The organism is Terriglobus saanensis SP1PR4 (assembly GCF_000179915.2).
Classification (GTDB): Bacteria; Acidobacteriota; Terriglobia; order Terriglobales; family Acidobacteriaceae; genus Terriglobus; species Terriglobus saanensis.
In genome coordinates, this window is sequence record NC_014963.1 from 2,471,098 (window position 1) to 2,528,768 (window position 57,671).

Consider the following 57,671-nt stretch of genomic DNA (forward strand, 5'->3'; position numbering starts at 1 on the left):
CCGCCCGATCATGATGCGGCGCTGCTGCCCGGCAGACATCTCACCGACGAACTTGTCCTTAAGTGATTCTGCGTCGAGGAGATGCAGCACTTCTATCGCGCGGGAACGCATCTCATCGGTCACGGTAAGGTTGGGCCACAGCGTTGAGGACGAGAAGAATCCTGAGAGCACGGCGTCCATGCCGGTGGTCGTGCGTGTGGGCTTGCCGGGGAGCTCGGGTGCGACCACGCCGAGACGCTTGCGCAGTTCGGTGAGGTCCCATCGCTCGCGGCCAAAGAGACGAACATACAGCTCCGGTTGCACGAGCGGATAGATCTCGCAGGTCATCGCTTTGATCAAAGTCGATTTACCGCAGCCGTTGGGCCCGAGAATAGCGATGTGCTCGCCACGTGCGATCTGCAGATGGATGTCGTGGAGAACCGTGGTGGTTCCACGGGCGATATTGACATTACGAAAATCGAGAAAAGGTTCGACGTTGAGGCTCACGTTCTCAGGATAAAGCAAGGCGCAGTACGATAAGAGGATGAGTGAGTTACTTGCGGCTGGAAGCTTTGATGGCCTGATCTTCGATTGCGATGGAACGCTTGTCGACACAGCACCGGCCCACCTGGCGGCACTGAAAATCGCACTGGCGCGGGTGAAGCTGCATGTGGACGACGCGTGGTACTTCGAGCGTGTTGGACTTACGCCGGACGCCCTGCTGGACCAGTATGAAGATCACTACAGCAAACTTCCGGTCACTCGGCCTGATCTTCTGGCTCCTTACAACGTGGCGTTTCATGGAAGCTTGGAGGAGATGCGCGAAGTGCAGATCGTCGCGGACATGGCACGCGCCTGGCACGGGAAAGTGCCCATGTGCGTCGCCTCCAACGGGCAGAGATCAAACGTGCGGGCGAGTCTGACAGCCGTGGAGTTGCTTCCCCTGTTCGACTTCGTTGTAACGGTAGAGGACGTAGAACACGGCAAACCCGCACCGGATATTTTTCTGGAGGGGGCGCGCCGGATGAAGGTGGAACCCGCGCGATGCGTGGTTCTGGAAGACTCCGATGAAGGCCTGGAGGCTGCACGACGCGCAGGCATGCGCTCAATCGATGCGCGAACGATTTGGACGCCTTCGTGGAAGGCGTCCAGGCAAAGCTAAGCTCTCGGTCGGGGAATGGCTGTCTTCAGTTCGGTAAAGACAGCGTCATGCGCGACGGAACAGGCGATGGCGGATCGGTATCCCACATAAGCGTCCGCGAGCGGCTTTTGCTGCCCGCGAACACACTCGACGAACGAGCGACAGGCGGAGAGCGTGGGGTCTTCGTACTCCGTGATCGAAACTTTTTCGCCTTCACCGCGATACGGCATTTCGCCACCGGTGGAATACGAGGCGCCGGTTTCTACTCCTCGTTCCACGACGGTTTTGTTGGCCGGTGAGGGCGCGTTCGACTTTTTCTTTTCGTAAAAGAACGTGGCGTCCTCAATCGTGATCTGCACGCTGCCGCCGGTACCGTAGATCCAGAGTTCATTCGCGTTCTTCGCGTTGTCCGTAATGGAAGAGAAGACGAGTCTCCGGCCACGTGAGTATTTAAAGGTGGCCTGTACGTTGTCTCCCACCGTGCGCCCATCGTTGTAACGGCAGATGCTTGTGGTGCCGAGCACGCTTTCCGGTTGCTCCCCGAAGACCCAGTTTGCCATGTCGATGTGGTGCGAACCAAGTTCCGTGACCAGACCACCCGATGTCTCCCGGTAAAGACGCCAGTTGATGAGGTGTTCGAGCTTCTTGTCCGGATCAGGCGAAGGAACAGGACGACGCCAGTCGTTATTGCGATGCCAGTAGGCGTAGACGTGGGTCACGTCACCAATCTCACCTTTGGCGATACGACGCATGCTCTCCTGAATCCACGAGGCATAACGATACTGATGACCGACCTGGTAGATGGCTTTGCTGGCGAGGACCTCTGAGAGGATTTGCTGGCAGTCGTCGGGCGTAAAGCCCAGCGCCTTCTCTCCATAGACGGCCTTACCCGCTTTCACAGAGGCAATGACGTGTTCCGCGTGATACTTCAGTGGAGATGCGATGAGGACGGCATCGATGTCCTTGTGGCTGAGGAGTTCGCGGTAGTCCTTCGTATGCGGAATCTCTCTGCCTGCAAGCGTGTTGACCTGGGCAAAACGTGGTTCGTAGACGTCACAAACGGCTTGCAGGCTAACGCCGGGCACGTGGAGAAAATGGCGAAGGACTTCCTGTCCTCGGCTGCCGGGACCGATGACGCCAAGACGTACGGGTTTGGTGTCGGCCGCGAGAGTGCTTTTGAAGGCTACGCTGGCCAGAGCTGCCGATTGAAGAAAGGTACGACGATCCATTCGCAGAAACTCCCCAAGGGATAGGCACTTCTTGTAGCAATGAAAGGGACGGGCGAAAGCCCGTCCCTTTCACCATACAGGTTGTAAGGTTGCAGCTACGATTAGCAGGCGATTCCGGCTTTTACGAGCGCGGATTTTAAACCGGCCATACTCTCACGTGTGGAGGCTTCAGGACCATTCGGTCCATGCCAGTGGGTTTCGAGCGAAACACCATACTTATAGCCGTCCCGTTTGAACGCTTTGAACTGGCCAACCCAGTCAATGATGCCTACGCCAACAGGACGCCACTCGAACTTGCCACCGTCTTTACGCACGGTGTCCTTTACATGGCAGTGACCGATGCGATGCTTGGGGAGCTTGTCGTACTGGTTTGGATAGGGTGTCGCGTCCGCGAAGGTTGCGGCGTTGCCCGGGTCCCAGTTGAGCATGAAGTTCTTGTTTGGAATCGCCTGCAGGATTGCAAGAGCTTCTTCTCCAGTACCTGTATTGCAAGCCATCTCGTTCTCTATGACCAGGTTGACGTTCTGCTTTGCACACTTCTCTGCCGCTGCCGTAAGTTTGGCGTTGATGGTGGCCCGATAAGGCTTCTGGTCTTCGAGACGCCAGAAGTCGAAGCAGCGAATTTTATCTGTTCCGAAGGACTTTGCCAGGTCGATGCAGTGGTCCACAAGCGCGTCCTGCTTTTCGTAGTCGGCCTTGGCTTTAAACTCATCGCGGTGAGGACTTTCCTTGGAGCGCGGCGCTCCGGGAAGATCTACCTTAAAGAGAGGACTGGCAATGTCCGTGACACGAAGCTTGTATTTGAGGAGGATCTTCTTAGCTTCAGCCATCTGTGCAGCATTGAGGTCAGTAACGTTCGTTCCCCACATGCTGCGAAGCTCAATCCAGGAGAGACCGAAGTCGTTCGCCGCGACAGAGCAGGCGTGATCGAAGTCGGGCGAGATTTCGTCGTTGATCACGGCGAGTCGGAAGGGGCAGGTTGCGGCCATGGCCTTGAGTTGAGTTGCCATGAGTCCTGAGACAGCGGCTCCCGCGAGAAATCCGCGACGTGACGTAGACATTCTTAATTCCTCCAGAGGGACAAGAAAAGAGCTCGGGCCCATTCTGCCACATAAAGACGAGGTTTGGCTCGAGCAAAGAAAATCCTGCTGCGGAGAAGGGTCTCCGCAGCAGGATCGTCGGTTTGAGGTTAGAACTTGATGATCGCTGCGAGCTGCATCGCACGACCGCCGCCAATGCCGTTCACACCGGATCCACTACCGACCGTACTCGTGACCTGCCCGAAAGTCGTGCTGCCCTGCTGTACTCCAGGATTAGCCAGTTGAGGCGTATTGGAGAGCTGGAAGACATCGACGCGTGTTTCAAGGCTCCAGTCTTCGTGAATCTGGAAGGTCTTGAAGGCCGAGAGGTTGTCCTGAATGTAGCCGGGGCCATAGAACGTGTTGCGCCCTAGATTGCCGACTGTGACGCCCGAAACGATTGGGCAGGTAACTGTTGTAGAGGTTGCAGGGAGCAGACCTGCACAACCCGCTGGCGCAGCGAACTGTGTTGGATCGAACCACTGATTGCCAGTTCCCACACTATGAAGGACCTTGAAGGCGCCGACCAGATTCGCAGTCTGCGTCTGCCCAGAGGTATTGATGTTTCCTCCCGTTGTTGTCACAGTAAAGGGATTTCCAGAAACGATGGAGATGATGGACGAGAGTTTGAATCCACCGATCGCACGACCGAGGAAGCCACTGCTAAGAAAGCGCTTGCCAGGACCAATCGGAAGTTCATAAGTGAAGGATTGCTCCAGATTCAAACGGCGATCAAAGTCGTTTGGAGCATAGTTACGGCGAGGCTGAAGAGAGAACGTAAGAGCACCGTCGTCGCTGCTTTGGTATCCAAGACCCTTTCCGAAGGTAAAGGCCGTGGTGGAAGAAAAGCCTTTCGTCAGGCGACGTATGAGCTGCACCTGAAGAGACTGATAGTTGGTCGAATTTCCTTGAAATTGCTCTGTAACTGCTGCCGACTTACCGAACTTGATTTGTCCTGGATAGCAAGAGGTGCCGCAATTGAGCCTGTCGCCAAGGTTAATGTTTTGTGCGGTGGCGATATGAACCCCGTGGTTGCCCACGTAAGAAAGCTGCAGTGAGAAGTTTCCAGGAAGTGCCTGCTGTACGGCCAGGTTCCAGGAGTGGACATAGGGGTTATAGAAATCTTGAGGGACGAGAATTTCAGATTGTGCGAGCAAAGTTCCTGTAGCTGCAATGATTCCGTTGGAAGGAATAACTGGAGTAACCGGGGCTGGAAAGCCAGCCTGAAAGGTCACCGCAGCTCCAGCAACCGCGCCGGCACCCGTGCCAGTGCAAGAGAGCACCGCAGGGCCAAATCCAAGACCGCAGGCATTGTAGGAGTTATTTGACTTTACCGGGTAGTTATAAGCGTAGGTGTTATCGGGGAATGGCGTATAGCTGATGCCATAACCACCGCGCACCACTGTGCCTTCTGTGACGCGATAAGCGAACCCCGTCCGAGGAGCGAAATAGTTATAGCGCGTTTTTAACCCAAGGTTAGAAGGATTCCCACCTACTCCAGCAATCACGAGCTGATTGTTTGTGAAGTCGTAGTTAGAGAACCCTCCTGCTTTCGCTGGGGTTGCAGGAGGATAAAGCTCCCAGCGAACGCCAATATCAAGAGTCAGTTTCGGCGTCGCTTGCCATTTATCTCCGACGAAACCAAAGATCCACCATTGACGATATGCAGGAAAGTAGGTGACGATGTCACGCCCGGCAGTGCTTGGACGATCAAAGAGGAACGATGCCATGTTATTTGCGGCGTTTGTCTTTCCACCTGGGATGGAAGTTTGGTTTGCGTCGAAGGTAATCTGACCACGAGGGCTAAAGGTCTGGCCTTGAAGGAGCTCATCGCGAATGCGGCGAATGTCCGCACCAAACTTGAAGGTATGGTTGCCAATAATCTTGGTCCAATGATTGACGAAGTCGATATTCGCTTCGGCACGTATCCAGGGGATTGAAGCGGAATAGCCGAGGATAGGATTGCTGAATCCGCCGTTAAGAGTTACACCGATCTGACCGCTGGTAAAGGGATCGATATTTACGCCGGGAATTCCGGCGGTAGCTGCATCTTGCGTGCCGTAGTCGCTCGGCTGCGCATCGTTGCGATAGTGCGCGACACCAATGCGGGCCTCGGTGAGTAAGCTCGAAGAGAACGCACGGTCATAGTTCACACCAACGCTATATCCATTCTGCTTTCCGTTCGCTGCAAAGCCGCCATTGTTGCCAGGGCCACCTGCAAAGTTACTGAAGCTGGGAGCCTGGAAGACGTTGTTCCGCTGGCCGCTGTAGCGAGCGCTCAGATGATCCTTGCCGGACACCTGCCAATCGATCTTGCCGTCATAACTATCGACCTGTTTGCGGAATGGCGAGGCCACGGCATAGTTATTCGTTGGATTGGAATAGGCTGTGGTGTTCTGGTTCTCCGCAGGAATGAGTTTGAGCAGGTTGAGGGAAACCGCGTTCACTTTGCTGACAGGGATCTGATTGTTTGCGAAGGGTGTGCGGCCTGCGCCGGAGTTCTGATCGCCAGTGGTGGGATCATAGATCTGTCCGGTACCATCCGCCTTCAACAGATCGCTCAGATCGATATTGCCAGCGGCGTTTGGGGTGTAGTACTTACGGAAGGGGATATTGAGGATGTTTGCCGTTGCTTCGTGGTCCTCTGTACGGAAGTAATCGGCGAAGAAGAAGAGCTTGTCTTTGATGATCGGCCCGCCGAAGGTGCCACCGAAGTAGTTATAGGCGACATGGCCCTTCGTGCTGTTGAAGCGCGATTTCGCATTGAATTCACTGTTCTGCAGGTACTCCGAAGCGCTTCCGTGAAATCTATTGGTTCCGGATTTCAGGGTGACGTTCACGACGGCACCGATCGCACGACCAAGCTCTGCTTCGAAGTTATTAGTAGAGATGTCGACTGTTTGAATGGCATCGGCCGGAGGAATGATGATCTGAAGAAGGCCGGTGCGTTCGTCGTCGTCCACGCCTTCGATCTGGTAGCTGTTGCCCATACGTGGCGTGCCGTTGACCTGCGTTTGCAGCGAACTCTGAGCGTTGAAAAACTGCGAGTGCTGGAAGCTGGCAGGCGTCGTTCCAGGGATGAGATTCAAGAGTCCCTGAAAGTTACGATTCGTTGCAAGGGGAAGATTCTCCAGCTTCTCCGCTTCCAGCTTTGTGCTTACGTCCGCACGATCTGTTTGTAGAAGTGGAATCTGATCCGTGACCGTGATGGTATCGCTCACAGCGCCGGGCTGGAGCTCAAAGTCCACACGCGTAGTCGTGTTGACGACTACATCAAGCGTGGGTCTTGTCTCGCGGCGGAAGCCCGGTGCTTCGACAGTGATCGAGTAAGTGCCGGGCGCGAGGTTCGGAATGGAATAGTTGCCGCTTCCGTTGCTCAGTGCTTCGTGCGGAATGTTAGTTGACAGATCCACGACGACAATTTTGGCATTCGGTGTCGCTGCACCTGCTTTGTCTGAGACAGTTCCAACCAGAGTGGCAGAAACTGTTTGTGCGTGTGCGTTACTTGCAACTCCCAGACTAAGCACTGCAGCGCATAAGAGAAGCAAACCGCAGAGTGCGCGGAGGGCCAATCTGAACGCAGGGATTTCTTTGGTATTTCGAACTTGTTGCATCGTGTGCCCCTTTAAGTTGTGGTCCCTATCTATTCCGTGCCCGGTGTGGACGGGAACGGTTGTGCACCTTCGCGCACCCCACGCCATTCGCTCCGTGAAAATCGGATATCTTTTGGCTGGGAAAAAATAGGCTCACAACATCAAAGGTGTCAACTCTTTCTGAAGAAAATTTTCACTCTTGCGAAACTTTTGAAGAGTTAAGCACGTCGCTTGTGGGCGTCGAAAGGCCTGCCTCTTGTCGAGGCAGGCCTTTGGTTTGAACAGCGATTATCGCAGGATCGACGAGAGAGGCTTTCCTTGTACATTTTCCAGCTTGACGCCAAGCAAGACAGCGATGGTTGGAGCAACGTTCAGATTCGGAAAGGAGGGGATCTCGCCGGAGGGCTTGATTCCTTTTCCTGCCGCGATGAAGATCTCCTGCATCAGCGGGTTGGTGTTGGGATATCCATGCGCGCCAGCCTGAGGCACATCGGAGATGGCAGGCGAAGTATCTCCGCCCGCGAAGGCGTAGTCGTCCATCGCGTAAGCGATCAGATCCGGAGCCTGTGAGGACATTGCGGGGGTCGGAAGGCCTTCCGCAGCGTAGTGGTCCGGAGTCGCGACAGAGCGAACCCCCGGCTTGCCTTCGTAGGCTGCTTTCAGCTTGTCTGTCATTGCCTGCGAGGAATGTTTCGCGTAGATGAGGGCAAGGCCACCCTCGGGCATCGCGATGGCTTCGTCTGAGGTGATGCCCGCTTCGCGAAGGTAAGCGCTGGTCGCAATGTGATGGTGGAGGCTCTGCTGGCCATGATCGCTGACGATCAGGAAGGTCGTGCGATCTGTGTCGCCCGCTTCCCGCACGGCTTCGACAATCTTCTTCACGCAGCTGTCGAGGAACGCGATGGTAACGAAGCCGGCATCCGTACCGAAGCCGTAGTGATGCTCAGCACTATCGAGAGCGAGCAGGTGGAGCAACATGAGATTGGGGTGATGCTGCTTGATGATACGTACGGCGGCTTCGGTGTAAAGCTGATCGCGCCAGGCCTGGCTCTGACCACGATGAAAGTGCAGAAGATCATCATGCGACGCCACGCCAGCCTTAATCATGTCCTGCTCAACGGGGCCATCCACATCGGGATCCTCGTGAAAACGCCAGTTGATGCTGCTGGCGTGATAGATGGCCACCCAATCGACTTCTGCCGAGGTCATGCCAGCATCGTGTGCGGCGTCGTAGACGGTAGGAACGGCGACGAGCTCAGACTTCGGCGCGTCGGCCCAGATCTTGGTTGCTTTCGAGCCTGGGGTGCGCTGGTTCTGGATGAGACCGTTCGCAAGTACGTGATGCAGAGCGGGCGTGTCTCCTGTCACCATGGCGGTGTGGTTAGGCCAGGTAACGGTCGGGTTGACCGGCTGCATGGAACGCGCATACGCGCCTTGCTTCATGAGCATGCGCAGTGTGGGAGCGGGGATGTTGGGATCGCGCAGCGACTCGGCACCGAAAGCATCAAGACTGATGACAACAACCATAGGCTTGGGGCGATCGACCTTTTCCTGTGCGTTGAGAGTGGTGGCAGCAAAAAGAATGCCCAGAAGAGCCAAAGCAGTTCGTGCAGTATTCACGTGTTTAACTTCTCCCCTTGTTCGAAGGCAAGGATACCAAACGCAAATGACGCTCCGATGAACGGAGCGCCATTTGATTGAGGTAGATGGGAGTGAATTTAGAAGTCTTCGCCGAACTCAACCTCGCCCGGAACAGCGGTCTGGTACGCGGAGACACGGCGCTCGAAGAAGTTGGTCAACTCCTGTACGTCCTGAAGTTCCATGAAGCTGAAGGGGTTTTTTGCGTTGAAGTGAGCACCGATGCCGAGGCGTTCGAGACGAGAATCAGCCACGTAACCGAGATACTGACGCATATCGCGCACCGAAAGACCGGCTACACCGCCGCTGAGCAGATCTTCAGCGAACTGAGCTTCCGCATCAATCGCTTCTTCCATCATGACGACGACCTGACGCTCAAGCTCCGTGTCCCAGAGATCGGGCTCCTGTGCACGCACAACCTGCACCACTTCGAAGGCGAACTCAAGATGCGCGCTCTCGTCGCGGAAGACCCAGTTGGTTCCCGAGGCGAGACCGTGGAGCAGCCCCTTGGAGCGGAAGAAGTAGACGTAGGCGAAGGCCGCGAAGAAGAAAAGACCTTCGATGCAAGCAGCAAAACAGATGAGGTTGAGAAGGAACTGGCGGCGATGCTCCTTGGTCTCAAGCTGATCGAGCTGCTGGATGCTGTCCATCCACTTCATGCAGAAGTCGGCCTTCTTGGAGATGGAAGGGATGTTTTCCACCGCAGCGAAGGCGGCGTTGCGCTCTTCTGGTTCCGGGATGTAGTTGTCCAGAAGCGTGAGATAGAACTGCACGTGCACAGCCTCTTCAAACAACTGTCGCGAGAGGTAGAGACGCGCTTCGGGCGAGTTGATGTGCTTGTAGAGGTTGAGCACGAGGTTGTTCGAAACGATCGAGTCGCCAGTTGCGAAGAAGGCGACGAGGCGCTGAATGGTGTGGATCTCTGCGGGCGTGAGGCGCTGCTTGAGATCGACGAGATCGGTCTGGAAGTCAACTTCTTCCACGGTCCATGTGTTCTTGATGCCGTCGCGGAACATGTCATAGAACTGCGGATAGCGCATGGGGCGCAGGGTAAGGCAGAGACCTGGATCGAGGATCGTAACGGGAGAGGTGACGGAAGAGTGCAGAACTTCTGAGGACATAAAAGGAGAACTCCTTACAAGTGAGGCAGAGGTGAGGGTGAAAGAAAGGATGTAGCCGCGACCCTCCTCGCGGCTACATCATCGATTCGCTTACGAGCAGGCTTCGCAGCTCTCGGGGTTCTCAAGTGAGCAAGCGATCGCTTCCGCGTCAGCTACCTTCGGCCTCGAAGCGGTGTCTGCCAATGCGGCGGAAGCCGCAGCAGCCTTGGAGACCGTGGTCTTCGAGATCTTCGTCGCCGGACGCGAACGGAGGTAGTAGGTGGTCTTCAGACCACTCTTCCAGGCATGCATGTACATGGAGGAGAGGCGGCCGATGTTCGGTGATTCTGCAAAGAGGTTGAGCGACTGCGACTGGTCGATGAAGGCGTTGCGATCACGCGCCATATCGATGAGCGAACGCATGGGCACTTCCCAAACCGTGCGATAGACGGCGCGAAGATCTTCCGGCAGGTCTTCCATGGCCTGTACAGAACCCTCGGACATCTTCATGCGCACGCGCATCTCTTCCGTCCACATGCCGCGCTGCTTCAGCTCTTCGATCAGGTAACGGTTGACCTGAAGGAACTCGCCGGAGAGCGTCTCACGCTTGAAGAGGTTGGAGATCTGCGGCTCGATGCACTCATAGCAGCCGACGATGGAAGCAATCGTTGCCGTGGGTGCGATCGCGATGAGTAGCGAGTTGCGAATACCCGACTTCAGAATGCGTTGACGGAGAGCATCCCAACGCTCTGGATCTGCAGGCTTGACGTTCCAGAGGTCGAACTGGAACTCACCCTTGGCCAGACGGGTCTCATCGAAGGAAGGATGCTTCCCTTCCCGCTCTGCAAGCTCCACACTCGCGAGTACTGCGTAGTAGTAAATCTCTTCCTGGATCTTGGTCGAGATCGCCAATGCCTCGGGAGAGTCGAACGGAATCCGCATCTGGAAGAAGACATCCTGCAGGCCCATCACGCCCAGGCCAACGGGACGCCAGCGAGCGTTCGCGCTGGCTGCCTGCGGTACCGGATAGTAGTTGATGTCGATCACACGATCCAGCATGGGAACGGCAATCCGCACGGTGTTGGCCAGCTTCTCGAAGTCGAACTTGCCTTCGGGCGTGACATGACGGGCGAGATTGACCGAGCCGAGATTGCAGACAGCGGTCTCGTCCTTCGACGTCACTTCCGTGATCTCGGTGCAGAGGTTCGAGAGATGCACCACGTTGCCCGGCTTGCCGGTCTGGTTGTTCTTGATGTTGCAGGCGTCCTTGAAGGTCATCCAACCATTGCCGGTCTCGGCGAGCGAACGCATCATGCGCATGTAAAGATCGCGGGCCTTGATCTGGCGGTGGTACTTCTTGTCCGTTTCCGCCTGGATATAGGCTTCTTCGAACTCCTTGCCGTAGAGATCGGGGAACGTCGGGACTTCCTTCGGGTCGAAGAGCGACCAGATGCCGTCCTCGTCCACGCGCTGCATGAAGAGATCCGGGATCCAGTTGGCGAGATTCAAGTTGTAAGTACGGCGAGAGAGATCACCCGTGTTCTCACGGAGTTCAAGGAAGCTCTCGATGTCCGCATGCCACGGCTCGAGGTAAACGCAGCAGGCGCCCTTGCGCTTACCGCCCTGGTTCACTGCGGCAACGGAGGAGTCCAGCGTACGGAGCCAAGGAACGATACCGTTCGAGAGGCCGTTGGTGGCGCGGATGAGCGAACCCTCCGACCGCACACGATGGAAGGCTAGACCAATGCCGCCTGAGAACTTCGAAAGCAGAGCCACGTTCTTGTAGGTGTCGTAGATCGAATCCAAAGAGTCGAGCGGCGAATCATGCAAATAGCAGCTCGACATCTGGGCATGCTTGGTGCCGGAGTTGAAGAGAGTCGGCGAACTGGGCATGTAATCGTGGCTGGCAATCAGGTTGTAAAACTCGATGGCCTCGTGCGGCGTTCCGGCAAGACCGCAGGCGACGCGCAGGAAGAAGTGCTGCGGAGTCTCGATTACCTTGCGGGAAATAGGGTCGCGCAGAAGGTAGCGGTCATACACCGTGCGCAGGCCGAAGTACTCGAAACGATCCGAGAGCTCGTCGTTGATGGCGTGGTTGAGCTTGCGCATGTGCGTCTGCACAAACTCTGCTGTAGCCTTGCTGACGACGCCTTCCTGATAGCCGTAGCTGATGGACTGCGAGAAGCTGTGCAGATTCTGGCCAACCACTTCCTTCATGATGGTGCCGAGGAGAAGGCGAGCGGCGAGCTTGGAGTACTGTGGCTCTTCCGCGATGAGGCTGGCTGCGGTGTCGATCGAGATGGAATCGAGTTCGCGCGTGGTGGCGCCGTCATAGAGGCCCCCGATGGTCTTGGACGCGATGCGAATGGCGTCGACCTGGCCGAGACCGTGGGCATTGCGTTGGACTGCGCGGACGATCTTGTTGACGTCCACTGGCTCCAGCGCTCCATTGCGCTTGCGGACACCCATGGTGGGCATCTCTTCACGCGCGGGGAAACTGGGGGTCAGGTCAGAGAGGCTCGTCTGGATCTGGTTATGATTTGTTGTCGTCGCGGCCATCTGTAATGCTCCTGTCCCCGGCGTTCTGCCGAGGGGGGTGAAATGTCTGTCCAACAGCAAGCGGCAAACAACAAAAGTACCGCTGAAGGACCTATGCAGTCCCGTGGAAAAACGGGGCCGAAATTGGGTCTGTCGTACTTGTTGCTTTACCTCCGCCGTGACGTAAGGAATGGGAACTTTTCCTCTCCGTCGCGCCCCATCCGTTCGGGGTAGCTATTGGAAGTAGACCCACTCTATCTTGTGGCTACCACCAGCGCAAGCGCTTTGCGTTGTGGATTTAATGATAACTGATTAGGCACCTTCCCTGCTTCTCCTAACCCTTTATTTCTCAGAATTGAGGGTCGCTTTCCCACAGAATCTCGCTCGTCTGAAACTTCACCATTTCCAGTGCAAATTGCTCCATCATAAGGGACTTTCGGGACTAGCACGAACGGCTCGACTTGCGTCCAACAAAGCGCCACATCCAGAAAATGGACACATCCTATGCCCCGTGGAATGACGTCTTAACCCTCGTGAAGCGGTGATGTGGATCGCAGTACTTAAGTTTTTTCCAGGAGATGAATCATGGACGCTTCGGATGCTCTGGTAGAACGGCTGATCGCATGGGGAGTGGACACGATTTTTGGCCTGCCGGGGGATGGGATCAACGGCGTCATGGAAGCATTGCGAAAAAAGCAGGACAAGATCCGCTTCATACACGTGCGGCATGAGGAGTCGGCTGCCTTCATGGCCTGCGCGTATGCCAAGTTCACAGGTCGGCTCGGCGTCTGCCTTGCTACTTCGGGGCCTGGTGGAATCCATCTTCTGAATGGTCTCTACGACGCAAAACTGGACGGGCAGCCCGTGCTGGCCATCACCGGGATGCAATACAACGATGTGACCAGCACCTTTTCCCAGCAGGATGTAGAACTGGACAAAATCTTCATGGACGTTGCGGTCTATAACGCTCGCGTGATGAGTGCTCCGCATATGGAGCCGGTGGCGGACCTTGCCATCCGCTCGGCCATCGGCAAGCGAGGTGTGGCCCACATCACCATACCGATTGACGTCCAGCAACAGCCGGTCGGAAAGCAGGACCGTTCAGAGAGAAATATCCCGCATCATTCTTCCGCCAACTATGCGGTCAGTGGAAATATGCCTGCGATGAAGGACGTCTCGGCAGCGGCGCAACTGATCGGCAAGGGAAAGCGGATTGCGATTCTTGCTGGACGTGGAGCGCTGCATGCTTCGGCCGAAGTGATCGAATTAGCCGAAAAGCTAGGCGCGCCAATCATCAAACCACTGCTGGGCAAGGGTGTGGTGCCAGACGATTCGCCCTATACGACCGGCGGCATCGGTCTGCTGGGTACGGCAGCTTCGCAGGAAGCGATTGAGAACTGCGACACGCTGGTAATGATCGGCACCTCATTTCCCTACATCGAGTTCTTTCCCAAGCCGGGCGAGTGCAAGTGCATTCAGATCGATGCCGACGCGCAACGCATTGGGCTGCGCTATCCAGCCGACATCGGCCTGGTAGGAGACGCGCAGAAGACGCTTCAGGTCCTTCTTCCGATGCTGAAACGCAACGAATATCGCAGTTTTTTAAAGGACGCACAGAAGGACATGGAAGCGTGGCGCAAGACGATCGAAGCGGAAGGCACAAGTCGCGCTACACCGATGAAGCCGCAGGTAGTCGGTTGGGAGCTTGGCAAACACGCCAGCGAAACCGCCATTGTGGTCGCGGACAGCGGAACGAATACAACTGTCTGGGCGCGCTATATGCGGGCCAAGGCCGGGCAGATGCACTCCTGTTCCGGTACGCTGGCGAGCATGGCCTGTGGTCTTCCCTATGCGATTGCTGCGCAAATTGCCTTTCCTGAGCGACAAGTGATCGCCGTAATCGGAGATGGCGGCTTCACGATGCTGATGGGCGAGATCCTGACGGCGGTAGCGTACAAGCTGCCGATCAAGATTGTGATCATCAAGAACAACTCGCTGGGGCAGATCAAATGGGAGCAGATGGTCTTTCAGGGAAATCCTGAGTATCAGTGCGACCTGATGCCCATCGACTTCGTTGCGCTGGCGAAGGCTGTGGGCGCGAACGGAGTTCTCGTTGACGATCCAAACACCGCAGGAGAGCAGATTGCGGCAGCCCTTGCAATGCCCGGACCGGTCATTATTGAGGCCGTCGTCGATCCTTTGACGGCGATGCTTCCGGCAAGAATCACAGCGAAACAGGCTTTGAAGTTTACTGAGGCGCTGGTGCGCGGAGAACCTAACCGTGTGAAGATCGCGCTGACTGCGGCTGGGGACACGGTGCGGCAGATCATTTAACCGAAAGCAGATCCCTCGATTCGCTACGGGATGACAAAAAAAGAGAGTCGCACTATGCGCGATAAGATTGGTGCTGATGCATAACGGAGATTCTTTGCGGATGAAGGACCTGGTCCAGGAACAGCTTGCGCGCAGCATTGCAGTGATGCAATCCGTTCTGGCTGACGATACGATTGCGGACGCAGTCGTGCGCGCCGGTGAATTTACGGCGAAGGCGATGAAGAGTGGCCGCAAGCTGATGATTGCTGGCAATGGTGGATCGGCTGCGGACGCGCAACATCTTGCTGGAGAGTTTGTCTGCCGTCTTACGGTAAATCGACCGGCACTGCGTGCGATTGCACTCACCACGGACAGTTCGATCATGACCGCCGCCGGGAACGATTACGGGTATGTGCACGTCTTCGAGCGGCAGATCGAGGCCCTTGGTCAGGAGGGCGACGTCTTCTTAGGCATATCGACCTCGGGTAACTCTCCCAACCTGATGAAGGCCCTGGAAAAGTGCCGCGAGATGGGCATCCTGACGGTCGGCTACACCGGCAACGGCGGAGGCACAATGGCTGCGCTCTGCGATATCAACGTCATCATCCCGTCGGGCGTGACGATGAATATCCAGGAGTCACATCTGGCACTGGAGCATATTTTTTGCATGGTGGTGGAGCGGGCTTACTTTGGGCCTGAGTTCGGCAGGGAGCCTCAGATTCTCAGCGAGTAGTGATGAAGCGCAGGCATCTCGAAACAGATCCCTGCGCTTCGTTAGGGGATGACAAAAGTAGGCAAGCCCGTTGAGAGTTTGCCTAGTAAATGCTGTCTTCCAAGAGCCGAAGCAGGTATTGTCCATAGCTGCTTTTCGCAATAGCGCTGGCGAGGCTCTTGAGCTGTTCTGCGTCAATATAGCCGAGGCGATAGGCGATCTCTTCCGGACAACTCACCTTCAAACCCTGCCGGTTCTCGATTACGTGAATGAAGTTCGAAGCCTCCTGCAGAGACTCGTGCGTTCCGGTGTCAAGCCATGCCATGCCGCGCCCCAGGATCTCTGTACGCAGTGTTCCCTGCTCCAGATACCGGCGGTTGACGTCGGTGATCTCCAGCTCGCCACGCGGAGAGGGTTTAAGCGACTCCGCGATCTCTACGACCTGAGCGTCGTAAAAATAAACTCCCGTAACGGCGTAGCGGCTCTTCGGATGAAGCGGCTTCTCTTCCAGTGAGATCGCTTTCCGGTTGGCATCGAACTCCACGACGCCATAACGCTCTGGGTCCTGAACGGGATACGCAAAGACGGTTGCACCAGAGGTCAGTTTGGCACTCTGGCGAAGCAGTGGAGCGAGATCATGACCGTAGAAGATGTTGTCGCCGAGGACGAGGCAGCAGCCCTCGCCAGCAAGAAACTCCTTGCCGATAAGAAAGGCCTGCGCCAGACCGTCCGGCGACGGCTGAACAGCGTACTCGATCTTGATCCCCCACTGCGTTCCATCTCCCAGAAGTCGTTCGAAAAGAGGAGTGTCGAGCGGCGTGGAGATGAGGAGGATCTCCTGGATACCCGCCAGCATGAGCGTGGAGAGCGGGTAGTAGATCATCGGTTTGTCGTACACAGGCAGAAGCTGCTTGGAGATGGCCCTGGTCACCGGGTGAAGCCGGGTTCCTGACCCGCCGGCGAGAATAATTCCCTTCATCTTGAACTGCCTCCAGCATCCTGCATGGTGCGTGTTTCCACCGCTCTTGCGGCGTAGTTGCGGTCAATCCAGTTCCGGTAGGCCCCGCTGGTAACCTCTTCGATCCACTCGGGATGCTCGAGATACCATTGCACGGTCTTCCGAAGTCCGGTATCGAAGCTCTCCTGGGCACTCCAGCCGAGTTCATCTTCCAGCTTGCGCGCGTCAATGGCATAGCGACGATCATGGCCTGGACGGTCCTGTACAAACTGGATCAGCTCCCGACGGAGAGCGCGGGACGACGATGGTGCAAGCTCGTCCAAAAGGTCGCAGATTCGGTGAACCACATCGAGGTTCGTCTGCTGGTTCCCTCCGCCGACGTTGTAGGTCTCGCCCACCTTTCCCTTTTCCAGAACGGCATCGATAGCGCGACAATGATCGAGCACGTAGAGCCAGTCGCGAACCTGCTGGCCGTCGCCGTAAACGGGGAGAGCCTTTCCGGCAAGAGCGTTCGCAATCGTGAGCGGAATCAGCTTTTCCGGAAACTGCAGCGGCCCGTAGTTGTTCGAGCAGTTCGTGATCAGCGCAGGCAGACCGTAGGTATGAAACCAAGCCCGCACCAGATGATCGCTGCTCGCCTTGGAAGCGGCGTAGGGGCTGTTGGGAGCAAAGGGAGTCAGCTCATGGAAGGGAGCGTCGTTCGGGCCGAGGGTTCCGTAGACTTCATCCGTCGAGACATGCAGAAAGCGGAAGTGATCTTTCTCGAATCCCTCAAGCTGGTCGTAATAGGTTCGTGCCGCTGTGAGCATGACAAAGGTGCCATCGATATTGGTCTTCAGGAAGGCTTCCGGTCCCAGAATGGAACGGTCCACGTGGCTTTCCGCAGCGAAATGAACGATGGCGCGTGGCTTGTATTCGTTGAGAAGCTGCTGGACCAGGGCGAGATCGCCGATGTCTCCATGTACAAAGATATGTCTGGGATCATCCACAACGGACGCCAGATTACCGAGATTGCCTGCATAAGTCAGCTTGTCGAGATTGACAACACTCCCGCCGGACTGAGCGAGCCGATAGAGGACGTAGTTTGAGCCGATAAATCCGGCACCGCCGGTGACGAGGATCGTATCAGGCATGAATACGCTCCTGGCTTGGGGCCTCAGCGGGCGGGAGTTCGGCAGAGTTGAGAAAAGGTGCGACTGTGTCTTTTGCACTCACGATAGGCTCCAGGCCATCCAGTTCCGCCAGGGGCCATTCGATAGCGATCTCCGGATCGTTCCAGCGGACCGCCCGATCGCCCTGGGGAAAGTAGTGATTCGTTGTTTTGTAGAGAAGCTCGGCGGTCTCCGACAATACCAGAAAACCGTGACCGAAGCCTTCAGGAATCCACAGCATCTGCAGCTTTCCTTCGCTGGTCAGGGGGCGAAGGTGAAATCCAGCCCATTTGCCGAAATCCGGCGACGTGCGGCGCAAGTCAACGGCAACGTCCCAGATGTGTCCGGAGACGCAGCGCACCAACTTACCCTGGGGCTGACCGAGTTGATAGTGTAATCCGCGCAGAACACCGCGCTGCGACATCGACTGGTTATCTTGAACGAAGTCGGAAGGAAGTCCCTGTTCGCGGAAGCTTCTTGCGTTGAAGGCTTCCGCGAACCAACCTCTGCCATCCCGGTGAAGCGTAGGCTCAATAAGTTTGACGTCACGAAGGGGTGTATCCAGTAAAAGCATCCCCTTAGTGTAAAGGGATGTGAGGAGAACATGTTTCCGCTTTGCTTCTCATGCTGCACGTGATAGAAATTTTTCTCCCCCTGAACTAGCCGCGGTTTCTTCTTCGCATGGCCAGAGCTATTTCAGGTCTACGTGTTCTATCCTCATCCACCTTCCCAACGTATGCCCCTGAAAGACGGCCCACCGTTGAACCTCCGCACCAGCAACAGAGTCTTCCTCGCCTTCGTTTTTTTGACGTCTTTTGCTTTAGCCACGCACTCGCAGACAATCCCAACCGGTATTCCCGTACTGGCCTATCACCGCTTCGATCCAACGACTCCTGCCGCAACGACGGTTACCACTGCAACCTTCGAATCGCAACTCGCTTTCCTGGCAGAGCACCACTACACGATAGTGCCGCTAGAACGAGTCGTTGAGGCCGTTTTACGCAAGACACCGCCTCCCAGGACCCTTACGCTTGCGATTACCGTAGATGACGGCCATCGCTCTGTCTATACCGTGCTGTTTCCTCTGATCAAGCAGCATCACATCCCGGTGACGCTCTTCATTTATCCCTCGGCCATTTCCCACGCCCCCTATGCGCTTACCTGGGACCAGCTCAAAGAGATGCATGCCTCCGGACTGGTGGACATCCAATCGCACACCTATTGGCATCCGGATTTCCGCCACGACAAGGCCCACCGCACCCCCTCCGACTACACGGCCTTTGTCCATTCGCAGCTGACGAAATCCCGTCTTAAGCTTGACGCGGAGCTTGGGACGCATATTACGCTGCTCGCTTGGCCCTATGGCATTCTCGATGCAGATCTGGAAGCGGCCTCCGCTCAGGACGGATATGTAGCCGCCTTTGGCTATTCCGGAGGGGTTGCTCGTGCCGGAGATGACCCCTACTCCATCCACCGTATCCCTGTCCCAAACTTCGCGCATGGTTTCGCCTTTGAGGCACTCCTGCGTGACGCACAAGCTCGTCCAGAAGGTAATTCTTCCCATGCCGGTCATGAGTAAGTCGCAGCTTCAGATCTTTGCCGCTCTTCCTTTGTTTTTTGTGGCGGCGTTGCTTCACGCCGCTGCCACCGTCCAGACGCGCATTGTCGACGCCACAACGAATCAGCCAGTGGCGGACGCTACCGTTACGGTGAACGGGAAGCTGCTTACGGCGGACGCCGCAGGCATCTATACGATTCCTGCGGAGGCGCAGTTCTTTGGAGCACGCGCGCCCGGATACCTGGCGGCGACCTTTGTCTCAGCAGATGCCGCGAAGAATGGCGGAACCTTTGGCCTCAAGCCCTTCGCCGTTAAGGCGCTCTATCTGTCGGAGTTTGGAGTCTCGTCCAGCATCATTCGCAACTCGGCGCTAGACATCATTCATCACGGCGGGGCCAATGCGCTGGTGGTGAATATTAAAAGCGATCACGGGCTGCTCGTCTATCCCAGCGAAATTCCCCTGGCGAAGTCGATTGGGGCGCGTAAGTTGACTACGATCAAATCCCTTACAGATCTGGTCAAAACCAACCACGCGCAGGGTATCTATATGATTGCCCGCATCGTCACATTCAAAGACGACCCGCTGGCAAACGCGCGACCCGATCTTGCCGTTCATCTGGAAGATGGAGCACTCTTCAGAGATCGCGAACACCTTTCCTGGACCGATCCCTTTCAGCCCGAGGTGCGCGCCTATAACATCGCCATCGCCGTGGAAGCGGCCAAGGCAGGCTTCGATGAGGTCCAGTTTGACTATGTCCGCTTTCCGGATGCAGCCACCAAGCTGAAGTTCAGTGGTCCCACCGACGAAGCGGGACGTGTGAAGGCCATTTCGGATTTCCTCGCTCAGGCGCATACGGCGCTGATTCCGTATAACGTCTTTCAGTCCGCTGACATCTTTGGCTATGTGCTCTGGAACACGAACGATACCGGCATTGGGCAACATCTGGAAGAGGTCGTAAAGATCGTGGACTACGTGTGTCCGATGCTCTATCCCTCCGGCTTCAAGTTCGGCATCCCGGGGCATCCCAAGCCAATGGCCTCGACGGATGACATCTACAACACCATTAAGCTGACGCTCGACAATGCGGAGAAGCGCACGCATGCCAACCCCAGGAAGTTTCGTCCATGGCTTCAAGCCTTCCGCGATTACGCCTTCGACAAGTTAGTCTTCGGCCCCACAGAGGTCTCCGCCCAGATCAGGGCTGCGACAGATGCCCACATGGATGGATGGCTGCTCTGGAATCCGCATAATCGGTACACTGGTATCGGTCTCGGCGAGACCAAAGCAGCTCCTTTAGCCACCCTGCCAGGACACTAAATCGTTCCCTTCAATCCTGGATTGATATAGCAACGAAGGTTCCGGGCACAAGACACGAGCTGCGGGAAGCCGCGGACAAGGCGCTCTACCCGGCGAACGCCGCAATATTGTTTGCTATACCGTTTAAGAGGGGTTGCTTCCTTCACCGACGCTCTTTGCGTACTGAAGCATGCCACTAGAATAGAGAGCAATCGCGATGAATGCTCTTTCCCAACTGACCTACACGAGTGTGTTTCTTGCGGTCTTCGCCCGGCAGCTCTGCCTGCCGGTTCCGGCACTGCTGTTCCTCATGACCGCAGGCGCGCTCTCCGCTCACGGCCATCTACATGTAAGCTTCGTGATTCTGGCCGGAGTTCTAGGCTGCCTTGCGGGTGACGGAGTCTGGTTCTGGCTGGGACGCCGCTGGGGAAGCCGAGTCATGCGTCTGGTCTGCCGTTTAAGCTCCGATCCGAAGCGCTGCTCGAAGAAAGCCCGAAACGTCTTCGACCGTTGGGGCCTGCGTGTCCTGATCGTGGCGAAGTTTGTTCCTGGCCTGGATGGAGTCACGCCTCCTCTTGCGGGTGCGGAAGGTTCTTCCGTAGCGAGTTTTTTGTTGTTTGACGGCATGGGTTCACTTCTCTGGTCCGCTGGCTACACTGCTCTAGGCTTTTTGTTTGCAGACCAGCTCGATCTCGCGATCCACGGCGCCGAACGGTTCGGAACCATCTTCGGCGCTGTGATTGGGATTCCCCTGCTCCTCTATATCAGCTGGCGCATCTTTATTATGGTGCGCATGATGCGACAGTTACGCCTCCATCGAATGAGTCCCGCTCTGCTGGACCAGAAGCTCCGAGCAGGCGAAAAGATTGCGGTCATAGATCTCCTCGACTTCGAAGATCGAGAACAGAACGAGGGAGGTATTCCAGGCGCTGTGCGTGCTAATCCCGCCAGACTCCGCACCGGACCAATCATTGTTGTTCCAGACGATGTGGAGATGGTTCTCTATTGTTCCTCGCAACGCGAGATCATCAGCGCCCGCGTCGCGATTGCCCTGCAGCATCGAGGTGTCCATAAAGTCTGGGTTCTGGATGGCGGATTGAAGGCGTGGCGAAGCCAAGGCTTCCCCGTGACCACAATGTTGAGCAGCGCTGAAGAGGTTGCGGAAAGACTGGGTATTCTCCTTCCTCCACCGCAAAGCTCCGTTCTGAGAAAGGAGATCGCCTGATGAAAGCCGGCAGCCCCTTTCCGTTGGGAGCCACCGTGACGGCTAACGGCGTCAACTTCAGCATCTTCTCTTCGCGCGCCCGTGCGATGCACCTTCTGCTCTTCGAAAATGAAGACGCAAAGACCGCAAGCCGTGTGATCGAACTCGCCCCCGAAACCAATCTCACCGGGCACTATTGGCACGTGGAGGTGCCGGACATCGGTGCCGGGCAGATTTATGCCTATCGTGCCGATGGCCCTTATGCACCGGGAGCAGGATCTCGATTTGATGGCGATAAAGTCCTGCTTGATCCTTATGGAAAAGCTGTCTGCGCCAAACACTACGACCGAGCGATGTCCTCCCAGCGCGGCGACAACGAGGCTTTTTCGATGAGGTCCGTCGTGGTGAACTTGCGGAGCTACGACTGGGAGAACGATCAGCCGCTTTCGCTTCCGTTTCAACAGATGGTGATCTACGAGCTACATGTTGCGGGATTTACGCGGCATCCAAACTCCAGCCTGCCGGAAAATAAACGCGGAACGTACGCCGGTTTGATCGAAAAGATTCCTTACCTGATAGAACTCGGCATCACGGCGGTGGAATTGATGCCGATTTTTCAGTTTGACCCGCAGGATGCCCCCGTTGGGCTACAAAACTACTGGGGATATAGCCCAATCAGCTTTTTTGCCCCACACCCCGGCTACAGCTCCGATCCGTCTCCTGTCGCGTGTATCAACGAGTTCCGCGACATGGTGAAGGCGCTTCACCGTGCCGGCATTGAAGTAATTCTTGACGTGGTTTATAACCACACCGCCGAGGGCGGGGCCGACGGGCCGACTCTATGCCTCAAGGGACTGGACAATCCCATGTACTACATCCTGTCTGAAGACCGAAGTAGCTACGCGGACTTCACGGGGACTGGAAACACGCTGAACGTCAACCAATCCGTTGTGCGACGCATGATCACCGACAGCCTTCGCTACTGGGTTTCGGAGATGCATGTGGACGGATTCCGCTTCGATCTGGCCTCTGTCCTTAGTCGTGACGAGAGTGGCCGACCGATCGTCAATGCTCCCATCACATGGGACATAGACTCAGATCCGGTGCTTGCAGGAACCAAGCTGATGGCCGAAGCGTGGGATGCGGGTGGACTCTACCAGGTCGGTTCCTTTTCCAAGGACCGCTGGAAAGAGTGGAATGGCAAGTTCCGTGACGATGTGCGCTCTTTCCTCAAATCGGATCGCGGCTCTGTCATGAATTTGAAGCAACGCCTTCTGGGAAGCCCGGACATCTATATGGAGAAGTTCCATCCACCGGAGCAGAGTATCAACTTCGTAACCTGTCACGACGGCTTCACGCTGAACGATCTTGTGTCCTTCAATGAGAAACATAATGAAGCCAACGGTGAAGAGAACCGGGATGGAACGTCCGACAACCGCTCATGGAACTGTGGCGAAGAAGGTCCAACGGAAAACGCAGAGATTGAGGCACTACGAGAACGGCAGATTCGCAATGCTTTTGCGCTCAATCTCATCTCCATCGGAACACCGCTTCTCCTGATGGGAGACGAAGTCAGGCGTACTCAGGGAGGAAATAATAATCCCTACTGCCAGAACAACGAGACAAGCTGGTTCGACTGGGATCTGTGCTCGAAGAACGCTGGTCTTCGGCGATTTGTTTCGATCCTAATCCGTATGCGAAGACACTTTGGGTCCTTAATTCATCAGCGCGACCTTTCGCTACGTGCGCTGTTGGAGCACGCCGAGATTGAATGGCATGGCGTGAAGCTCTTCAGCCCCGACCTTTCAGACGATTCGCATACGTTGGCCGCAACCGCGTATGTCGGTGGTGGCCCGGCGTTTCACCTGATGATGAACGCCTATTGGGAGCCGCTGCACTTTGCGATTCCGACGGCGAGGGAAAATGCGCGCTCATGGTTTCGGGTGGTCGACACATTTCAACCTTCTCCGCTGGACGTTCTGGAATCGCCGAGCGAGACGATTCTTGGTTGCACCTACTTGCTGCAACCAAGGTCGATCGTAGTTCTCGGTTCCCTGCCGAAATAGCGATGCAACCGCTTTCGACCAACATCAGCGCAATACTCTCCGGGAATAAAACCGCCCACCAAGGGTCGTTATTAGCAGAGCCGACTTCGATTCAGGCGTGGATGCTGAAATTCGAGATCGAGCCGACTCCCAGGCGCAGACTCGCGTGGGCAAGGAGAGATCAGGAACATGAAAATTGGCTTTGTAAGTATGCCCTTATCGGGGCATTTGAATCCGATGACAGCGCTCGCACGCAAGCTGAAATCCCGTGGGCACGAAATAGTGTTTATTGGAGTTCCGGATGCAGAAGCCACCGTTCAAGCGGCGGGACTAACTTTCGTACCCTTTTGCGAGAAAGAATTCCCCTTAGGATCCGTTCCCGAAGCTTATGCTCCTGTAGCGAAGATGAGCGGTTTCGAAATCGTGGAATACCACTTCGATGCGCCGGGGCCTCGCCTCGTTGAGGCCGCGTTCGATCATCTGCCAGACAAACTCCGTGAGACGGGCGTAGAAGCACTGGTTCTTGACGCAATCCACCACTACCTCGAACTCGTCCCCATGAGTATGGGCATCCCGTACGTACACATCTGGAATGTTCTCCATCTGGATTTCACTGGATCGACCCCGATCTGTCTTTTCGGCTTGCCCTACGGTAAGACTCCAGAAGCCTTAGCTAAAAACTTCGAGGTCTTGCAACAAGCTGGTGCGTTACTCGCTCCGATCGCGGCCATAGCGATGCGCTATGCGGAAAAGGCAGGACTGGAGATTGACTGGGCCAACCCTACCGGCACTTTCTCTAAGCTGGCTATCATCACACAGACTCCGAAGGAGTTTGACTTCCCGGATCTGGACGTACCTCCCCAGTTTCACTACGCTGGTCCGTTTCACAGCGATGGAGGTCGAGAGCCTGCACCTTTCCCCTGGGAGAAGCTCACTGGAAAGCCTCTGATTTATGCATCGCTTGGGACGCTTGTGAACGGTCTCATTCCGGTATACAAAACCATCCTTGCTGCAGTGGCGAAAGTTCCAGAGGCGCAGGTCGTGCTTTCGGTGGGCAAGAACGTCAACACTAATGAATTAGGACCAATTCCGTCTAACGTCATCGTTGTTGCCAGGGCTCCTCAAATTGAACTGTTGAAGCAAGCAGCATTGTGCATCACGCATGCAGGAGCTAACACTGCGCTCGAAGCGCTGGCGCAAGGTGTGCCGATGGTGGCGATTCCGATAGGGTTCGATCAACCTGGCGTGGCAGCCAGAATTGCGTATCACGGAGTAGGTGAGTTCGTGGAGGTAGAAGATCTGACCGTAGATCGCCTACTCGGGCTTATAGAAAAAGTACTTACGAATCAGAGCTATCGCGAACGTGCACTCCAATTCAAGAAGATCGTCGAGAAGACAAACGGATTGGAGATCGCAGCAGACATCATTGAACGCGCATTTCAAACGAACCAGAAGATCGATTTTGCAAGCAAAGACGCTGTACTCCAGGTCTGATCTGATTTCCTTAAACCGGTATAGGATCGTGGAAGACGCGATTTTGTACCGGTTTTTCTTTATGCAGCCCGATTCTCTTCCGCTGAGATTTGGCTTTCGCACTGCCGGATCTTCCCTATCAAACATGCGTACAGTTTTCCTCGTTCTCAGTCGGTAGGATAGAGACGGATATGGCTGACGTAAAACCGATCGACCCGCAGATTCTTCTTCACATTGCACAAGCGCTAAACCTTCCTTTGCCCAGCGTGCGCTCCGTCGTTGCACTCCTTGACGAAGGTTCCACTGTTCCCTTCATCGCTCGCTATCGCAAGGAAGCCACAGGCAATCTCGACGAAGTGCAGATCCGTGATACTGGGGAAAGGCTCTCCTATTTCCGAGAGCTTCTCGCGCGGCGCGATACGATCCTCACCTCGATTGCAGAGCAGGGCAAACTCACGGACGAGTTGAAGGCGCGCATTCTAGCGACGCTGGACCGCAGCGAACTCGAAGATCTTTACCTTCCGTACCGTCCGAAGCGCCGCACGAAGGCTACGATCGCTCGCGAGAAGGGGCTGGAACCTTTGGCCGTGTATCTCTGGGCGCAGGAACCGGCCGCGCTCGGCCTTGTAGAACTGGCGCAGTCCCTGGTCGATCCGGAGAAAGAAGTTGCAACCATTGAGGATGCGTTGGAAGGCGCACGTCACATCGTGGCCGAAATGATCAGCGAAGACGCTGAAATTCGCAAGGCCGCGCGCCATCTGATGTTTGAAGAAGGCATGATCGTCAGTCACAAGAGCTTCGACGCGAAGGACGAGCAGGAAAAATTCAAGATGTACTACGAGTATCGCGAGCCTGTGAAGACGATTCCTTCGCATCGCATGCTTGCGGTGCGCCGTGGCGAAGGAGAAAATGTCCTCTACTGGCTGATTGAATTGGAAGAGCCACGCATCCTTGGGCTACTCCGTTCCCACGTCCTCCGGACTACGGGAGACTGGACGCCGCATCTGAATCTAGCCATTGACGACTGCTGGAAGAGACTACTTAACTCATCCATCCAGGGAGAACTTCGGCTGGAGTTGAAGCGCCGCTCGGACACCGACGCGATCCAGGTCTTCCGCGAAAACCTGCAGCACCTTCTTCTAGCAGCACCTGCTGGACCGATCAGCGTACTGGGGATTGATCCCGGCCTACGTACCGGCTGCAAAATCGCCATCGTGGACGAGACGGGCAAGTTTCTGGCCCACGATGTGATCTATCCGCATACCGGTCGAACCAACGAGGCCACGCAGAAGCTCGACGCCGTGATGAAAAGCCATAACGTCCGTGCCATTGCCATCGGCAACGGCACTGCCTCGCGTGAGACCGACGCGTTCGTGCGTGATTTTCTGCTGGAGAAGAAGCTCGAGAATGTCTTCCGCGTTACCGTATCGGAGTCGGGCGCCAGCATCTACTCCGCCTCAGATATAGCACGCCAGGAGTTTCCTGACCTGGACCTCACCGTGCGCGGCGCAATCTCCATCGCGCGGCGCCTGCAGGACCCACTCTCGGAGCTCGTAAAGGTAGATCCCAAGTCCATCGGTGTCGGCCAATATCAACATGACGTCGACCAGCGCCAACTTCAGCAATCTCTAGAAACTGTGATTGAGAGTTGCGTTAATCGCGTCGGTGTTGATCTGAACACGGCCTCGTGGACGCTATTGCGTTATGTCGCCGGCATTAGTGAACGCATCGCACTCAATATCGTCAGCTTCCGGGATACGAACGGACGCTTCCGGTCTCGCAATCAGTTGCATGAGGTATCGGGCATCGGGCCAAAGACCTTTGAGCAGGCTGCCGGGTTCCTGCGTATCCGTGACGGCGAGCAACCGCTCGACAGCACGGCGGTGCATCCGGAGTCTTACGCGCTGGTGGAAGAGATTGCCCAGTCCATCGGAACCCCTGTCTCTGAGCTCATCCTCAATCCTCACCTGCTTGGTAAGGTGAATAAGAACGAGTTCAAGGCTGGCTCGTTCACGCTGAACGATATTCTGGAAGAACTACGCAAACCGGGCCGCGATCCTCGCGATCAGTTTGTCGCTCCTTCGTTCAGTGAGACCGTTCGAGATATTGCAGACGTGCAACCGGGAATGGTGCTCGAAGGCGTTGTGACCAATGTGACGAAGTTCGGCGCCTTTATCGATGTTGGCGTTCACCAGGACGGACTCGTACATATTTCGGAGATCTCAAATCGCTTTATCAAAGACCCCAGCGAAGTCCTCAAGGCTGGACAGATTGTCAAAGCCAAGGTGCTCTCAGCGGACTCCAAAACGAAGCGCATTTCTCTTTCGATTAAGGCGCTTCGGGAGCCTGCCGGGCGGAAGTCCCAACCTTCTGCTCAGCCAAAAGCGCCAGCGTCGATCGAAGACAAGCTGCTTGCGCTCTCCACAAAATGGCGGGTCGGCTAACAGGATCAGATCCCGGTATTGAACGAACCAGAGTCGATCCCTCTGAGGAAGAAGGCGCGAAGCTCTGGAGGCTATCCGATCGCGTGCATTACCACGTTGCCAATACGTACAGTGTAAGCGCTCCAAGCTTATAGGCCACCGCCCGCAGCAGCAGGCTCAGAGGCTTTTGATAAGCTGGGCGCCCTTTGGTGGGAAGACCGTCTGGCACAACACGTGCAGAAGTAGTAGCCAAAACGGGTGGGCTGTACGGGATATCTGTTGGCGGTGGCGACTGGGCCTTGCGCTGCACCAGCGCACTGACCATTTCATAACCCATATAAAAATATGGCATATTTTTTCCTGTATTCCAGTGGGCTCTGCAGCTCATACAGGCTGCGCGGGTTTCTGCCTGTCAAAACACGAAAAGAATGACTTTATTCCCGAGAATATGACGCATCCGCGACAGAGGCCGAAGTCTGCCCGGATCGCCCATCCAGTGCAATCTCAACTTCGGAATTCTTGCGCTAAAAATTATTTAAATAATTTTGGAATAAACACCTCGCCTTTGTGTCTTGTACAGGTAGAAGAAGTTACGGGGCGAGCTGTGTAGCTGCAGTCTGCCTTGGACGCTTTCTTTACCGAGGGAGAACAATGGCCAATGAGAGTACACAGCGCAAACCGAGCCGCTTACAGGCGTGTGTGCAGATGACCTATGGTGTCCTGTATGGAATCAGGAACGGACAAGAATCCCAAGGGGATCTCACCGATAGGAAAGTCTGTGAATCATGGGAAAGTTTCTCTTCGGCTACGGCATTCTGCCGGATCTGATTTGACGAAGCTTTCCACTTTCAATCTCCGCTCAGCCAAGAAGTTTTCGTGTGCCACCCCTTGTGCCACGAAGATCACACGGTACAGATCAAAATGGGTGAGAACCACTTCACTCAAGGACAGAACCAACTAGACGCTTCTCGGATGAAGACGTCATTTTATTGAATACAGCGTGGCTTTTTAGCGCGCGAGTTCAGAAGTACACCACCGCTTACGGCACTGGTTTTACCAGTGAAACAATCTCAGGATGTTAGCTTCCTTCTGCAATCAAGTTCCATAGGAAATGGGAAAATGGCTCCACGGCAATGCGCGGCGGCACAAACAGAGTGTGTAGGGATTGAATATATCGACGGGCTATTCAGCTATGCGATGATGCTGACCCGTAATCGTGCTGAGGCCGAAGATCTGGTGCAGGAAACCTATCTTCGTGCGATGCAGGCGATTGACCGACTGCGCGACAATAGCAACCTGAAAAGCTGGCTCTTCACTATCTTGAGGAATGTCTGGCTCAATCAGCTTCGAAAGCGGAGGGTTGCTCCTCCACTCGTTGAGATGGACGGAGATCGTGATCTCATCGAGGAGGTGCCCGGTAAATCGAAAGATTCCTATGCAATTCTTGCGGAAAATGAGGAGGCCGAGCGGGTTCGTTCGGCCATCCATCTCCTGCCTACGGACTTCAAGGAAATCATCCTACTTCGCGAGTTTGAGGAGCTGTCATATCAAGAGATTGCTAAAGTCTTAGGATGTCCTGCAGGTACAGTAATGTCGCGCCTGGGAAGAGCGCGCGGTAAACTCCGAATTTTACTGTCCAATCCACCTGCTAAGGGGTCGCATTCCCCAGAGAGAAGCACCACATGATTGACTGCATTGGGTTCGATACTACGATTCAGCTCTTGCTGGATGGAGAACTGACGGGTGAGGAGCTCGAACGAGCATGCGCGCATCTGGTGACCTGCGAAGCCTGCGCTGAAAAACTGGCGGAAGAAGAAAAGTTCTCAAAATTACTTCGGAGTAGTTACGTCCCGCAAACCGCGTCCTCCATGTTGCATGATCGGGTTTTGCAAGTCATACAAACAGCATCTTCCGTTGCTCCGGACGATCTCGCGAAAAACCCTGTGACTTCAGGCCCGATATCTCTCGTGCGCCGGCGTCCATTTTCGATTGCGCAGTCACGTGGGCAACTTCTGCTGGTTGCGGCCGCCATTCTGATCTGTTTCATTCTGCTTCCCTTCGTACAAAACCGGGTGCGTGCCAATAGCTTCATTGACTTGGCCATCTCCGAGGACCGCAGCCTATCCGCTCATCTCATACCTCTCGACGTGCAATCGAACTCTCCGAATGAGGTGACCAACTGGTTTGCGAGCAGAGTAGACTTTCCATTTCGATTACCAAATGCCGGCATGGCCTCCGATGAGGATGCGAAATATACTCTAGCTGGTGGACGCCTTGTCAGCTTCAAGGGTGAGAATGCTGCTCTGATCGACTTCCACCTGGCGGACGAGCGGATTAGCTTGTTGATTGCCTCTGACAAGTTAGCAAGGGCCGAGGGAGGCAGCGTAACTATGTCAGACGGCGTTGCGCTCCATCGAAGACAGAGGAAAGAGCACAACATCGTAACCTGGGATAACAAGGGCCTCACGTATGCCATGGTCATTCCCGCGAAGGCTTCACGCGATGGTAAGTGTGCGGCATGTCATCAAAACTCCCGGCCATCTGCTCAAGCGCAGATTCATCCACCGCAGCAAACCGAGCCAGATTTCCTTCAGCCTGCTTCCAGCCCAACCAATCTTCACTCCGCACCTCTATACCGTTTCGGAGTGCGGGAGCTACGGCCAGCGGCCTGCAGAAACTCAGCCAATTTGTGCAACTCCTATACGATCTCTCCGCCTCGACTCCTCTCTGTTGCTCTTCAGAACATGGCACTATTTAGAAAAAGGTGACCAGGCATTCGGAATTTCGCGCTGAGCCGCTTTTTGAGAACTCGCAGAAGGATGATTCTGTAACAAAGAGTCAAGAGAGTAACCCAATTGTGGGATCACAGACAGCGCTGTGCCCTCTGGATGAGTGATAGTCTTCTTGACAGTCCCCGATTGCGCAAAGCATCGCTTGATGGTTAAACCTTAGGCCGCATTTTTTGGCCTATGTCGGTATAGCCAAACAATTGAGGGGCAACCTATGATCGCTGATTCTTGCGCATAGTGAGAATGAGGCATCATGAAGACTCCACCGGCGATTAATCGGAAGGGTCACCTTGCTTTCGCTTCCGCGATCCTCACGCTTCTCATCGTCGGGGCAATCTCCTACCGAGCCACAGTCCTATCGAGCTTTAGTGACGACTGGGTACGTCACACCGGTGCAGTACTCGAAAAACTTCAGGAACTCACAGTTGCGATTGAGACGGGCGAATCATCCTATCGCGGTTATCTCCTCACTGCAGACCCTTTTTATCTCAAAGCGTACCAAGACACGCTGACCAAAACCAAATCGCTCGAAGACTCTCTTCGCAGTCTGACCATAGACAATGTAGACCAACAACAGCGACTCAGTGTCGTTGAAACGCTTGCATCAAGGCGGATTCGACAACGCGAAACGACCATTGAACTCCGTCGGTCCAGCGGTTTTGCAGCCGCCCTGGCAACGTTTCAAATAAGTGTAGAGGACCCCTTTCCTGGACAATTCCAAACGGCGCTTCAGGATTTAAAGGAACAGGAACTGCACCTGCTTGAAGTGCGACAGGATCAATCCAAGACTCGGTTACACCAAGCAAAGACAGTACTCGCTCTGGGAACCTTGTTTACCTTCTTGCTCGCCTGCGCAGCATGGTGGAGTAAACGTACAGATCATTCCAGGCAAGAATTAGTCACGGAAGAACTTGAAGTGAGTGAAGAGCGATATCGGCTCCTTCTCGAAGGAATTAAAGACTATGCAATCTTTGCTCTGGACCCGCTAGGGAAAATCATCAGTTGGAACGCCGGAGCGGAACGAATCAGCGCCTATAAAGCAGATGAGGTCGTCGGGGAAAACTTCTCCCTGTTCTTTCCTACGAACGATGTCGCTGATGGCAGACTAGAAGAACTTCTTCGCGTTACGGCCCTCCACGGCAGACGCGAAGAAGAAGGCATCTGCGTGCGGAAGGACGGCTCGCGATTCCTTGCGAGTGTTGCCCTCACAGCGCTCAAAGACTCGGAAGGAACTTTAAGCGGATACTCTGTGATCAGTCGCGATCTCACTGAGAGCAAGGAATCCGAGGCCAGATATCGCGGTCTGCTGGAAGCGGCCCCAGACGCCATGGTGGTCGTAAATCGGAGCGGAAACATTGTGCTCCTCAACATCCAGGCGGAAAAGAAGTTTGGCTATCACCGCGACGAACTTGTAGGACAGCCAGTAAAGAACATCATCCCGCAGGGTTTTGCGGAAAGATTAATTGCGGATGAGACGCGCACCGCTACCGAAGCTCTCGCCCAACAGATCGGGACTGGAATTGAACTCATCGCTTTACGAAAAGATGGCAGTGAGTTTCCTATCGAACTGATGCTCAGCCCGCTCGAAAGCGCTGAAGACATTCTTGTCACTGCCGCAATTCGCGACATCAGTGTTCGCAAAGCCGCCGAAGTACATCTGGCTCAAATGGAGAGCCGCTACCGAGGTCTCCTGGAAGCCGCACCGGATGCCATGGTCGTAGTCAACCAGGAAGGTGCCATCGTCCTTCTCAATGTCCAAGCCGAGAAGCAGTTTGGCTATCGACGTGACGAATTGGTAGGGCAAGCTGTAACCAACATCATCCCCGAGGGATTTGCCGAACGCATCATTGCAGATGGAACGCGCTCTGCAGCAGAGGCCTTGGCCCAACAGATCGGTACGGGAATCGAACTTATCGCATGCCGCAAGGATGGTAGCCAGTTCCCTATCGAGATCATGCTTAGCCCGCTGGAAAGCCAGGAAGGCATCCTGGTTACTGCTGCCATTCGCGATATCAGCGTTCGCAATGCCGCAGAGCTCCATCTGGCCCAGATGGAAGGTCGTTATCGAGGCCTTCTAGAGGCAGCACCCGACGCCATGGTGGTCGTCAATCAAGAGGGGGCGATCGTCCTTCTGAATGTCCAGGCTGAAAAACAATTTGGCTATCGTCGGGACGAACTGGTGGGCCAGGCTGTGACCAACATCATCCCGGAGGGATTCGCCGAGCGCATCATCGCTGACGGAACACGCTCTGCGGCTGAAGCTCTCGCGCAGCAGATCGGAACAGGCATAGAACTTATTGCAAGTCGGAAGGACGGCAGTCAGTTTCCGATCGAGATTATGCTGAGTCCTCTGGAAAGCCAGGAAGGCATCCTGGTTACTGCTGCCATTCGCGATATCAGCGTTCGCAACGCCGCAGAGCTTCACCTCGCCCAGATGGAGAGCCGCTATCGAGGTCTTCTGGAAGCCGCACCAGACGCCATGGTGGTGGTAAATCAGGAGGGCGCCATCGTCCTTCTCAACGTTCAGGCGGAGAAGCAGTTTGGATACCTGCGCGACGAGCTTCTCGGACAGAAGATGACCAACATCATCCCGGAGGGATTCGCCGAGCGCATCATCGCCGACGGCACACGTTCCGCGGACGATGCCCTGGCGCAGAAGATTGGAACCGGGATTGAACTGATCGCACGCCGCAAGGACGGCAGCGAGTTCCCTATCGAGATCATGCTCAGCCCGTTGATTAGCCCGGAAGGCACCCTTGTTACGACGGCGATTCGCGACATTAGTGTTCGCAAGGATGCAGAAGCGCATCTTCTGCATAAGGTGGAACAGCTCAACCGGTCCAACGAAGAACTCGGCCACTTTGCCTACATCGCTTCACACGATCTGCAAGAGCCTTTGCGCATGGTCGCAAGTTACACGCAGCTGCTTGCACGCAGGTACAAAGGCAGACTTGATTCCGATGCAGACGAGTTCATCGCTTTCGCCGTGGATGGCGCAAGCCGGATGCAGCGACTTATCAAGGACCTGCTCACCTTCTCTCGCGTGGAGACGATGGGAAAACAACCGCTTGTCATTTCAAGCGAGGAGGCGCTCAACCAATCTCTCAGAAACCTCAGGGGGGCCATCGAAGGAAGCGGAGCTGTCATAACTTATGGCCCACTACCTACGGTACTCGCCGATGAGACCCAACTTATCCAACTCTTTCAGAACTTGGTTGCGAACGGAATTAAGTACCATACCACCGGCATCCCGCGCGTGCATATCTCTGCCCATCTGGACGTTGCAAAAAAATGGGAGTTCTCGGTCAAAGACAATGGCATGGGAATAGATTCACAGTACTTTGAAAAGATATTCGGTATGTTTCAGCGCCTGCACAAACGCGAGGAGTTTGACGGGACAGGAATAGGACTCGCTATCTGCAAGAAGATTGTCGAACGACATGGCGGAGTACTCTCCGTGCAATCAGAGCTTCAACATGGTTCAACTTTCAGTTTCAGCTTGCAGGGAGGAAAAGCAGCTTGATAGAGATTTCAAAAGAGAACCGTAAACAGCTTCAAGTCCTCCTGGTCGAGGACAGTCTTGGTGATGTTCGCCTTACACGCGAAGCGTTCCGTGAAGTGAATGACACGATCCCGCTGCATGTTGTGTCCGACGGTGTGGAAGCAATGTCGTTTCTCGAACGCACGGGAGAACATGAGAACGCGCCACTTCCCGACCTGATTTTGCTCGACCTGAATCTCCCTAGAATGGACGGTCGTGAAGTCCTCGGCAACATCAAGAAGAACGATAAGTTCAAGATGATCCCCGTACTCATCCTTACGACCTCTGAAGCTGAGGTCGATATCAATAACAGCTATCGGCTGCACGCGAACTGTTATTTGATTAAGCCCGTTCAATTTGAAGAGTTTGAGCTGCTGGTGAAGAGCGTCAATGATTTCTGGCTCACGAAGGTAAAGCTTCCTAAGCTTGAGTCTCCCAAGTGAATAAAAAGCCCATTAAAGCGCTACTCGTGGTGGAAGACAATGCGGGAGATGCTCGCCTGCTGCTCGAGATGCTAAACGAAGGCCCACATACCATTGACGTCACTGTCGTTAGCAGTCTGAGAGATGCGGAACTTCATCTTGTACTACACACTTACGATATCGCTTTGCTGGACCTCGGCCTGCCGGATGGCAATGGAATGGAAGTGGTGCGGCGAGCCCGGTCCGCCGCACCCAGCCTTCCCTTGGTCGTACTCACAGGGTTGGATGACGAGGCGATGGCCGCGCAGACTTTAAAAGAAGGTGCGCAGGACTATCTCATCAAAGGAGAGATCGAAGGGCGTGGCCTACTCCGTGCCTTACGCTATGCAGTCGAACGCAAAGCAATGGAAGAATCCCTCTTTACCGAAAAAGAGCGAGCGCAAGTGACGCTTAATTGCATTGCGGACGGCGTTGTGTGTACAGATAGCTCTGGCAACATCACGTTTCTCAATGTCGTTGCAGAGCGCATGACCGGATGGTCTTTGGAAGAAGCGTCTGGAAGACCTATGTCCGAGGTATACCGGATCTTCGACGCCACGACGGGGATCGCGACGAATCTGGCAAATCCTCTTGCCTTTGGAAACGATGGTATTTATGACAAACCGAATAGCGCGCTGCAGCGACGCGACGGAATCATGACGCCGATCGAAAACTCGATCTCTCCCATCCTGGATCGCCTCGGATGTACAACGGGCGCGGTGATGGTGTCACGCGACGTAAGTGCAGCCCGGCGCATGGCCATAGAGATGATTCATTCTGCCGAACACGACTTTCTCACGGGCCTTCCCAACCGGATGCTACTCCATGACCGCGTCAGTCAAGCGATTGCCTTGGCGATTCGGCAACAGCATAAGGTAGCTCTGCTCTTCATCGATGTAGATGGCTTCAAACATATCAATGACTCGCTCGGACATCCGGCGGGGGACAAGCTACTCCAGTCTCTCGCTCACCGCCTTGTTGGCTGTGTACGCTCTTCGGACACAGTGAGTCGCCAGGGAGGCGATGAGTTCGTGGTCCTGCTCTCCTCTGTTCGACTCGCCGAGGATACCGCAGTGGCGGCGAAGAAATTGCTGGCCGCGATCGCAGATCCTCACCTGGTTGACCGGCGTGATCTGCATGTCACGGCGAGCATTGGCGTGAGCGTTTATCCGGATGACGGCACGGACGCGGAGACGCTGATCAAGAATGCCGACACAGCCATGTATCAGGCAAAGGCCCATGGGCGACAGGGATATCAGTTCTTTAAAGCGGTGATGAATGTAAAGGCCGTTGAGCGTCAATCCACAGAAGAAAGCCTCCGGAGTGCACTCAAGCGACAGGAGTTCCACGTACATTATCAGCCGAGGGTGGATCTTCGCACCGGCCAAATCATCGGCGCGGAAGCTCTCTTGCGCTGGTCCCATCCGGAACGGGGGAATATTCCGCCTGACCAATTCATTCCCATTGCTGAAGATTGCGGTCTGATTTTACCCATTGGCGAATGGATCCTTCGCGAGGCCTGCGCACAGACGCAGAAGTGGCTTCAGGAAGGCCTGCCCCCTATTACGATTGCCGTAAACATCTCAGGTGTTCAGTTTGGAAATGAGGATTTTCTCGCTGACGTCTTCGCCATCCTGGAAGAAACGGGACTAGATCCGAGGCATCTCGAACTGGAACTGACGGAAAGCGTACTGATGAAACACGCTGAATCTACGGAAGTCATTCTCAAGACACTACGCTCGAAGGGTATCCAGGTCTCGGTCGATGATTTCGGTACTGGTTATTCCAGCCTGAGTTACCTAAGCAAGTTTTCGCTCGATGCGCTCAAGATCGACCAATCCTTCGTGCGCCGTATCATCAGTTCGCCGGAAGACACAGCCATTGTGACGGCCATCATCAGCATGGGACGAAGCCTCAGCCTTCAGGTGGTCGCGGAAGGCGTCGAAACGCTGGAAGAACTGGCGTTCCTGCAGGCACATCAATGCGATGAAGCGCAGGGATATTTCTTCGGCAGACCTTCGCCCCCCAAGAATTTGCAGATCTGCTTGCAGTTCCACGCTGAGTAAAGTGACTCAAACCAAGCTGCAAAGCCGTCTGGTCTAAACGGCCTTGCGTTGGAAGGTGGACTTCTTTGTGCTGGCGAAGTTGTCTTTCGCCTTGAAGGATGCCACCGATACTCCGGGAAGCGGCTTTGCTCCACTGTTGACTCGTGCGGCCTTTTCGCGAGCTGCCTGCAACTTCTGCGCAGCCCGACCCAGCCCGCCTACCTTTACTGCACCTGCTTTAGGAATCAAATCGCTCATATAGAAATCCTCTCACGCTCCGTGGATTCAGAAGCAGATTTTTGTGACGCGGTGACCGTTGCTTTACTCGATGACGTCTAAAGCACCCCTCGGAGAACCATTTTATCTCTTTCCATTCAATGACGTTTAGCTGATCCAACAGCAAATTCCTGGGCGCTACGGAGTGACTAGACTACAAAAGAACAACTTCGCTGCCAGAAGCAGCTACGTACCTTAAACAACATTCTGGATGCCGATTTGCAGCAAACGCTCAAACTCATGCGCAACCAGCGGGTGGCTGAAGAGGTAGCCCTGTCCTTCGTCGCAACGTTGACCCTGCAGGTAAACTTTTTGTTCGATCGTTTCGATTCCCTCTGCCACGACAATGTAGTTAAGGTTCCTTCCGATACCGATGATCGCGCTGATGAGGATCCCATCGCGGGCTCCGCCGCCAATCTGATTGACGAAAGACTGATCGATCTTCAAGATGTCGATCGGAAACTGGCGCAGGTAACTGAGGCTTGAATAACCGGCGCCGAAGTCATCGATCGCGAGCTGTACTCCCATCTGCCTCAATTCACGAAGTACGGAGGCCGTTGAGTCCGCGTCTTTCATCAGTACACCCTCCGTCAGTTCAAGTTGAAGACAACCAGGTTCCAACCCGGTCTCTCGCAGGATGTTCTTAACACCTTCAACGAAATGCCTGTCCTGAAACTCGACCGCCGAAACATTGACAGCGATTTTGATGGATGGGAGACCCCGCGTCTGCCACAAACTCGCTTGTCGGCAGGCTTCCCGCATCACCCAGCGACCTATTCGAACGATCAGTCCACTGCTCTCTGCTGCGGTCACAAAGTACGCAGGGAGTAGAAGTCCTAGCATAGGATCCTGCCAACGGATCAAAGCCTCAGCCCCTGTAATCTGCCCGAGAGCAAGACTCACTTTAGGCTGATAATACAAACAGAACTCGTTCTGTTCCAGGGCGCGACGTAACCCCACCTCTAGAGATTGCCGTTCGGTGGCCTTCAATCCCATCTCCGGCTTGAAGAATCGGATGGCGTTACGCCCGGTTTCCTTGGCTTCGTACATCGCAATATCTGCGTTGTTCAATACGGTTTCAGCATCATCTCCATGATCGGGATAGAGGCTGATGCCAAAGCTCCCGCTGATCTGGATGCAGTGCTCATCAATGTTGTAGGGCGCACCGATACTCAGCAGAAGCTTTTTGGCACTGGATGCTGCATCTGCGGCATTTTCGATCTCCGGGAGCAGAATGACGAACTCATCTCCTCCCTGGCGGCTCACCGTATCGGAGTTGCGCAGACCCGCAAGTAGCCTGTCTGCGACTGCTTGAAGAAGCTTGTCCCCAATGGCATGTCCCAGTGAATCATTGACGGCTTTGAAGTAATCCAGGTCCAGAAACATTACGGCGAACGGTCTGTGCTTGCGGTGAGAGATAGAAATTGCCTGAGAAATTCGATCGCTCAGAAGTATACGGTTGGGAAGCTTTGTAAGTGGATCGTGGTTTGCAGAGGAAGCCATCAGGATCGCTGTAGCACGCGCCTCGCTCATATCGTGAAACACGATGACCGCCCCGATCACGGTGCCTACCGAGTCGTGAATGGGTGCAGCGGTGTCATCGATGACGCGTTCGGTACCGTCTCGATGGAGGAGCACGCAACCCGAAGGCAAACCCACCGCACGATTCAGATCAATTGCCCTTTGCAGAGGGTCCGGCGCGATCTCCCGAGTCACGCTATCCAGGATGCGAAAGACCTCGGAAAGTGGTTGCCCTAGCGCTTCCAACCGCGTCCAGCCCGTCATCTTCTCCGCGGCACCATTAAGATAGGTGACGCGGCCTAAGAGATCCGAAGAAAGAACCGCGTCTCCGATTGAATCCAGCGTGACCAGAGCACGATTTTTTTCTACGGAGAGCAGGTCAACAGCACTGCTTTCGATCGCGCGGTGGAGGGCCCGCGACAGAGAGTAATTGTCTAAATGCCTGGGCAATAGGTAGTCCTGCGCCCCATAGCGGACGGCTTCTTTCGCGACGGCTTCCTGGTCTTCACCGACGAGGACCAGCACCGGTGTCTGGGCCCAGGCCGGATTCACTCTGCGCAATGCCTCCAGACCTTTGTTATCGGTCAGAGAAAAGTCCAGCAAGATGGCATCGTATTTATTCTGCTGCAGGCGTCGAACCCCATCACGGAGTCGACTTACACTTTCGACATTGAAGGAAATTTGGTCGGAGATACTGAGAGCCGAGCGGATCTGCTTCGAGATCTGCTTATTGCTTTCGATAAGCAAAATGTGAAGCTTGGCTTCTTCGCGTACAACAACCATGGATTGCTCCGGGAGTACCAAAGAGTTCATCCGAATCTTAGACTTGCGTAGATTACGCTTTATGCCCGGAACAGAACACATTAATCCGCGTGATAAATAAGGATGTACGTTCTCACTCTTAATGCGATAGCACATCGCGCCAATTTACGTCACGGTGTCGACATTCAAGGTAATCGCCTAAGAGGTCGTCTCTGAAGAGAACTCTCATATCTCAGTTATTTCCTGTGGGCTCATCCACGATCGCTCCCGCTGCCAGGCTGTTGCCGTCCACACCGTCAGAACCCGCCGATAAAACGGAGATGTTCTCCGAGGCTTCAATCCGGGTGGCGCTATACAAGGCGAAATGCGTGTTCCTCTCACCTAGACCACGTTGGAGTTTTTTGTGGCTTGGTTGTTTGTCGACCTGGACCCCTCCGACATCCGTACCGTCACTTCTCCCACAAGATCAGACAGACACGGCTGCGGATGAGCCCAGTACGCTTTGGCCGCGTTCTACTTGCCGTAGTCCGTCAGCTTCTGCTTCCAACCACCACAGTCATGTCCGTGCTGGGTATCGCCTTCCTGATGAACTACTGCGGAGCCACCGCCACGCTCTCTTTGGCAATCTGCAAGTGGTCACCGCAAGTCGTCTTGGCTTCTCTTCGATTCTGATGGGTGCGGCGAACTCCTCTGGCGCGGTGATGGGCAAGATGATCAGCCTGCAGACCATTGCCATTGCTGCTGGCGCAACAAGGCTCACAGCCGGCGATCAGGTCAAGCTCTTCCGCTTCACCCTACGGCATAGCATTTGTGCTTACTTCCGTGACGGGCTGTCTGGTTCTGCTCTACGCTTATGTCTTCCATTTGAGTTCGCCCGGTAAGCGCGACCGTGCATCTTTACCCCTTCTGCGCGATCTAATCTTTTGGATTCGCGATAAAAGACATTGCTTCCAGACAGGCGGCCACGTAGCGGCCTGTTTTGCCTAACTCGATATAATGAAAGGGCAGGCCACGCCTGAGATGCGGCTGATCGAACGCGAATGAACGCGGATGCCATGCATCAAGAACGCAAGAGAAAAATGACCCTATCCCAGCTACATCCCCTTAAAAAGATCCTCCAGGATCGCATCGCCATCATCGATGGCGCGATGGGCACGACGATCCGCACCTACGGTATGACGGAAGCCGACATCCGCGGAGAGCGTTTTAAAGACTCGACGAAAGACCTGCTGAATAACGGCGACATCTTCTCCCTGACCCAGCCGGATATGATCTGCGACATCCATCGCCGTTTTCTGGAGGCCGGTGCGGACATTATCGAGACGAACACCTTCGGCGCCACCAGCATTACCCAGAGCGAGTTTTTCGTGGAAGATCCACGCGAGCACGGCGGCCGCAAAGATCCCGAGTTTTATCAGAAGATCCTTGAAGACCCGATGCTCAGCCAACTGGCCTGGGACATCAACGAGACCTCCGCACGGCAGTGCCGGGAGTGGGCCGACCGCGTCGGCAACGCAACGGGGCGTCATCGCTTTGTGGCAGGTGCGATCGGTCCGCTGACTGTCTCTCTCTCGAACTCCCCTGACGCCGATGATGCGGGCTTTCGTGTAGTCACCTTCGACCAGGTGAAGATTGCCTATATGGAGCAGATCCGCGCGCTCATGGCTGGTGGTTCGGACCTGCTTTTGGTGGAGACGATCTTCGATTCGCTGAACGCCAAAGCGGCGCTCGTCGCCATCCGTGAGGTCTTCGATCAGGACGGCAAGGAGTTGCCGGTGATGATCTCGGCGGCGGTAGGACGTGGCGGTGAGACGCTCATCTCCGCGCAGACGACGGAAGCCTTCTGGAACGCGGTGCAGCATGTTAAACCGCTGTCGGTGGGCCTTAACTGCTCTCTCGGCCCTGATCTAATGTATCCGTTTCTGAGTGAGCTTTCCGCGAAGGCCGACGTGGCGATCTCCTGCTATCCGAACGCCGGTTTGCCGAATCCCCTCTCGGAAACAGGATTCGACCTTGGGCCAGACGACATGGCACGATATCTCGGCGACTTCGCGCGCGGAGGCTTAATCAACATTGCTGGAGGATGCTGCGGTAATACGCCCGAGCACATCGCGGCAATCGCCAAAGCGCTTGAAAATCAACCACCTCGCGAGTTTGGGACCGCAGCCCTTGTGGAATCCTTTGCCGGGCGGAGCGGAACCAGAGGATGAGCGCGTCTGAAAACGATAACGTGGTTAAGGCCACGGAGACGAAGCCGCTGCGTCTTTCAGGATCGCAACCCTTCACCCAGCAGCCCGGTGTCTTCATCATGCTCGGCGAGCGGACGAATGTGGCCGGTTCGCCCAAGTTCGCAAAGCTGATTAAAGAAGGCAAGTACGAAGAAGCCGTGAGCGTGGCTCGACAACAGGTCGAGAATGGCGCCAACGTCATCGACATCTGCATGGACGAGGGCATGATCGACGGCGTCGTCGCCATGACGCGCTATCTACAACTGCTGGCAAGTGAACCCGAAGTAGCCAAAGTGCCGTTCATGGTGGACTCCTCCAAGTGGGAGGTCATCGAGGCCGGGCTCAAGTGCTTGCAGGGCAAAGGTATCGTCAATTCCATCTCGCTGAAAGAAGGCGAAGACAAGTTCCGTCAGAACGCGGCTGCCGTTCTGAAGTATGGCGCCGCGGTGGTCGTAATGGCCTTCGATGAACAGGGCCAGGCTGCGACCTTCGAGGAGAAGATTCGCATCTGCGAACGGGCCTACCGGATCCTGGTCGACGAGGTGGACTTTCCGCCCGAAGACATCATCTTCGATCCGAACATCCTCACTGTCGCCACCGGCATGGAGGAACACAATAATTACGCCGTGGACTTCATCAACGCCACGCGTTGGATCAAAGCGAACCTCCCACATGCGAAGGTCAGCGGTGGCGTTTCGAATATCTCGTTCAGCTTTCGCGGCAACAACAAGGTGCGCGAAGCCATGCACTCCGCGTTTCTCTATCACGCGATTGGCGCGGGCATGGATATGGGCATCGTCAATGCCGGCATGCTCGAGTTGTACGAAGAGATCGACCCTGAACTGAAGGTACTGGTTGAAGATGTTCTGCTTAACCGTCGACCCGATGCCACCGAACGTCTGGTGGAGTTCGGCGAATCGCTCAAGAACGTCGGCGTGGCGGTCAGCGAGAAGAAGGCCGAAGAGTGGCGTAACGGCACGGTGGAAGAGCGTCTCTCGCACGCCCTTGTGCGGGGCATCGACGCCTACATCGAAATCGACGCCGAGGAAGCGCGCGTCAAGCTTGGCCGTCCTCTTCTGGTAATCGAAGGGCCCTTGATGGCCGGGATGAGCGTGGTCGGCGACCTCTTCGGAGCGGGCAAGATGTTCCTGCCCCAGGTGGTCAAGTCCGCCCGTGTGATGAAGAAGGCAGTAGCCCACCTGACGCCGTTCATGGAAGCCGAGAAAGCCGCGCTCCTCGCGTCCGGCCAGGAGGTCAAGGCACAGGGCAAGATCGTGCTCGCAACGGTGAAGGGTGACGTGCACGACATCGGCAAGAACATCGTCGGCGTAGTGCTCGCGTGCAACAACTTCGAGGTCATCGACATGGGGGTGATGGTCTCCTCGGAAAAAATCCTCGAACGCGCCAAGACCGAGAAGGCAGACATCATCGGGCTCAGCGGCTTGATCACGCCCTCGCTCGACGAGATGGTACACGTTGCCAAGGAGATGGAGAGGCAGGGTTTCAAGTTGCCACTGTTAGTTGGTGGCGCAACGACCAGCCGCGCACACACTGCAGTAAAAATTGCGCCGCATTACAGCCAGCCCGTTGTGCATGTTCTGGATGCCAGCCGGGCAGTACCCGTGACGACCAGCCTTCTCAGCGAGGATGGCAAAGCGGATTTTGTTATAAAACATCGCGCAGACTACGAGGCGCTGCGCAAAGCCCACTCCGCACCACGCCATCAGATCACTCCGCTGGCAACTGCTCGTGCAAGACGTACCCCCATCGAGTGGCGCATTGAAGATCTTGCTGTGCCAGCATTTACCGGTGTGCGCGTGCTGGACAAATTTCCCCTGGCGACGCTGCGCGATTTTATCGACTGGTCACCGTTCTTTCACACCTGGGGTCTGAAAGGCATCTACCCTCGTATTCTCGACGATGAGCGGCAGGGCGCGCAAGCGCGCCAGGTCTTTACGGAAGGCAATGCGCTTCTGGACACCATCATCAAGAAGAACCTGATCACGGCACGTGGCGTCTACGGCTTCTTCCCCGCCAATGCGGTCGGCGATGATGTGGAACTCTATACCGACGAGACACGCACAGAAGTCCTCCAGACGTTTCACTTCCTTCGCCAGCAGGCAAACCGAGAAGGCACCGAACCCTGCCGATCGCTTGCCGACTTTATCGCTCCGAAGGAGACAGGACTGCCCGATTACATTGGTGGATTTGCGGTCACCAGCGGAATGGGTCTGAAAGAAGTTTGCGACGCGTTCAGAGCGGACAACGACGACTACAACGCCATCATGGCCGAAGCTATCGCCGATCGCTTGGCGGAAGCGTTTGCCGAGTGCCTCCACAAGCGCGTGCGGGACGAGTGGGGTTACGGTCTGGATGAAAATCTGAGCCCTGAGGAGTGCATTCACGAGAAATATCGGGGAATTCGTCCTGCTCCCGGATATCCTGCCTGCCCGGACCACACGGAGAAGAGTGCCCTATGGGACCTGCTTAACGCGGAAGCGAACACGGGTATCTTTCTCACGGAGTCGTTCGCGATGTGGCCGGGATCCAGCGTCAGCGGAATCTACTTCGGTCATCCAAAATCGCGGTACTTCAGCCTGGGTAAGATCGACCGCGACCAGGTCGCCGATTATCACGAGCGCAAGGGAATGACCGTGGCAGAGGTAGAAAAATGGCTCGGTCAGAATCTGAACTACGACGCCGACGAATAATATCCGACCTAGGAATCAAGAAACCCGCGGTTGAGCGCAATCATGACGGCATGGGTTCGGTCGTTCGCGCCAAGCTTCGACAGGATGTTCTTGAGATGGCCCTTGATCGTGTGTTCGGAGAGATCTAAATCCGAAGCGATGACCTTATTCGAGTGGCCCGCCGAAACGTGACGAAGCACCTCGACCTCACGCGGGGAGAGCGCTTCGTCTCCGGCATGCTCTGCCATCATCGCGGCAATCTCGGCAGGAACCCGCCGGATTCCTGCGTGGACGGAACGAATCGTGTCCACCAGTTCGGCACGCAGCATGTTCTTGAGCAAGTAGCCGCTGGCCCCAGCCTTGAATGCCTTCAGGGCCTGCACATCTCCAGCGTAGGTGGTCAGGATGATGATGCGCGCCTTGGGATAGTCCTGACGGATCGCGACGATCGCTTCTATTCCGCTCTTCCGTGGGAGTCTGAGATCCATCACGGTGACATCTGGCAGATGCTTGCGAAACTCCACGATAGCCTGTTCACCATCCGCGGCTTCGGCCACTACTTCCATTCCCGGTTGTGCGTTGATTACGCTGCTGATTCCAGCGCGCAGGAGGGGATGGTCATCTACGGTAAGAATGCGGAGCATCGGTCTTTTACCTCTCCATACGGAAATTTTTGCTTCCGTAAGATTGCGCTCGACGTATAAGTCAAGTATAGCGAGGAACAGAGGGGATGCGCTCTCAAAGAGTGGTTCCGGGAGACAGGTCGATCGAGGGGACCGGCAGAAAAGTAAGGACGGAATCTCCCTAACTCCAGAGATCACCTGTCATTCCTAAACATTACGTTTGCACAGCCTGGTCGCAGGTCATACCCCGAAAGAGCCATTTGGACCCACCTCTTCATAGTCTGCAAAAGAGTGTGCTTTCTCTTTACATTTGAGACAGTTCTGAGGTCTGGCTCAAGACAACATCTGTCTTCAACGGACATCAGAGGGGAGTTTCAATGTCTTTGATTGTTCTAGCCTTCTTTATTGGCGTCGTTGCGGGTCTGCGCGCACTTACACCCCTGGCCGCGGTCAGTTGGGCGGCCCGCTTTGGATGGCTTCCTCTTGGAGGAAGCTGGTTGGCCTTTATGGGGTACACCTGGACTCCGTGGGTGCTTTCGCTCCTCGCCTTGGGAGAACTTTTCAATGACAAACTGCCGAAGACCCCCAGCCGCAAGGTGCCCGCCCAGTTCGCGACGCGCATTGTTACGGGAGCGGTCGCGGGAGCTGCCTTTGGTATCGCTACATCATCCAGCATCGTAGGCGCGATTGCTGGAGCGCTTGGCGCGGTTGCAGGAACGCTCGGCGGAGCAGAAGCCCGCAGCCGCCTGACCAACGCTATCGGGGGGAAAGATCTTCCAATAGCACTACTAGAAGATTTCATCACTGTGATGAGTGCTCTGCTAATCGTCAGACAACTCGCATAACTCACGCCGCTAGCAACTATTCAGCCCCACGGTACAGCCCTGCAGATATCGACAATCGACAGCGTATCTCCACTACATCCTGCCAAGACCGGTGGACGCCAGCTTGCGATCCCTCATGTCATCGTGAAAGGCGATTGCGGCAGGAATCGTCAAGACCACACGCGTTCCCTGCCCTGGGCGACTTTCTATGTGCAACCGTGCGCCCATGCGCGCCGCTCTCTCTCGCATTCCCTGCAAGCCCCAGTGCTCCGGGCGTCCACGATGGATCATCGCGGCGTCCATCCCGCGACCATCGTCAATCACCGAAAGAGTGAGGCGTGCGCTACTGTACTCGAAGCGCACGGTGATCTGTCGCGCCTGAGAATGCCGCCAGGCGTTGATGACCGCCTCTCGTCCGATACGCCACACTTCCTCGTAGACGGCAGCACGCAGTGAGCGTAACTCTCCCTCTACAACCACGGAGTAGCCTGCTGCATCTTCGGCGCCTAATTCGGAGATCAGTTCCCGGAACATCTGCTCCAAACCACGCCGCGTGCCATGGAAGGTGCGCAATCCCTTCACCGCGTTCCGCCCCTCCTCAATCACCTTTTCCATCATCTGCAATACGGTTTGCAGAGAGCCTTGAATCGGTGACTGCGGCGGCATGCTTTCGGCTGTGACGTGGAGGTGCAGGGAGGCGCTGATAAATCCCTGCAGAAGCGTGTCGTGCAGTTCACGTGCAATCCGTGTGCGTTCGATCAGCCTCTCTTCAAACCGCATGTTGGCCTGCACAATCAGGTAGCGCATACGGGCACGGTAGATCCATACTGCCATGAGCAGAAGGATACCGACGCAGGCGATTTCAAACTCCCACCGTTGCCACAAAAGTGGCTGTACATATAAGGAAACGGCACTTTCTACCGGGTTCCATTGGCCATCCATATTGGCCGCAACGACGCGAAACTTGTACTTGCCAGGAACGAGATTCGTATAGACCGCTTCCCTCCCCTCCATCGGTGGACTCCATTTTTTATCGAAGCCATCGAGCCTGTATCGGAAGCGAACACGCTCTGGCGAGCGGAGATCCAGTCCCGCATAGTTGAAGGTCAGACGATGTGCTCCGGCCGGAATACGCACCTCTCCTGACGTAGGTAAGGCCACTCCGTCGGACATCACACCCTCCACCTGTGGGATCGCAATCGGGCTGGGACGCGACACACTGGGCGAACTCGCAGAAAGCCCTCGGTTCGTGGTAATCCAGATGTTTCCGGCAACATCCGCCACAACCGAGCGGTTGCGTCGCACACCCTCGGTACTGTGGATCCCATCTTGCATGCCATAGCTGCGAAATGCCCCGGCCACGAGAGGAAGCTGCAGAAGTGCGCTGCGGCGAACACTCAACACGCGCATCGTCGTCGCAAGCCAGAGAAGTCCTTGTCGATCTAAAGCAATCCCTACGACCGTCTCTGGAGAACGAAGTGGAACATCGATCCTTCGAATCTGTCCTTTGTCTGCGAACGAAAACCCTCCCGTGGTCCCTACCCAGACTCCACCCTGAGGATCCGCGAGGAGAGAAACAACGTCAGAAGAAGCAAGTCCGTCAGTTGTACCGTAGCTCTTCACCGCAAGACCATGGAGCGCGGAGAGGCCTCGAGGCGTTGCGAACCACATGGTTCCGTCTGAGCCCTCTTCGATCGCAGCTACCGTATTCGAGATCAGACCATTGCCAACGTCGAACGGATGAAACTTGCCTCCCTGAAAGTGACTCGCTCCGGATGTAAGTGTTCCCATCCAAAGACTTCCATCCCTGTTCAGATGGACCGCGTACACGCTGTTCTCTGCTAACCCGTTGGCTGTGGTCCAGGTCTTAGCCTTGATGATGTCTCCAACTGCATCCAGGCGGGTCAGACCTCCCCGCTGTCGCCCAAGCCAGATCTCATCTCCTCTGCCATCGATCGAATAAACAATATCCTTATCCAGACCTGCGGTTACAACTGGATGCGTGATTCCATCACGCATCCAGTAAAGCCCCCCAGTAAGCGGAGCAAACCAGGTGCGTCCCCGGCTGTCTGCATACACGGGACCATATTGATCTCCTGCTGCTTCTTCGGGATTGCCATAGGTAGTCAGAGGGCTATCGCGCAGACGCTCCAGGTTACCTCCGCTTCCAAACCACAGATTACCTTCGCGATCCTCAAAGACCGCAGTTACTGCGGTACCTCGATCCCTGGCATCTCGTGGCATCCATTGCGCTCCGCGGGAGTTATACCTTATAAGTCCGCGCGAACTTCCGATCCAGAGATTTCCATCGCGGTCCTGCACAATCGTCAGGATCTGAAGCGAATTCATCTCCGCCGGAAGAACATCGCTCACGGTCTTGTGCCCATCCCAATGGGCCAGGCCGCCGTCTGTACCAATCCACAGTTGACTAGACGACGTTGCCAGCAAGGAATTGACCTTCAAATCCGGGATTCCTTGGTTCATCACGTTGAGAGTATTGTGGCTCCAGTTCAGAAGACCGTTCTCTCTCGTTCCTAACCAGAGATCGTCAGTAGTTTGCACAATCGCCAGAGTCAGGGATTCGGCATTTCTGTGGATCTGCTGTATTCCCTTTTCCGTCACCTGCACAAGGCCATAGGAAAGGCCGGAAGCAAAGATCCCTTCTCCTAGAGGCTTGCCTATTGCTGTAACTGTGGACTCGCCCTGCTCGGGAGACAACAGTGATTTGAAGGAACCGTTCTTGTAACGAAGAACCCGGGAGTCTTCGGTGCGCACCCACAAAGCTCCGCCAGAATCCACGATCAGATTCAAAACGTGGCGGATAGGGGCAAGGCCTTCACTATGCGGCTGTATCTCTTCAAAACGAAACCCGTCGAAGCGCAGTAGATTCTCATCCGTTCCAACCCAAAGGTACCCATCCGGCGTCTGTGCGATCGCATTGATGCGTATCGCCGTAGAGCCGGATTCCACTTGCCATTGCTGACGGAGATATTGTCCGACAGCGCGCGAAGGATCGATGGCATGGGCTTGCTCTTGCCGAAACAAAAACAGCAAAATCACGCCGATGGTTCTGTAGTTCAACCGAAGACCAGTTCGTTTAAGGAAGGAACTGGAACCTGTCAATGACAACCTCCGCTCCGTGCTCCAGGGGAACCTTGGGAAATCCAAATTCGCATAAATTAATGTAGGTTCTTTCACCTGTCGGCGCAGGAACTCCTGTGTTGAAGGTCCAGACCGCCACCGGCTTGCCGTTCTGGCTGGCGCCATGTGCAGTCGAAAAAGATGCGCTGCCCGGCGACCATCGAAAACCGGTCGACACACTTCCTTTAGGTATCTCGAACCTGTAGACATTAGACGGGACTTGGTAAGGTTGAATCACATACTCACCGTTTTTGGTCTCCGGATTCCCCCACCGGCTGACATGGATGTCCATTTCGGTGTATTTCATATCCGTCGAGTTCTCGTCTCGCGTGAAAAGGCCCAACGTCGCCGCAGGTTCCATATTTTGAACGGTCTCGAGCATGAACTGGTAAGACCCGTATCCGAGACTTCGTGTCGTTCTCGCCTCGGCACAAACCCACTGGGTGCCTTCGCGTGAGATGCGGAGATGCATGGCGCCTTTGTCGTCCAGCCAGACATTGCCCGGCTTATAGTTATGCGCTAGTCCACCTTCAGGGCTGGATACCGCGCGCACCTCCCAGTCATATCCGCTGAAGTGAAGTATTTTGGAAGAAAAACTAGGTAGTTGCGATCCTGAGGCCGCGGGGACTATAGCTTTTGCGATGACATGCTTGTTGCGATCGGGCAAAGAAAAGATCACTGCATCTGCATCGTAGTCTCCCCGCACGAGCACAGCCGCATACTCCAATCCCAGGTGCGTCATTGACGTCCAAGTTCCATCCTCTTTAATCTTCGTAAACGGCATGCGAGAAATCGGCTGAATCCACCATCGGTTGCCGGAATGCGCATACAGCACCACTCTATCCCCTTGTTTAAACCCCATCACCCTGCCACTGATCGCACCGCTTGTATTGGGACCGCCGAAGCTGGCCCCCGGGACTTGAGTAAAGACGATGGATGGCTTTTGCCGCGAGCATCCCCCAAAAACGAGGAAGGGCAAGGCAACCAGGACTCGGCCCAATGTCGCCATCTTCTTTCTGGAATTGCGCAGAGTGGAAGTCTCCATACAGGACAGTATCAATTCGAAATATGCCATTGTTATTGAACACCTTGAGGAAGCATTCTGCATCCTCCAATTCATGTTTTCTTTATGTGACAAGTCTCTGTGCTCTCTTGATCTGCGACAGTCTGCATATCTGATCGAACAGGCGTACAGGTCCAAATAGCGTCAGGATCGTGCTGAAAGATCGCCTCTCGGCGATGAAGTTATTCGGCGACAGCGTGTGAGAGAAGATGCCAAAGATGAGTTGAACCCATCGGAATCCGCACCTCGTAAAGGGTAGCGATGAGCAAGAAGGCCCAAAGAGTCGATTTCTGAATTCGTCGAGTCGAGACGAGATCATAAAAGCCAGGAAAGAAAAGAAAGCCAAAATAGACATACGTATGCGCTGAGAAGTGCATCCGCATCTGCTCATAGGGCCACCGATCAAATGCGGCATCCATAAGGCTCAGGGTAGCGTAGAGGACCAGCCGCTTATGCGCGCTAGGACGATGGCGAGCCCTATAGGAAGAAAAGATCACGATGCCGAACGCAACCATATCCATGATCGAAATGGCGAAGGAAACACTTAGGTCGAAGGAACCAATTCCAACACCGCGTCGAAGTGAATCGATTGCTGCGAGTACACCGAAGAGAACCACGAGTGCGGCTACACCATAACTCACCAGTCCCAGCTTGCGGTGCCAACGCACGCGTCCTGCAGGAATAAGAAATGTCTGGACCAACAACACGACAAACCAGAGCGAAAAGATCACTCCATGCACGTGGATCATCCTGCTCGGCAAAGGGGCATGAACGAAACCTGCAAAATAATAGCTTCGAGCGAACCCCAGCACGACCGAACCGGTCAACAGGACTACCATCCCACCAAAGAAGATTCGGTCGCATCTTGCAGTGACGTTTTGACCTAAGCGGGATGACAAGACCTGGGACATGGCAAAAGTGGATTGCGCGGAACGGCCTTACAGCTTGCTCATATCGCTGAGGTGCTGGACAGTCGCAGATTCTTCCCTTTCATAAGCCGCCAGCCAGCAAAACAACCGAAGGCATCCGTTTATTCCCTTTTGTGAGCTTAAAATCCACTGATGAATCAACGAGCTTCCCAAGTTCACCAATGAGTAAAGCCATGGCGCTTATTACTCAGAAGACATGACAATCTGCGGCTCTGAATGGGTTAAGATCACGGCAGTGATCGTCGCACCGTTCACTGCGGTCAATCTAAACATGGAGATTTAACGATGAAGACGAAGGAATGGACCCGCCCCGATTTCGAGGAAGTAACCCTCGGATGTGAAGTTACCGCCTACGCGCCCACGGAGCTCTAACGGATGTTGCACTTCAAACTGCTGGGGACGGCCGCCGGTGGCGGCTTTCCCCAATGGAACTGCGCCTGCCAGTTGTGCGATCTATGCCGGAAACAGCCCTTGCGCGCTGCAGCCCGGCTACAACTTCAGTCGGCAATTTCGAGCGACGGAGAAAATTGGTTCCTTCTCAATGCCTCCCCTGATCTTCGTTCTCAGATCGAAGCGACCCCCGAGCTTCAGCCGGTAGCAACGAAAGGTCAACGCAATACGCCGATTCGAGCCATCATCCTGACAAGTGCAGATCTCGATCAAGTACTCGGCCTTTTACTGCTCCGCGAATTCCAACCGCTGCTCGTTTACGCGACCTCAGTGGTCCGCCAGACGCTGCAGGCCAATAGTTTCTTCCGTATGCTCGATCGCCTTCCGGGTCAGATTACTTGGATCGACATCCGCCCTAATGAGTCTTTTCCACTCGCGGACTCGCAGATCGTGTGCACCCCGATTCCACTGCCCGGCGCGCTTCCCTTCTATGCCTCTACAATTCCCGGTGCACCGGAGGGCGAAGCCAGCATTGGCCTTCTCCTGGAGTGCGAGGGCAAGCGTATTGCCTACACACCCAGCGTCCCCGAGGTCACGGACAACCTGCGCCACCTCTACCGTTCCTGCGAAGCCATCATGATGGACGCTACCTTCTGGAGCGATACGGAACTAAACCGCCTGCAGACCGGAACCCCGCTGGCCCGCTCCATCGGGCACGTCCCTCTCGGGGGCGAAGATGGCACACTGGCCCTGCTAAGCAATATAAACGTCCCGACTAAAGTGCTCATTCACATCAACAACAGCAATCCCATTCTCGATCCACTGAGCGCGGAACACGAAGAGACACTCCGGGCCGGTTGGCAGATCGGTCACGACGGTTGGGAGCTAACGCTCCACCCATCCTCGAAGGCGGCGGCATGAATCTTCTTTCTAAAGACGAGCTCCATCAGCGACTGCTGAGCGTGGGTTCAGACCGCTACCACCACTTGCATCCGTTCCACCTCAAGATGCACCGCGGCGAACTGACCAAGGGTCAACTACAGGCCTGGGCGCTCAATCGCTACTACTACCAGAGCCGTATCCCTATCAAGGACGCTCTCGTGCTTTCCAAGTCGGACGATCCGAACTTCCGCCGCGCATGGCGAAAGCGCATTCTGGATCACGATGGCGATCATGATGGCTACGGTGGCATCGAAAAATGGCTTCTACTCGCAGAAGCCGCGGGACTTTCACGGAGGGAGGTCATCTCCTGCACCGGCGTTCTGCCGGGCGTTCGCTATGCCGTCGATGCTTACCTTGGGCTTGTCCGGGACAACTCCCTTCTGGTCGCAGTGGCTTCCTCACTCACGGAACTCTTCTCACGCAACCTCATCTCTCTACGCATGGACCAGATGAGGAAGCACTATCCGTATCTGACATCCGGATTGGCTTACTTTGTCGACCGGCTCACGCAGGCCCCTGAAGATGCGGCCTTCGCTCTCGACTACGTATCCACACATGCCGCCACGCGCGCGGAACAGGAAGCTGTGGTCGCGGCACTGGAAGCCAAGTGCGCGATCCTCTGGGCGCAACTGGACGCGATTGATTATGCCTATGTCACGCCCGGAAACATTCCGCCCGGCTGCTTCGTCCCCCAGGAAGAGATTACGAACGCACTGAAGGAGCAGCGATGAACCTCGACTCCGTTCCAAGACTTTCTCTCGGTTGCCGATTGCATCCCGGTGGAGAGGCTCTGCTGATCCCTGAGGGAGCGCTCAACCTGAAGGGCCCCGCGCGTGAAGTGCTTGCTCGTCTTGACGGCAAGCGCAGCATCGCCGAGATCGCGGCCGATCTGCTGGGAGAGTTTCCTGGAGTGCCTGCGGAACTGATTCAGCAGGACGTCCTCGCTCTTCTGGAACGGATGCAACAACGCGGTGTGATCCGCTATGAGCCGTGACCGGCTTCCAACAATCCGGGAAGCTTCTGCCACCACCATTTTCGCTTATCGCCGAATTGACGCATCGTTGTCCTCTGCATTGCCTCTACTGCTCGAATCCGATCGAGATGCAACGCGCAGAGGATGAGCTCTCCACCAAGGACTGGATCCAAGTCTTCCGGCAGGCCGCTCTGCTCGGGATTCTGCATGTTCATTTCACCGGCGGAGAACCACTGGCGCGCAAGGATCTTCCAGAACTGATTCGAGCCGCCCGTGAGGCTGGGCTCTACGTCAACATGATTACGTCCGGTATTGGTCTTACCGAGGCCCGCCTCGCCACCCTGGTGGAAGCGGGTCTGGATCATCTACAACTGAGCCTTCAGGACCTTGAGGAAGTCACGGCGAATCATGTTGCGGGCGCACGTGCGCACGCGATCAAGCTCGCGCTGATTCCGATCATCAAACGCTTCTCCATTGGTTTTACGATGAATCTGGTGGTACACCGTCTTAACCTCGACCGGCTGGAAGAGTTCATCGCATTAGCAGAGACCCTTGGCCCGGATCGGTTAGAGATCGCACACGTTCAGTATTATGGCTGGGCCCTCAAGAATCGCAATCTTCTGATGCCCACGGAAGAACAGGTTCGTCGCTCTGGTCCGATCGTGGAAGCAGCAAAGAAACGGCTTGCAGGGAAAATCCATCTGGAAGCCGTTGTACCTGATTACTTCGGAAGCTATCCCAAGGCTTGCATGGGAGGCTGGGGAAAGCAGGCGATGCTCATCGATCCCATCGGCCAGGCGCTTCCCTGCCATGCGGCGGCGGTGATCCCGGATATACACTTTCAGAACGTCCGAACGGAAGATCTCTCTTCCATCTGGAATTTCTCTTCCGCCTTCCAGCGCTTTCGTGGCGATGCCTGGATGTCAGAGGAGTGCCGGAGTTGCGCGCGCAAGGAGCTGGACTTCGGCGGATGCCGCTGCCAGGCCATGCTCCTCACCAACGATCCAAACGCGATGGACCCGGTTTGCCAGCACAGCCCGCAGCACGCGCTCATGCAGGAACTTCGCCAGCCTGTTCTCACGACGGAGCCGTTTCCTATCTGGCGAGAGTAGATGGGGTTTTTTGAATCCCTGCCCGAGTCCCATCAAGTACGGATGTGCCAGATGGATTACCGCCTAGTGCTTTTCGCAAGGCTGCGATCCTGATTACCCAGTCGGGATGATCCTGGGACAGCTCCGCCGCGTACTGAAGGGAGTCTTTGTCGCCAACCTCAATGAGAGAGTCGACGTACTGTTTGAGCGTTATGGTATTCCACGGCGATATAGGGCGAACGCCACTCTCGGTAAAGTACCAACGGCCAAAGGTCGACCACGGATCCGTGTCCTTCGAGGCGAGAAGCTGTAAACGAAGGCGCTTGATCTTTTCCAGATCGGGAACATGGGCGTTGTACTTCGTCTGGGTGGAAGCGTACTCCGCAAGATCGGCGACCCAAGTTGGAGTTGGGCCCGTGGGCGGTATGTCGAAGACTTGGACGGTCGTACCTTCGGAGACCATCAAAGAAGAACTGTTGGGACTGAAGACAGCTGTGGACGCAACGCCGGGGGTGCGTATGGGAAGGAAAACCTGCTCCCCACTGGTGGCGTCCCAAACGCGGGTCGCTCGATCAACGGCAGTCGTCACCACAAAATTGCCGTCGGGGCTAAAGGCCCCACGAACAACTCCGGCACCATGCTGAAGCGGTGGCGTAATCGGCTCACCGGTCTTCGCATCCCATACACGTGCGGTGTGATCCAGAGAAGTCGTCAACACGCGCGTGGCATCGTGATTGAAGGCAGCGGCTTCGATGGAGGCGCCATGAGAGAAGCTGAAACCCGTAGGTAGATGCGTCCTTGCGTCCCAGATCTTCGCCGTGTGGTCTGCGGAAGCAGTCAGAACGGTGTTGCCATCGGCACTGAAGACGGCGGTAAGAACAAGATTGTTCTGTCGCATGGGGTTGGGTAGATGCGCTCCAGTCTTCGCGTCGAGGATATCGGCCATATTCTCCGAGGTTGCGACCACGGCGTGCGCGCTATCGGGGCTGAAGGCCACAGACACAGCATCGCCACGGTAGCCGATGATTGGCGAAACGGGCTGTCCCGTTTCTGCATTCCAAAGACGTACCTTACCATCGGTCGAGAGCGTCGCTACCAATTTGCCGTCGGGGCTGAAGTGCGCCAAAGGAATGCCCTCTTTCAAATACATGGGAGTACCGATCGGACGCGCGGTCTCGATGTCCCAGACGAGTGCGGTACCATCTTCTGATCCGGTCACTACGCGTCTTCCGTCCGGACTAAACTCCGCTGTGAACACACGGGCAGCATGCTGTAGTGAAGGTCTAAGCTGGCGCCCACTGTATGCATCCCAGATCCGCGCCGTGTGGTCTGCCGACGTAGTCACGATCTTTGAGCCATCCGGGCTGTACGCCGCGTGTGTAATCACGCCTGTATGTCCGCGCAGAATGAGACGGCTGTTGGCTCGCTGCTCAGTCAGCAGTTGAAAGGCAAGGCCGGAAGCAGAATTGTCTTGGCTCTGGATTCGAAGACTTTCCGCTAACCGATGCAGAGCCTCCGGCTTGCTACCATCCTCCGCTAGCCGAAGAGCGAGGAGAAAGTCGATATAAGCCTCGGAAGCGCTAGCTGTTTGCACTCGTGCAGCGAGAGGAGAGGCATGATATGCAACGGGCTTCGCGGAAGGGAGGCTCTGCGTTTGCAAAAACTGTCCTCTAGAGAGAATCTCCATCACGGCAAAAGTAAAAAGCGTCAGCCTTGCACGTGATGAAAGGAGGGGAAACCTTTTGACGGAGTAAGTCATGTATGTCCTTCTTCCATCGATCGATGTCGGTTCGAGAATTGTCGCGGAACTGCACAACGAAGCTGCCACCTGCCTTGGCATGCCAAGGCAGGCGGCTCGCTTCGTTACTGGTAGATCTCGATCGCGCTTGCCTTCGGTTGATCAGCAGATCCTGGAGAATATTGAACCGTAATATTCCCGGCAGAATCCGCCGTCGCCGTGAACTCTTCAATCACGGCCTTGTTTGCTGCACCTGCAGTAGCGACGATATCGAAGTGAGGAAGAACTGTCAGACCGTTGATGGCCACGTTGAATACCCGTTTGCCTACCGCAGTCCAATAGAACTCCGCAAAGTGAAGCCGGACCGTGTATTTTGCTCCCGGCGTTAGATTGGGAAGAGTGTAAGTGAAGGTGCCGCCCGAACGCTCGTGTTGATAGACCGCGAGCGGAGCCGGACTTACAGCAGTGGTTGTGTCGATCGCATTTCCAGTCCCGGAGCTATTGCCTCCGGCAAAGTCTGCGTCCAGTGCGAAAGGCGCAATAGCTGTCCCCGCCGCAGTGCTACCTGCAGCAATCTGATAAATCGGAGTTCCAACGACTGCCTTCCCAGGAACAACAACTACTTCGTTGGACGCCGAAGAGATGCCTCCAGCGTTCATCGCCTTTACGGTGTAGTAGTAGGTAGTTAGATTCGTAACCGTCGTATCGATAAAGTAGGTTCCCGCGATTCCCGAAGCAATAGGGGTGCTGGCTTCACCACCCGGGGTCGTGCCACGGGAGACCTGGTAGGAACCTGTAGGCCCGTTACCCGGAGTCCATGAAAGGGATACCTGCTTGTTGCCACCTGTTGGAAATAAGCCCGTGGGAGCCGTTGGCGGCGGCATGGAACCTCCATTGGATACGATTTCGATTCCATTGACCTGGGGATTATTCACGCCATGGGGACCTGCAATAAAACCAATCAGGATTTGTCCGCTGCTGTTTGCCGTGGCGGTAAACGATTGGACCACTGCAATATTTGCGCCTCCCGCCTTCTGAACGATATCGAAGGCTGAAAGTACGGTCAGACCATTGAGTGTGACATCGAAGACACGCTGGTTGGTGGCTGTGAAATACGTCTCGGCGAAGTGCAGGTAAACGGTGTAGGTATTACCAGGTACAAGTGCTGGGATAGTGTACGTAAAGGTGCCAAAGCGATTGGTCTGATAGACCTGCATGGGAGCAGCATGGGCGACACCAGCCGTATTGACGGTGTTGGTTGTCGAGCTGGTAGTACCGCCGCTGACCAAGCTACTTTGATCGGCGCTGAAGGAACCGACCGCTGCTGCGCTTCCTGCGTCGATCTGATAGATGGTCACTGCCGTAGAGGCGGCTTGTGCTGGAGTAGTCGAGACCTCGTTGGACTGGGCCGAGACGCCGGCAGTATTCGTTGCGGTGACCTTATAAAAATAGGTCGTGCCGTTCGTAGCCGTCGTATCGGTAAACGTGGTGGACGTAAGATTCGACGCGATCGGAGCCGCGTTTTCTCCGCCTGCCGTCGTGCCACGAAGAACGTTATAAGAGGTTGCTCCGGTGCTTGCATTCCAGGTAAGCGATACAGTCGAGTCGCCAGCAATAGCGGTCAAGCCGGTAGGTGCCGATGGAACAACGATGGGTGGAATCGGCATTGCAGAGACTTCGTTCGATGCCGTCGACGAACCGTTTGAGTTGACCGCTTTGACGAAGTAAAAGTACTTCGTTCCATTAGTCACTGCAGTATCTGCATACGATGTACCGGCGAGATTCGTCGCGAAGGCTGCCTCAACTCCTGAGGCCGTTCCGCGGAAGACGCTGTACGTCGTTGCTCCTGTGCTTGCCGACCAGGTGAGGTTGATCTGACCGGTTCCGCCAACCGCCGAAAGATTGGCAGGAGGCTGAAGTACAGGCGCACTAATCGTGATGGTCAATGTCCCGGAACCAGTGCCGGTGGCGTTCGTAGCTGTAATCGTTACCGAGGTAGTGCCTGAAGTGGTTGGAGTTCCAGTAATGAGACCGGCAGCATTCACGCTCAATCCGGCGGGAAGCCCGGTCGCACCAAAGCTCGTAGGAGTCTGGCTCGCGGTAATTTGATAGCTGAAGCTTGAGCCGACGACTCCACTTGCAGTGGTCGAACTGGTGATCGAAGGTGCTATGCGTGTGGATGCGTCGGAGACGAAGAATCCAAAGACCCTGAA

General features: G+C 55.4%; 43 protein-coding genes and 1 pseudogene (2 of these 44 only partly in view). 24 read left to right on the forward strand and 20 right to left on the reverse strand.

Going from position 1 to position 57,671, the window contains the following annotated elements; genetic code table 11:
* A protein-coding gene (locus ACIPR4_RS10265; protein ID WP_041586629.1) for an ABC transporter ATP-binding protein crosses the window boundary here: on the reverse strand, positions 1 to 486 show its 5' portion. It extends 321 nt beyond the left edge of the window; only the first 486 of its 807 coding nucleotides appear in the window; it begins with the start codon at positions 484 to 486; its stop codon lies beyond the left edge, outside the window.
* Between the two features lie 37 nt (positions 487 to 523).
* On the opposite strand from ACIPR4_RS10265, the gene ACIPR4_RS10270 reads away from it, so the two are divergent.
* On the forward strand, positions 524 to 1,141 hold the full coding sequence (locus ACIPR4_RS10270; protein WP_013568598.1) for an HAD family hydrolase: 618 nt from the start codon (positions 524 to 526) through the stop codon (positions 1,139 to 1,141).
* On the opposite strand, the gene ACIPR4_RS10275 is transcribed toward ACIPR4_RS10270, so the two are convergent.
* From ACIPR4_RS10275 to ACIPR4_RS10300, 6 genes are all read right to left on the reverse strand, one after another.
* Positions 1,138 to 2,349 carry a Gfo/Idh/MocA family protein gene (locus ACIPR4_RS10275; RefSeq protein ID WP_013568599.1) on the reverse strand — a complete coding sequence of 404 codons (1,212 nt, stop codon included), beginning with the start codon at positions 2,347 to 2,349 and terminating at the stop codon, positions 1,138 to 1,140. The two genes, ACIPR4_RS10270 and ACIPR4_RS10275, sit on opposite strands and share 4 nt — an antisense overlap.
* A gap of 101 nt (positions 2,350 to 2,450) precedes the next feature.
* Positions 2,451 to 3,410, reverse strand: coding sequence for a sugar phosphate isomerase/epimerase family protein (locus ACIPR4_RS10280; protein WP_013568600.1), 960 nt, complete (start codon positions 3,408 to 3,410; stop codon positions 2,451 to 2,453).
* A gap of 128 nt (positions 3,411 to 3,538) precedes the next feature.
* Positions 3,539 to 7,042, reverse strand: a complete 3,504-nt coding sequence (locus tag ACIPR4_RS10285; RefSeq protein ID WP_013568601.1) for a TonB-dependent receptor — start codon at positions 7,040 to 7,042, stop codon at positions 3,539 to 3,541.
* A gap of 267 nt (positions 7,043 to 7,309) precedes the next feature.
* On the reverse strand, positions 7,310 to 8,641 hold the full coding sequence (locus tag ACIPR4_RS10290; protein ID WP_013568602.1) for an alkaline phosphatase family protein: 1,332 nt from the start codon (positions 8,639 to 8,641) through the stop codon (positions 7,310 to 7,312).
* 98 nt (positions 8,642 to 8,739) lie between these two features.
* Positions 8,740 to 9,780, reverse strand: a complete 1,041-nt coding sequence (locus ACIPR4_RS10295) for a ribonucleotide-diphosphate reductase subunit beta (RefSeq protein ID WP_013568603.1) — start codon at positions 9,778 to 9,780, stop codon at positions 8,740 to 8,742.
* Between the two features lie 90 nt (positions 9,781 to 9,870).
* Entirely contained in the window at positions 9,871 to 12,318 is a 2,448-nt protein-coding gene (locus ACIPR4_RS10300) for a ribonucleoside-diphosphate reductase subunit alpha (RefSeq protein ID WP_013568604.1), read from the reverse strand.
* Positions 12,319 to 12,882: 564 nt separating this feature from the next.
* Here ACIPR4_RS10300 and ACIPR4_RS10305 point away from each other — a divergent pair.
* A complete protein-coding gene (locus ACIPR4_RS10305) occupies positions 12,883 to 14,631 on the forward strand; it encodes a thiamine pyrophosphate-dependent enzyme (RefSeq protein WP_013568605.1) in 1,749 nt (582 codons plus the stop codon).
* 100 nt (positions 14,632 to 14,731) lie between these two features.
* Complete coding sequence (locus tag ACIPR4_RS10310) at positions 14,732 to 15,343, forward strand: D-sedoheptulose-7-phosphate isomerase (RefSeq protein WP_013568606.1); 612 nt, start codon at positions 14,732 to 14,734, stop codon at positions 15,341 to 15,343.
* An 82-nt stretch (positions 15,344 to 15,425) separates the two neighbouring features.
* Here ACIPR4_RS10310 and rfbA read toward each other — a convergent pair whose 3' ends face one another.
* Genes rfbA through rfbC form a run of 3 tightly spaced genes read right to left on the reverse strand, consistent with a single transcriptional unit; the run spans position 15,426 to position 18,005 of the window.
* On the reverse strand, positions 15,426 to 16,301 hold the full coding sequence (rfbA, locus tag ACIPR4_RS10315; RefSeq protein WP_013568607.1) for a glucose-1-phosphate thymidylyltransferase RfbA: 876 nt from the start codon (positions 16,299 to 16,301) through the stop codon (positions 15,426 to 15,428).
* On the reverse strand, positions 16,298 to 17,413 hold the full coding sequence (rfbB, locus tag ACIPR4_RS10320) for a dTDP-glucose 4,6-dehydratase (RefSeq protein WP_013568608.1): 1,116 nt from the start codon (positions 17,411 to 17,413) through the stop codon (positions 16,298 to 16,300). Before rfbB ends, rfbA begins: the two co-directional genes overlap by 4 nt.
* A complete protein-coding gene (gene rfbC, locus ACIPR4_RS10325; protein ID WP_013568609.1) occupies positions 17,406 to 18,005 on the reverse strand; it encodes a dTDP-4-dehydrorhamnose 3,5-epimerase in 600 nt (199 codons plus the stop codon). The genes rfbB and rfbC overlap by 8 nt, the downstream gene beginning before the upstream one ends.
* Positions 18,006 to 18,191: 186 nt before the next feature.
* Between rfbC and ACIPR4_RS10330 the strand changes: the two genes are divergently transcribed.
* From ACIPR4_RS10330 to ACIPR4_RS10355, 6 genes are all read left to right on the forward strand, one after another.
* Positions 18,192 to 19,010, forward strand: a complete 819-nt coding sequence (locus ACIPR4_RS10330) for a polysaccharide deacetylase family protein (RefSeq protein ID WP_222829273.1) — start codon at positions 18,192 to 18,194, stop codon at positions 19,008 to 19,010.
* Positions 18,994 to 20,307 (forward strand): putative glycoside hydrolase, encoded by a 1,314-nt coding sequence (locus ACIPR4_RS10335; protein ID WP_222829274.1) that lies wholly within the window; start codon positions 18,994 to 18,996, stop codon positions 20,305 to 20,307. The genes ACIPR4_RS10330 and ACIPR4_RS10335 overlap by 17 nt, the downstream gene beginning before the upstream one ends.
* A 196-nt stretch (positions 20,308 to 20,503) precedes the next feature.
* On the forward strand, positions 20,504 to 21,511 hold the full coding sequence (locus ACIPR4_RS10340) for a VTT domain-containing protein (protein ID WP_013568612.1): 1,008 nt from the start codon (positions 20,504 to 20,506) through the stop codon (positions 21,509 to 21,511).
* On the forward strand, positions 21,511 to 23,556 hold the full coding sequence (gene glgX / locus ACIPR4_RS10345) for a glycogen debranching protein GlgX (protein ID WP_013568613.1): 2,046 nt from the start codon (positions 21,511 to 21,513) through the stop codon (positions 23,554 to 23,556). Before ACIPR4_RS10340 ends, glgX begins: the two co-directional genes overlap by 1 nt.
* Before the next feature lie 168 nt (positions 23,557 to 23,724).
* Positions 23,725 to 25,029 carry a glycosyltransferase gene (locus ACIPR4_RS10350; protein ID WP_013568614.1) on the forward strand — a complete coding sequence of 435 codons (1,305 nt, stop codon included), beginning with the start codon at positions 23,725 to 23,727 and terminating at the stop codon, positions 25,027 to 25,029.
* A 170-nt stretch (positions 25,030 to 25,199) separates the two neighbouring features.
* The gene (locus ACIPR4_RS10355) at positions 25,200 to 27,452 is read left to right on the forward strand and encodes a Tex family protein (protein WP_013568615.1); all 2,253 of its coding nucleotides are present in this window, start codon (positions 25,200 to 25,202) and stop codon (positions 27,450 to 27,452) included.
* A gap of 88 nt (positions 27,453 to 27,540) precedes the next feature.
* Here ACIPR4_RS10355 and ACIPR4_RS22485 read toward each other — a convergent pair whose 3' ends face one another.
* The gene (locus ACIPR4_RS22485; RefSeq protein WP_013568616.1) at positions 27,541 to 27,783 is read right to left on the reverse strand and encodes a hypothetical protein; all 243 of its coding nucleotides are present in this window, start codon (positions 27,781 to 27,783) and stop codon (positions 27,541 to 27,543) included.
* Between the two features lie 767 nt (positions 27,784 to 28,550).
* Between ACIPR4_RS22485 and ACIPR4_RS10360 the strand changes: the two genes are divergently transcribed.
* The 5 genes from ACIPR4_RS10360 (at position 28,551) to ACIPR4_RS10385 (ending at position 36,288) form a co-directional block, all read left to right on the forward strand.
* Positions 28,551 to 29,117: a sigma-70 family RNA polymerase sigma factor gene (locus ACIPR4_RS10360; protein ID WP_013568617.1), complete on the forward strand. Its 567-nt coding sequence runs from the start codon at positions 28,551 to 28,553 to the stop codon at positions 29,115 to 29,117.
* Positions 29,114 to 30,199: a zf-HC2 domain-containing protein gene (locus ACIPR4_RS10365; RefSeq protein ID WP_013568618.1), complete on the forward strand. Its 1,086-nt coding sequence runs from the start codon at positions 29,114 to 29,116 to the stop codon at positions 30,197 to 30,199. The genes ACIPR4_RS10360 and ACIPR4_RS10365 overlap by 4 nt, the downstream gene beginning before the upstream one ends.
* Before the next feature lie 274 nt (positions 30,200 to 30,473).
* Positions 30,474 to 33,743 (forward strand): PAS domain S-box protein, encoded by a 3,270-nt coding sequence (locus ACIPR4_RS21610; RefSeq protein ID WP_013568619.1) that lies wholly within the window; start codon positions 30,474 to 30,476, stop codon positions 33,741 to 33,743.
* On the forward strand, positions 33,740 to 34,204 hold the full coding sequence (locus tag ACIPR4_RS10380) for a response regulator (RefSeq protein ID WP_013568620.1): 465 nt from the start codon (positions 33,740 to 33,742) through the stop codon (positions 34,202 to 34,204). The genes ACIPR4_RS21610 and ACIPR4_RS10380 overlap by 4 nt, the downstream gene beginning before the upstream one ends.
* Positions 34,201 to 36,288, forward strand: a complete 2,088-nt coding sequence (locus ACIPR4_RS10385) for a putative bifunctional diguanylate cyclase/phosphodiesterase (RefSeq protein WP_013568621.1) — start codon at positions 34,201 to 34,203, stop codon at positions 36,286 to 36,288. The genes ACIPR4_RS10380 and ACIPR4_RS10385 overlap by 4 nt, the downstream gene beginning before the upstream one ends.
* A gap of 33 nt (positions 36,289 to 36,321) precedes the next feature.
* Here ACIPR4_RS10385 and ACIPR4_RS10390 read toward each other — a convergent pair whose 3' ends face one another.
* The 3 genes and pseudogenes from ACIPR4_RS10390 to ACIPR4_RS22120 all read right to left on the reverse strand — a co-directional run.
* Entirely contained in the window at positions 36,322 to 36,525 is a 204-nt protein-coding gene (locus tag ACIPR4_RS10390; protein WP_013568622.1) for a hypothetical protein, read from the reverse strand.
* A gap of 213 nt (positions 36,526 to 36,738) precedes the next feature.
* A complete protein-coding gene (locus ACIPR4_RS10395) occupies positions 36,739 to 38,847 on the reverse strand; it encodes a putative bifunctional diguanylate cyclase/phosphodiesterase (RefSeq protein WP_013568623.1) in 2,109 nt (702 codons plus the stop codon).
* Positions 38,848 to 39,058: 211 nt separating this feature from the next.
* Positions 39,059 to 39,208 (reverse strand): annotated as a pseudogene (locus ACIPR4_RS22120) (MOFRL family protein); the annotation flags it as partial.
* Between the two features lie 104 nt (positions 39,209 to 39,312).
* Here ACIPR4_RS22120 and ACIPR4_RS22925 point away from each other — a divergent pair.
* The 4 genes from ACIPR4_RS22925 (at position 39,313) to metH (ending at position 43,765) form a co-directional block, all read left to right on the forward strand.
* Entirely contained in the window at positions 39,313 to 39,498 is a 186-nt protein-coding gene (locus ACIPR4_RS22925; protein ID WP_041586036.1) for a hypothetical protein, read from the forward strand.
* Positions 39,459 to 39,707, forward strand: coding sequence for an L-lactate permease (locus ACIPR4_RS22930; protein WP_222829275.1), 249 nt, complete (start codon positions 39,459 to 39,461; stop codon positions 39,705 to 39,707). Before ACIPR4_RS22925 ends, ACIPR4_RS22930 begins: the two co-directional genes overlap by 40 nt.
* Before the next feature lie 198 nt (positions 39,708 to 39,905).
* Complete coding sequence (locus ACIPR4_RS10410; protein ID WP_049781122.1) at positions 39,906 to 41,036, forward strand: homocysteine S-methyltransferase family protein; 1,131 nt, start codon at positions 39,906 to 39,908, stop codon at positions 41,034 to 41,036.
* Positions 41,033 to 43,765: a methionine synthase gene (gene metH / locus ACIPR4_RS10415; RefSeq protein WP_013568626.1), complete on the forward strand. Its 2,733-nt coding sequence runs from the start codon at positions 41,033 to 41,035 to the stop codon at positions 43,763 to 43,765. The genes ACIPR4_RS10410 and metH overlap by 4 nt, the downstream gene beginning before the upstream one ends.
* An 8-nt stretch (positions 43,766 to 43,773) precedes the next feature.
* Here metH and ACIPR4_RS10420 read toward each other — a convergent pair whose 3' ends face one another.
* Positions 43,774 to 44,388 carry a response regulator gene (locus ACIPR4_RS10420; RefSeq protein ID WP_013568627.1) on the reverse strand — a complete coding sequence of 205 codons (615 nt, stop codon included), beginning with the start codon at positions 44,386 to 44,388 and terminating at the stop codon, positions 43,774 to 43,776.
* A gap of 356 nt (positions 44,389 to 44,744) precedes the next feature.
* Here ACIPR4_RS10420 and ACIPR4_RS10425 point away from each other — a divergent pair, with 356 nt between their 5' ends.
* Positions 44,745 to 45,212: a DUF4126 family protein gene (locus ACIPR4_RS10425; RefSeq protein WP_013568628.1), complete on the forward strand. Its 468-nt coding sequence runs from the start codon at positions 44,745 to 44,747 to the stop codon at positions 45,210 to 45,212.
* 72 nt (positions 45,213 to 45,284) lie between these two features.
* Here the strand turns inward: ACIPR4_RS10425 and ACIPR4_RS10430 are convergent, their stop codons facing one another.
* The 3 genes from ACIPR4_RS10430 to ACIPR4_RS10440 form a co-directional block, all read right to left on the reverse strand.
* On the reverse strand, positions 45,285 to 48,272 hold the full coding sequence (locus ACIPR4_RS10430; protein WP_187290280.1) for a sensor histidine kinase: 2,988 nt from the start codon (positions 48,270 to 48,272) through the stop codon (positions 45,285 to 45,287).
* A gap of 16 nt (positions 48,273 to 48,288) precedes the next feature.
* Entirely contained in the window at positions 48,289 to 49,407 is a 1,119-nt protein-coding gene (locus ACIPR4_RS22725) for a LamG domain-containing protein (protein ID WP_013568630.1), read from the reverse strand.
* Between the two features lie 170 nt (positions 49,408 to 49,577).
* Positions 49,578 to 50,135 carry a hypothetical protein gene (locus ACIPR4_RS10440; RefSeq protein WP_187290281.1) on the reverse strand — a complete coding sequence of 186 codons (558 nt, stop codon included), beginning with the start codon at positions 50,133 to 50,135 and terminating at the stop codon, positions 49,578 to 49,580.
* Positions 50,136 to 50,609: 474 nt separating this feature from the next.
* Here ACIPR4_RS10440 and pqqA point away from each other — a divergent pair, with 474 nt between their 5' ends.
* From pqqA to pqqE, 5 genes are read left to right on the forward strand one after another with little or no spacing between them, the layout of a single operon-like run.
* A complete protein-coding gene (gene pqqA / locus ACIPR4_RS23495; protein ID WP_083811910.1) occupies positions 50,610 to 50,696 on the forward strand; it encodes a pyrroloquinoline quinone precursor peptide PqqA in 87 nt (28 codons plus the stop codon).
* 3 nt (positions 50,697 to 50,699) lie between these two features.
* Positions 50,700 to 51,635 (forward strand): pyrroloquinoline quinone biosynthesis protein PqqB, encoded by a 936-nt coding sequence (pqqB, locus tag ACIPR4_RS10445; RefSeq protein WP_013568632.1) that lies wholly within the window; start codon positions 50,700 to 50,702, stop codon positions 51,633 to 51,635.
* Positions 51,632 to 52,387, forward strand: a complete 756-nt coding sequence (gene pqqC / locus ACIPR4_RS10450) for a pyrroloquinoline-quinone synthase PqqC (protein WP_013568633.1) — start codon at positions 51,632 to 51,634, stop codon at positions 52,385 to 52,387. Before pqqB ends, pqqC begins: the two co-directional genes overlap by 4 nt.
* Positions 52,384 to 52,650, forward strand: coding sequence for a pyrroloquinoline quinone biosynthesis peptide chaperone PqqD (gene pqqD / locus ACIPR4_RS10455; protein WP_013568634.1), 267 nt, complete (start codon positions 52,384 to 52,386; stop codon positions 52,648 to 52,650). The genes pqqC and pqqD overlap by 4 nt, the downstream gene beginning before the upstream one ends.
* Positions 52,647 to 53,741, forward strand: a complete 1,095-nt coding sequence (pqqE, locus tag ACIPR4_RS10460) for a pyrroloquinoline quinone biosynthesis protein PqqE (protein WP_013568635.1) — start codon at positions 52,647 to 52,649, stop codon at positions 53,739 to 53,741. The genes pqqD and pqqE overlap by 4 nt, the downstream gene beginning before the upstream one ends.
* On the opposite strand, the gene ACIPR4_RS10465 is transcribed toward pqqE, so the two are convergent.
* Positions 53,725 to 55,314 (reverse strand): WD40 repeat domain-containing protein, encoded by a 1,590-nt coding sequence (locus tag ACIPR4_RS10465; RefSeq protein ID WP_187290282.1) that lies wholly within the window; start codon positions 55,312 to 55,314, stop codon positions 53,725 to 53,727. The genes pqqE and ACIPR4_RS10465 overlap by 17 nt on opposite strands.
* A gap of 269 nt (positions 55,315 to 55,583) precedes the next feature.
* Positions 55,584 to 57,671, reverse strand: the 3' end of a protein-coding gene (locus tag ACIPR4_RS10470; RefSeq protein WP_013568637.1) for a malectin domain-containing carbohydrate-binding protein. The gene runs 3,720 nt beyond the window's last position; the window shows 2,088 of its 5,808 coding nt (coding positions 3,721-5,808); its start codon lies beyond the right edge, outside the window; it ends in the stop codon at positions 55,584 to 55,586.

What these genes read in the sequence shown, in the direction of transcription:
- ACIPR4_RS22485 (WP_013568616.1), bottom strand. Translation starts at nt 27,783, where the DNA reads ATGCCATATTTTTATATGGGTTATGAAATGGTCAGTGCGCTGGTGCAG.
- glgX (WP_013568613.1), top strand. Translation starts at nt 21,511, where the DNA reads ATGAAAGCCGGCAGCCCCTTTCCGTTGGGAGCCACCGTGACGGCTAAC.
- metH (WP_013568626.1), top strand. Translation starts at nt 41,033, where the DNA reads ATGAGCGCGTCTGAAAACGATAACGTGGTTAAGGCCACGGAGACGAAG.
- pqqA (WP_083811910.1), top strand. Translation starts at nt 50,610, where the DNA reads ATGAAGACGAAGGAATGGACCCGCCCCGATTTCGAGGAAGTAACCCTC.
- ACIPR4_RS10360 (WP_013568617.1), top strand. Translation starts at nt 28,551, where the DNA reads ATGGCTCCACGGCAATGCGCGGCGGCACAAACAGAGTGTGTAGGGATT.
- ACIPR4_RS10335 (WP_222829274.1), top strand. Translation starts at nt 18,994, where the DNA reads ATGCCGGTCATGAGTAAGTCGCAGCTTCAGATCTTTGCCGCTCTTCCT.
- rfbC (WP_013568609.1), bottom strand. Translation starts at nt 18,005, where the DNA reads ATGCTTTTACTGGATACACCCCTTCGTGACGTCAAACTTATTGAGCCT.
- pqqD (WP_013568634.1), top strand. Translation starts at nt 52,384, where the DNA reads ATGAACCTCGACTCCGTTCCAAGACTTTCTCTCGGTTGCCGATTGCAT.
- ACIPR4_RS10275 (WP_013568599.1), bottom strand. Translation starts at nt 2,349, where the DNA reads ATGGATCGTCGTACCTTTCTTCAATCGGCAGCTCTGGCCAGCGTAGCC.
- ACIPR4_RS10305 (WP_013568605.1), top strand. Translation starts at nt 12,883, where the DNA reads ATGGACGCTTCGGATGCTCTGGTAGAACGGCTGATCGCATGGGGAGTG.
- ACIPR4_RS10300 (WP_013568604.1), bottom strand. Translation starts at nt 12,318, where the DNA reads ATGGCCGCGACGACAACAAATCATAACCAGATCCAGACGAGCCTCTCT.
- ACIPR4_RS10365 (WP_013568618.1), top strand. Translation starts at nt 29,114, where the DNA reads ATGATTGACTGCATTGGGTTCGATACTACGATTCAGCTCTTGCTGGAT.
- ACIPR4_RS10310 (WP_013568606.1), top strand. Translation starts at nt 14,732, where the DNA reads ATGAAGGACCTGGTCCAGGAACAGCTTGCGCGCAGCATTGCAGTGATG.
- ACIPR4_RS10340 (WP_013568612.1), top strand. Translation starts at nt 20,504, where the DNA reads ATGAATGCTCTTTCCCAACTGACCTACACGAGTGTGTTTCTTGCGGTC.
- ACIPR4_RS22725 (WP_013568630.1), bottom strand. Translation starts at nt 49,407, where the DNA reads ATGGCATATTTCGAATTGATACTGTCCTGTATGGAGACTTCCACTCTG.
- ACIPR4_RS10295 (WP_013568603.1), bottom strand. Translation starts at nt 9,780, where the DNA reads ATGTCCTCAGAAGTTCTGCACTCTTCCGTCACCTCTCCCGTTACGATC.
- ACIPR4_RS10355 (WP_013568615.1), top strand. Translation starts at nt 25,200, where the DNA reads ATGGCTGACGTAAAACCGATCGACCCGCAGATTCTTCTTCACATTGCA.
- ACIPR4_RS10280 (WP_013568600.1), bottom strand. Translation starts at nt 3,410, where the DNA reads ATGTCTACGTCACGTCGCGGATTTCTCGCGGGAGCCGCTGTCTCAGGA.
- pqqC (WP_013568633.1), top strand. Translation starts at nt 51,632, where the DNA reads ATGAATCTTCTTTCTAAAGACGAGCTCCATCAGCGACTGCTGAGCGTG.
- ACIPR4_RS10285 (WP_013568601.1), bottom strand. Translation starts at nt 7,042, where the DNA reads ATGCAACAAGTTCGAAATACCAAAGAAATCCCTGCGTTCAGATTGGCC.
- ACIPR4_RS22925 (WP_041586036.1), top strand. Translation starts at nt 39,313, where the DNA reads ATGAGCCCAGTACGCTTTGGCCGCGTTCTACTTGCCGTAGTCCGTCAG.
- ACIPR4_RS21610 (WP_013568619.1), top strand. Translation starts at nt 30,474, where the DNA reads ATGAAGACTCCACCGGCGATTAATCGGAAGGGTCACCTTGCTTTCGCT.
- ACIPR4_RS10390 (WP_013568622.1), bottom strand. Translation starts at nt 36,525, where the DNA reads ATGAGCGATTTGATTCCTAAAGCAGGTGCAGTAAAGGTAGGCGGGCTG.
- rfbB (WP_013568608.1), bottom strand. Translation starts at nt 17,413, where the DNA reads ATGCCTGATACGATCCTCGTCACCGGCGGTGCCGGATTTATCGGCTCA.
- rfbA (WP_013568607.1), bottom strand. Translation starts at nt 16,301, where the DNA reads ATGAAGGGAATTATTCTCGCCGGCGGGTCAGGAACCCGGCTTCACCCG.
- ACIPR4_RS10410 (WP_049781122.1), top strand. Translation starts at nt 39,906, where the DNA reads ATGACCCTATCCCAGCTACATCCCCTTAAAAAGATCCTCCAGGATCGC.
- ACIPR4_RS10425 (WP_013568628.1), top strand. Translation starts at nt 44,745, where the DNA reads ATGTCTTTGATTGTTCTAGCCTTCTTTATTGGCGTCGTTGCGGGTCTG.
- ACIPR4_RS10350 (WP_013568614.1), top strand. Translation starts at nt 23,725, where the DNA reads ATGAAAATTGGCTTTGTAAGTATGCCCTTATCGGGGCATTTGAATCCG.
- ACIPR4_RS10420 (WP_013568627.1), bottom strand. Translation starts at nt 44,388, where the DNA reads ATGCTCCGCATTCTTACCGTAGATGACCATCCCCTCCTGCGCGCTGGA.
- pqqB (WP_013568632.1), top strand. Translation starts at nt 50,700, where the DNA reads ATGTTGCACTTCAAACTGCTGGGGACGGCCGCCGGTGGCGGCTTTCCC.
- ACIPR4_RS10395 (WP_013568623.1), bottom strand. Translation starts at nt 38,847, where the DNA reads ATGGTTGTTGTACGCGAAGAAGCCAAGCTTCACATTTTGCTTATCGAA.
- ACIPR4_RS10270 (WP_013568598.1), top strand. Translation starts at nt 524, where the DNA reads ATGAGTGAGTTACTTGCGGCTGGAAGCTTTGATGGCCTGATCTTCGAT.